The 57,671-nt window shown below is 46.2% G+C and carries 43 protein-coding genes (2 of these 43 only partly in view); 36 read left to right on the top strand and 7 right to left on the bottom strand.

The features are described 5' to 3' along the window. Both RHEIN_RS01150 and RHEIN_RS01145 read left to right on the top strand, forming a co-directional pair. Positions 1–375, top strand: partial view of an ABC transporter ATP-binding protein gene (locus tag RHEIN_RS01150; RefSeq protein ID WP_008897131.1) — the 3' portion only. It extends 327 nt beyond the left edge of the window; the window shows 375 of its 702 coding nt (coding positions 328–702); its start codon lies beyond the left edge, outside the window; its stop codon occupies positions 373–375. Then, complete coding sequence (locus RHEIN_RS01145; RefSeq protein WP_008897130.1) at positions 372–2,780, top strand: ABC transporter permease; 2,409 nt, start codon at positions 372–374, stop codon at positions 2,778–2,780. The genes RHEIN_RS01150 and RHEIN_RS01145 overlap by 4 nt, the downstream gene beginning before the upstream one ends. A 32-nt stretch (positions 2,781–2,812) precedes the next feature. Here RHEIN_RS01145 and RHEIN_RS01140 read toward each other — a convergent pair whose 3' ends face one another. After that, positions 2,813–4,966 carry a winged helix-turn-helix domain-containing protein gene (locus tag RHEIN_RS01140; RefSeq protein WP_040554176.1) on the bottom strand — a complete coding sequence of 718 codons (2,154 nt, stop codon included), beginning with the start codon at positions 4,964–4,966 and terminating at the stop codon, positions 2,813–2,815. A gap of 323 nt (positions 4,967–5,289) precedes the next feature. Here RHEIN_RS01140 and RHEIN_RS01135 point away from each other — a divergent pair, with 323 nt between their 5' ends. From RHEIN_RS01135 to glmU, 3 genes are all read left to right on the top strand, one after another. Continuing rightward, a complete protein-coding gene (locus RHEIN_RS01135) occupies positions 5,290–5,544 on the top strand; it encodes a hypothetical protein (RefSeq protein WP_008897128.1) in 255 nt (84 codons plus the stop codon). A gap of 66 nt (positions 5,545–5,610) precedes the next feature. Further along, positions 5,611–6,498: a TraB/GumN family protein gene (locus RHEIN_RS01130; protein WP_008897127.1), complete on the top strand. Its 888-nt coding sequence runs from the start codon at positions 5,611–5,613 to the stop codon at positions 6,496–6,498. Positions 6,499–6,879: 381 nt separating this feature from the next. Then, complete coding sequence (glmU, locus tag RHEIN_RS01125; RefSeq protein WP_008897126.1) at positions 6,880–8,244, top strand: bifunctional UDP-N-acetylglucosamine diphosphorylase/glucosamine-1-phosphate N-acetyltransferase GlmU; 1,365 nt, start codon at positions 6,880–6,882, stop codon at positions 8,242–8,244. Between the two features lie 70 nt (positions 8,245–8,314). Here the strand turns inward: glmU and RHEIN_RS20215 are convergent, their stop codons facing one another. Both RHEIN_RS20215 and RHEIN_RS01115 read right to left on the bottom strand, forming a co-directional pair. Further along, positions 8,315–8,755, bottom strand: a complete 441-nt coding sequence (locus RHEIN_RS20215) for a hypothetical protein (RefSeq protein WP_008897125.1) — start codon at positions 8,753–8,755, stop codon at positions 8,315–8,317. A gap of 83 nt (positions 8,756–8,838) precedes the next feature. Then, a complete protein-coding gene (locus RHEIN_RS01115; protein WP_008897124.1) occupies positions 8,839–9,024 on the bottom strand; it encodes a hypothetical protein in 186 nt (61 codons plus the stop codon). 145 nt (positions 9,025–9,169) lie between these two features. Here RHEIN_RS01115 and RHEIN_RS01110 point away from each other — a divergent pair, with 145 nt between their 5' ends. From RHEIN_RS01110 to RHEIN_RS00985, 26 genes are all read left to right on the top strand, one after another. Beyond that, positions 9,170–9,739 (top strand): DUF1439 domain-containing protein, encoded by a 570-nt coding sequence (locus tag RHEIN_RS01110; protein WP_040554174.1) that lies wholly within the window; start codon positions 9,170–9,172, stop codon positions 9,737–9,739. A gap of 150 nt (positions 9,740–9,889) precedes the next feature. Then, positions 9,890–10,678, top strand: coding sequence for a DUF4198 domain-containing protein (locus tag RHEIN_RS01105; protein ID WP_008897122.1), 789 nt, complete (start codon positions 9,890–9,892; stop codon positions 10,676–10,678). A gap of 9 nt (positions 10,679–10,687) precedes the next feature. Further along, positions 10,688–11,614, top strand: coding sequence for an EF-hand domain-containing protein (locus RHEIN_RS01100; RefSeq protein WP_139056376.1), 927 nt, complete (start codon positions 10,688–10,690; stop codon positions 11,612–11,614). Next, positions 11,614–12,939 carry a DUF2271 domain-containing protein gene (locus RHEIN_RS01095; protein WP_008897120.1) on the top strand — a complete coding sequence of 442 codons (1,326 nt, stop codon included), beginning with the start codon at positions 11,614–11,616 and terminating at the stop codon, positions 12,937–12,939. Before RHEIN_RS01100 ends, RHEIN_RS01095 begins: the two co-directional genes overlap by 1 nt. A gap of 212 nt (positions 12,940–13,151) precedes the next feature. Continuing rightward, complete coding sequence (locus RHEIN_RS01090) at positions 13,152–15,482, top strand: TonB-dependent hemoglobin/transferrin/lactoferrin family receptor (protein WP_008897119.1); 2,331 nt, start codon at positions 13,152–13,154, stop codon at positions 15,480–15,482. Between the two features lie 65 nt (positions 15,483–15,547). Continuing rightward, positions 15,548–16,024, top strand: coding sequence for a hypothetical protein (locus RHEIN_RS01085; RefSeq protein ID WP_008897118.1), 477 nt, complete (start codon positions 15,548–15,550; stop codon positions 16,022–16,024). A 47-nt stretch (positions 16,025–16,071) separates the two neighbouring features. Next, complete coding sequence (locus RHEIN_RS01080) at positions 16,072–16,827, top strand: ZIP family metal transporter (RefSeq protein ID WP_008897117.1); 756 nt, start codon at positions 16,072–16,074, stop codon at positions 16,825–16,827. A 280-nt stretch (positions 16,828–17,107) separates the two neighbouring features. Further along, positions 17,108–17,887 (top strand): DeoR/GlpR family DNA-binding transcription regulator, encoded by a 780-nt coding sequence (locus RHEIN_RS01075; protein ID WP_008897116.1) that lies wholly within the window; start codon positions 17,108–17,110, stop codon positions 17,885–17,887. Positions 17,888–17,893: 6 nt separating this feature from the next. Continuing rightward, positions 17,894–19,723 carry a glutamine--fructose-6-phosphate transaminase (isomerizing) gene (glmS, locus tag RHEIN_RS01070; RefSeq protein WP_008897115.1) on the top strand — a complete coding sequence of 610 codons (1,830 nt, stop codon included), beginning with the start codon at positions 17,894–17,896 and terminating at the stop codon, positions 19,721–19,723. A 158-nt stretch (positions 19,724–19,881) separates the two neighbouring features. Continuing rightward, positions 19,882–20,709 (top strand): heteromeric transposase endonuclease subunit TnsA, encoded by an 828-nt coding sequence (locus tag RHEIN_RS01065; protein ID WP_008897114.1) that lies wholly within the window; start codon positions 19,882–19,884, stop codon positions 20,707–20,709. Further along, positions 20,693–22,786: a DDE-type integrase/transposase/recombinase gene (locus tag RHEIN_RS01060; RefSeq protein WP_008897113.1), complete on the top strand. Its 2,094-nt coding sequence runs from the start codon at positions 20,693–20,695 to the stop codon at positions 22,784–22,786. The genes RHEIN_RS01065 and RHEIN_RS01060 overlap by 17 nt, the downstream gene beginning before the upstream one ends. Next, complete coding sequence (locus RHEIN_RS01055; protein ID WP_008897112.1) at positions 22,783–24,423, top strand: AAA family ATPase; 1,641 nt, start codon at positions 22,783–22,785, stop codon at positions 24,421–24,423. The genes RHEIN_RS01060 and RHEIN_RS01055 overlap by 4 nt, the downstream gene beginning before the upstream one ends. Positions 24,424–24,704: 281 nt before the next feature. Beyond that, positions 24,705–26,405, top strand: coding sequence for a VPA1262 family N-terminal domain-containing protein (locus RHEIN_RS01050; protein WP_008897111.1), 1,701 nt, complete (start codon positions 24,705–24,707; stop codon positions 26,403–26,405). Between the two features lie 59 nt (positions 26,406–26,464). Beyond that, entirely contained in the window at positions 26,465–27,106 is a 642-nt protein-coding gene (locus RHEIN_RS01045; protein ID WP_008897110.1) for a hypothetical protein, read from the top strand. A gap of 2 nt (positions 27,107–27,108) precedes the next feature. After that, positions 27,109–29,016, top strand: coding sequence for a hypothetical protein (locus tag RHEIN_RS01040; RefSeq protein WP_008897109.1), 1,908 nt, complete (start codon positions 27,109–27,111; stop codon positions 29,014–29,016). A 268-nt stretch (positions 29,017–29,284) separates the two neighbouring features. Beyond that, positions 29,285–30,787, top strand: a complete 1,503-nt coding sequence (locus tag RHEIN_RS01035; RefSeq protein WP_008897108.1) for a TnsD family Tn7-like transposition protein — start codon at positions 29,285–29,287, stop codon at positions 30,785–30,787. Between the two features lie 10 nt (positions 30,788–30,797). Then, complete coding sequence (locus tag RHEIN_RS01030) at positions 30,798–32,408, top strand: Tn7-like element transposition protein TnsE (RefSeq protein ID WP_008897107.1); 1,611 nt, start codon at positions 30,798–30,800, stop codon at positions 32,406–32,408. Between the two features lie 163 nt (positions 32,409–32,571). Beyond that, complete coding sequence (locus RHEIN_RS01025) at positions 32,572–33,666, top strand: AAA family ATPase (RefSeq protein ID WP_008897106.1); 1,095 nt, start codon at positions 32,572–32,574, stop codon at positions 33,664–33,666. An 18-nt stretch (positions 33,667–33,684) separates the two neighbouring features. Continuing rightward, on the top strand, positions 33,685–35,892 hold the full coding sequence (locus RHEIN_RS01020; protein ID WP_008897105.1) for a S8 family peptidase: 2,208 nt from the start codon (positions 33,685–33,687) through the stop codon (positions 35,890–35,892). 17 nt (positions 35,893–35,909) lie between these two features. Continuing rightward, positions 35,910–36,506 (top strand): DUF6338 family protein, encoded by a 597-nt coding sequence (locus tag RHEIN_RS01015; RefSeq protein ID WP_008897104.1) that lies wholly within the window; start codon positions 35,910–35,912, stop codon positions 36,504–36,506. Between the two features lie 228 nt (positions 36,507–36,734). Next, positions 36,735–38,594, top strand: coding sequence for an esterase/lipase family protein (locus RHEIN_RS01010; RefSeq protein WP_008897103.1), 1,860 nt, complete (start codon positions 36,735–36,737; stop codon positions 38,592–38,594). Next, positions 38,591–39,544 carry an AAA family ATPase gene (locus RHEIN_RS01005; protein ID WP_008897102.1) on the top strand — a complete coding sequence of 318 codons (954 nt, stop codon included), beginning with the start codon at positions 38,591–38,593 and terminating at the stop codon, positions 39,542–39,544. Before RHEIN_RS01010 ends, RHEIN_RS01005 begins: the two co-directional genes overlap by 4 nt. Then, entirely contained in the window at positions 39,544–42,444 is a 2,901-nt protein-coding gene (locus RHEIN_RS20210) for a formylglycine-generating enzyme family protein (protein WP_008897101.1), read from the top strand. The genes RHEIN_RS01005 and RHEIN_RS20210 overlap by 1 nt, the downstream gene beginning before the upstream one ends. Continuing rightward, positions 42,441–43,322, top strand: a complete 882-nt coding sequence (locus RHEIN_RS00995; RefSeq protein WP_008897100.1) for a formylglycine-generating enzyme family protein — start codon at positions 42,441–42,443, stop codon at positions 43,320–43,322. Before RHEIN_RS20210 ends, RHEIN_RS00995 begins: the two co-directional genes overlap by 4 nt. A gap of 381 nt (positions 43,323–43,703) precedes the next feature. Beyond that, complete coding sequence (locus RHEIN_RS00990) at positions 43,704–44,129, top strand: YeeE/YedE family protein (RefSeq protein ID WP_008897099.1); 426 nt, start codon at positions 43,704–43,706, stop codon at positions 44,127–44,129. Between the two features lie 10 nt (positions 44,130–44,139). Then, on the top strand, positions 44,140–44,574 hold the full coding sequence (locus RHEIN_RS00985) for a DUF6691 family protein (RefSeq protein WP_008897098.1): 435 nt from the start codon (positions 44,140–44,142) through the stop codon (positions 44,572–44,574). Positions 44,575–44,616: 42 nt separating this feature from the next. On the opposite strand, the gene RHEIN_RS00980 is transcribed toward RHEIN_RS00985, so the two are convergent. Next, a complete protein-coding gene (locus tag RHEIN_RS00980; protein ID WP_008897097.1) occupies positions 44,617–46,701 on the bottom strand; it encodes a putative bifunctional diguanylate cyclase/phosphodiesterase in 2,085 nt (694 codons plus the stop codon). Between the two features lie 136 nt (positions 46,702–46,837). On the opposite strand from RHEIN_RS00980, the gene RHEIN_RS00975 reads away from it, so the two are divergent. From RHEIN_RS00975 to RHEIN_RS00965, 3 genes are read left to right on the top strand one after another with little or no spacing between them, the layout of a single operon-like run. Continuing rightward, entirely contained in the window at positions 46,838–47,407 is a 570-nt protein-coding gene (locus tag RHEIN_RS00975) for an Hpt domain-containing protein (RefSeq protein WP_008897096.1), read from the top strand. Then, the gene (locus RHEIN_RS20205) at positions 47,407–51,888 is read left to right on the top strand and encodes a CHASE domain-containing hybrid sensor histidine kinase/response regulator (RefSeq protein ID WP_008897095.1); all 4,482 of its coding nucleotides are present in this window, start codon (positions 47,407–47,409) and stop codon (positions 51,886–51,888) included. Before RHEIN_RS00975 ends, RHEIN_RS20205 begins: the two co-directional genes overlap by 1 nt. Next, positions 51,878–52,288, top strand: coding sequence for a response regulator (locus RHEIN_RS00965; RefSeq protein WP_008897094.1), 411 nt, complete (start codon positions 51,878–51,880; stop codon positions 52,286–52,288). The genes RHEIN_RS20205 and RHEIN_RS00965 overlap by 11 nt, the downstream gene beginning before the upstream one ends. A 14-nt stretch (positions 52,289–52,302) precedes the next feature. On the opposite strand, the gene RHEIN_RS00960 is transcribed toward RHEIN_RS00965, so the two are convergent. The 3 genes from RHEIN_RS00960 to RHEIN_RS00950 all read right to left on the bottom strand — a co-directional run bounded on the left by RHEIN_RS00960 (position 52,303) and on the right by RHEIN_RS00950 (position 55,997). Next, positions 52,303–54,237, bottom strand: a complete 1,935-nt coding sequence (locus RHEIN_RS00960; protein WP_008897093.1) for a methyl-accepting chemotaxis protein — start codon at positions 54,235–54,237, stop codon at positions 52,303–52,305. 487 nt (positions 54,238–54,724) lie between these two features. Beyond that, positions 54,725–55,651 (bottom strand): helix-turn-helix transcriptional regulator, encoded by a 927-nt coding sequence (locus RHEIN_RS00955; protein WP_008897092.1) that lies wholly within the window; start codon positions 55,649–55,651, stop codon positions 54,725–54,727. A gap of 22 nt (positions 55,652–55,673) precedes the next feature. Next, positions 55,674–55,997 carry a nuclear transport factor 2 family protein gene (locus RHEIN_RS00950; protein ID WP_008897091.1) on the bottom strand — a complete coding sequence of 108 codons (324 nt, stop codon included), beginning with the start codon at positions 55,995–55,997 and terminating at the stop codon, positions 55,674–55,676. Between the two features lie 316 nt (positions 55,998–56,313). Here RHEIN_RS00950 and RHEIN_RS00945 point away from each other — a divergent pair, with 316 nt between their 5' ends. Both RHEIN_RS00945 and RHEIN_RS00940 read left to right on the top strand, forming a co-directional pair. After that, a complete protein-coding gene (locus RHEIN_RS00945) occupies positions 56,314–57,504 on the top strand; it encodes an MdtA/MuxA family multidrug efflux RND transporter periplasmic adaptor subunit (RefSeq protein WP_008897090.1) in 1,191 nt (396 codons plus the stop codon). Continuing rightward, positions 57,505–57,671: the beginning of a multidrug efflux RND transporter permease subunit gene (locus tag RHEIN_RS00940; protein WP_008897089.1), read on the top strand. Its footprint extends 2,938 nt past the window's final position; 167 of the gene's 3,105 nt are visible here — the first part of the coding sequence; it begins with the start codon at positions 57,505–57,507; the stop codon falls past the right edge of the window.

The raw sequence follows: 57,671 nt of genomic DNA, 5'->3' as shown, positions 1-57,671 counted from the left end.
GCCTTACCGCTCAAATATCGTGGTGACAGTCTGAAGCAACGTCAGGCAAGGGCACTGCAGTGTCTGGAAAAAGTTGGTTTAGCTGATAAAGCCGAGCTTTTCCCTAATCAATTATCTGGTGGTCAGCAGCAGCGGGTTTCTATAGCCCGGGCGCTTGCCGCTGATTCGGGCATAATGTTGGTCGATGAGCCCACCGGTAACCTGGATTCCAAAAATGGCGATGCAGTTATGGCTCTGTTGGCCGAATTGCATGCTCAGGGCACCACCATTTGTCTGGTTACCCATGACCCGCGTTATGCCACTATGGCACACCGACAAATTCACTTACTGGATGGCCAGGTCGTTTCTTCCAGCCAACTGGAGCAGGTTGCATGAATTGGCCAACGATCTGGCGTACATTTTTCCAGGCCCGGCACTACTACATCACTGTGGTGCTGAGTTTGGTGTTCACTCTGACCTTGCTATTTAGCGTCTTGAGTTTGGTCAACATCACTTTCTTTGCCTCTTTACCCTATAAAGACGATGCGGAACTTTATTACATCGGTGGCGAACTGAATTATCAGGGTGCTGTGCATCAACAAACTCACATTCAGGGGCTGTTTGATTTACAAGAAAAAAGTCAGTTGTTGGACCAGATGGCTGTTTATTTTGGTCTGCAAACTGAGTACCAGTTAGTGGATTTACCGCTGCGGCCTGAAGTGCAGGTGCTTTTTGGCTCCCATAATATTTTTGCAGTGATGGGGGTCGAGCCATTGTTAGGTCGGCTGTTTAATGATCAGGAACGAGTGGGCAATAAACAACCTTCGGTGGTGTTAAGCCAAGCTGTTTGGCAAAAGCATTATCAGGGGCGCAGCGATATTGTTGGTCAGAGTATTCAACTGAATCAGCGCCAATTTACTGTAATTGGGGTGCTAAAACAGCAGCTGGAGCTACCTGGTTTTCATGACGTACATCAAGCCATCTGGCTGCCATTAGATATGGATGAGACAGTTAATATTCGTGGTATTGATGGCTACAATGAGAATTTTTCTGCTTTGGGCCGCCTAAAGGTGGGGGTGAGCCAGCAGCAAGCCAGTGCTGAGGTATTTGAGTTGATGAAGCAAGCATCAGCCGAGCGTTATCCAGATTTGCAGCATATGTTTGATTATTCTGGCAAGGCAGTGCCGTTACGTCAGCAAATACAGGGCGATTCAGGTCGTCTGGTATTGATGCTGTTGGTCGGCGTATCGCTGCTCACCCTGATCGCTTTGGTAAATTTATGTAGCATGCAACTGGCCAGAGCAGTCAAACGCCTGCAGCCACTGGCGGTTTGTTATGCATTTGGTGCTAACAAAAAACAGATGTTCTATCAGGTGTTTCGGCACAATGCTGCTCTGTTGGTGGGGGCTGGTGCGCTGGCATTGTTGTTGACCTCGATGAGCTTTGGGGTCATTGCCCAGGTTGCAGCAGAGCAATTACCAAGGCTCAGTGTGTTGCGGATCGATAGTGTTATGTTATTAATTACCAGCATAGTGCTGCTGGTGATTGCATTGCTGTTTAGCTGGATTGAACTCAGCAGTGTGCAGGAAAAACAGTTGATGGCAAGTTTGCAAAGTAGTGGTAAAGGTGCGGGCAAACAGCTTAGTCAGGGGGTAGCGCATTGTCTAATTGGTGTGCAGCTGTTGTTATCTTTGTTGGTCTTATTGGCAACAGTGCATGTGTTTGCCGCTGCCTGGTCTGAAGCCAGTCGTCCAACCGGAGTCAATACCACAGATCTTTGGTCTGTTACTGTGAGTTACGCCGAATTAGACAGCCGCGAGCAGCAAAAAAATCAGCACCGGGCTGTAATACAAAATTTGGCCGCATTGCCGCAAGTGCAGCAGGTGACACCTGTTTCTGAGCCAAGAGCGCCCAAGGCCCGTAATCAGGATAAAGTCAGTAATGCGTTGGGGGAAGTTATCTCCGCTGCGCGGCAGATTGGCGTTTTGCCGGGATACTTTCAACTTTATGGATTAGAACTTTCGGGACAGGACTTTAATGCTGAACAGGTCGGGCTGGAACATTATCCTGTAATCGTAAATCAGCGTCTGGCCGATCGCATAACCAGGCTAAATGGCAAGCCAGCCTTGGGTCAAAGCATTGCGTTAAATGACAGCAGCTTACAACGACAGATTATAGGGGTTGTGGCCAATACCTACTTTCCAGGCGCTCCTGCTTTCGAGGTGGATGAAGTGTTTTACCCTGCGGAAAACAGTGGTCGTCGTGAATACAGTTATTTACTCAAAGTCAATTCGGGGTCTACCCTTACCGATATTGCCCTGTTGGAGTTGCTAAGGCAGCAAGACCCACGTTTGGATCTGCTAGAGTTGACCACGCTACAGGCTGCATTCGCCCGTTTTTCGCTGGCGCACCGATTGGCCGCAGCATTGTCAGCCATACTGGCGCTAATGAGTTTACTCACTGTACTGGCTGGAGTGGCAGGTATTGTCAGTTATCTGGTGCAGGCTCGTCGCTATCAGTTGGGTGTAGAGATGGCTATGGGGGCCAGTATCCATCAGTTGCTTCGTGATAACTTGCTAAAGCTTGTGCAACCGCTGGCTGCCGCGCTGCTGTTGGGGTTTTCTTGCTTTTATTTTGTTACAGGGATAAGCCGGATTCAGCCTGAGCTGATGTATCAGGCAGACTGGCGGCTGGTTTTTGCTGTTTTGTTATTGGTGGCTTGTGCCACACTGGTGTGTAGTTTTGTGCCATTACGACGGGTGTTGTTGGGCGATCCGATCAAAGCTTTGCGTAATGAGTAATGCTGGATCTAGCCCTTAAAGAAGGATAGCTATCAGGGCTTAGCTTTCCATTGGATAAACTCCAGCGCCAGCTCCGGTGTGACAAAGACTGTCGCATAAAGCTGGTCTGGATTATGTGGATCCGGGTGTATTGCCAATAACTGATAAGGCAACTGGCTGCTTTGTGTTTCACCTGTGGCAACATCGTGTCGCTCCAGATGCCCCAACATACCGAAACGGTATTGCTGTTCTCCCTGCAATAACCAGAGAGCCACCAGATTTGTATCGGTATTGGTTTTTAGTTCTGTGTCATTTTTACCACCATCAACATAAAGTACCAGCTTGCCGTCTCGGTGATAATGTAATTGGCCTTGTGCATCAAACTGGGCAAAAGTCCCGGCAGAAAAGGTCAATTGAGTTAACTCGTTGCTGACTAAATCCAGTTGCCACAGATTCTGGCTGTTGCCTTGCAGTCTGGTCAGCACCAGACCGCTGTTATCCGGTAGCCAAACCGCCTGACCAACATCATTACTTTCCAGTTTGTTGATCAATTGCTGGCGCTGGGTATCGTACAAGTGCAAGTTGCCCTGTTTATTAAAGACTATATAGCGACCATCACCTGACCAACTGATACCACTAAGACGCTGATCGTCTGGCGCAAACTCTGTTAGTTGAACATTCTGCCCCTTGTCGTGCAGCCATAGCTGCCAACTGCCAGTCCAATTGGCTGAAAAAGCATAGCTGCTGCTATCTGCAGGCGATATCGCCAAATCTGCCGCGCTCCCTGCGGCATCATTGAGCAAAGTGATTTTCCGCTCCGTTGCATTAAAAGGCTGCTCAATTTTAATCAATTGCATCGCATTCTGTGTGGCGCTGCCTGCTGTGAAGTTAGAAATATAGGCCTGATCTTCTGCAAGCATGGTTAACTCACCTACGATAACGCCTTCAGGAAACTTTAACAGGCTCTTCGTTTTATCTGCCACCTTTAGCTGCAATATGCCATCACCGCCGGGTAAAATCAGGCTGGACTGATCGGTGCTCCAATCTAATCCCAGCAGAATCAGTGGAAAGGGCAGGCTGGCTAGTCTGGTATGTTCCCTGCTGCTTGGGTCATAAATATAAACATCAGGTTTATTCGATTCCGGCATCAGAATATATGCCAGTTTACTGCCATCCGCAGACAACGCCAGCATAGTCACGCCTAGACCAGCTGAAGGGGCTGCTAATAAAGTTTGCACCGCACCGCTGGTCAGATTTTCTGCCAGCAGCGCATTGCTGGAATATAAACCGCCACTGCCTTTGCTGTAGTACAACCACTGTCCATCTGCACTTTGTTGTGCTGTGCCAAAGTTAAGGCCAGTACAAGAGGTTAATGTGGAGACCTGGTACTGCGGATACTGACTGAAATCATAATTCTGATATTCACAGTCTTGGCCATCTTTACCTATCACCTGAACTAATAAATTGCGGCTCAATGGTTGCCAGTTTTGAATGCTATACAACTTATTATTGCCCTCAATCACGACCTCCTGCAAAGCGCTGCCTGTTCCTATGCCTAACTTACGCACTACGGCACGCAAAGTACCATCTGGTTGTGAATGACTATAAGCCAGTAGTTGTTTATCCGCAGACAATAAAGGTCGTGATTCAATGCCTTTAAACCAGGTTACTTTTTGTCTGGTCACAATATCCATTTCCAAAACCTGAGGTTTGTCATCCAGCTTTGCTGTTTCACGGGGGGAAGCTGGCTCTTGGGTCGAAAAATAATAAACAGCTGCTACTGCTGCAAGCAGCAGGGTTGTCAGTGCAACAGACCAAAGCGGGAAGTGGCGTTTGTGCTGAGTGGCTTGAGTTGTGGTGAAGCCTTCTGCGCTGGCAGCTTGCTCAACCACCGCGTCAGACTGATCTGGCAGCTGTAAGCTATAGCCTTTTCGATGATGGGTCTTGATCAGTGATTGAGGCACATCGGGGTGCTGCAAGGCTTTACGAAGTTCTGACATAGCACGATTTATCGCGTTGTCATCCACATAACTTTGTTGCCATATAGAGTCGATAAGCTGTTGGCGGGAGATGATTTTGCCGGGATGTTCAGTAAAATAGTGCAATAGCTTACATAACAGAGGTTCGAGCTCTATCCGTTGAACTTTGTCATGAATGCTGTAGTCGCCTGGTGTAAAAGTCCATGGTCCCAGCTGCATCTTATCCATCTGTTAATTAGTCTTCCATTTTTTAACCAGTTGTAACTTTAACAGATGCGACTTCTGATTCAAGTTAAATAAATCAGCCCCTGTAAAACCTTATGATTCCACGATAAGATTTCCGTAATGTTTGTTTTATTTGTTTAAAAACATGAGGTTACACCTTCATTCCTTACCAATAAATTGCTTAGGTTCTGATAAGCGACTTTTCGTCAGTCGTTCGCTAGATTGAACTCAACAACCAGACGGACAAGCAGTGAGCCCGTAGTTGCCAACACACTCAATGCAATTTACTGAACAAGACTTACTGAACCAATAGAAGGAATGTCAAAATGAAAACACTGAAACAAGCAAGCGTTCGTATCTTTATTGTTGCCACTTTATTCGCCAGCACCGCGGCACTGTCAGAAGAAGCTAAACCAAAGCCGGAAGTGGTTCAGCCAAAAACTGAAGTTGCTGTACCTGCCAAACCAATGACCGATGTGCTGATGCAAGAGCTGAGACAGCAATTAAGCCTTAACATTAAACATGAAGTGAATATGGCCCTGAGTCATTCAGTTGAGCTGATCAAAGATTCGCTGCGCTAATGACGAAAGGCTAGAGTATCAGCCTGTAAAAGCTATAAGCACAACTACAACATCAGGACCATCACAATGAAATTAACCATGCTATTTAAAGCAAGTTTTGCTGCTTTGTTACTGACCACAGCCTTGGCTTCTGCCTCTGCTGTGGCTGAAACCTCAGTCTGGAAAGTGAGTAAAGGTGACGATTATGTGTATATAGGTGGCACTGTGCACCTGTTACCTGAGTCGGCTTTCCCTTTGCCTGACGAATTCGGTAAGGCTTATGCCGATACGGACACTCTGGTGCTGGAAGCAAAAGTACCTGCAGCTACGGATACTGAATTGCAAGCAGCAATGTTAAAAGCTATGTCGTACAACGACAACCGCAGCTTGTCTAAGGTGTTGTCACCTGAAGTGTACAAGCAGGTGAGCGACTACTTTGCACCTTATGGTGTGCAACTGCACCAGTTGGATGCCTATAAACCCGGCTTTATTATGATTCAGATGCTGGCGCTGGAAATTATGAAAGCACAGATGGATGGAGAAGGGGTCGATAGCCACTTTGATAAGCTGGCGCAGAGTGATGGTAAAGCGCAGCTCTATCTGGAAACAGTCGAAAGCCAGATTAATTTGTTGGCTAATATGGGGGAAGGTTACGAAGACGCCTTTATGAAAATGAACCTGGAACAGGTTAGCGACTTTAAACAGTATTTTTCTGCCATGATCGACGCCTGGCGCGTGGGTGACATGGTTGAGCTGGATAAGCTTGCTGTTGAACCTGCCCGGCAGATGGACCCTGAGTTGTATCAGGCGTTGTATGTCAAACGTAATCAGAACTGGTTGCCACAAATTGAGAAGATGTTTGGCAATGCCAATAAAGAGTTGGTGTTGGTTGGTGGTGGGCATTTAGCCGGGGAGCATAGTTTACTGGCGTTATTACAGCAGGCTGGTTACAAGCTGGAGCAACTAAGTCTGTAAGCCAGTTTTTTCAAACTCGATATTATAAGCTTCACCAGTAGGCAAACAAAAAGATCCCCATGAACATACAAACTATGTGACTGGGGGGGCCTGCCCGGTGAACTATCTGCAGTCCTGACAACGGGATATATAAGTTGGTATCTATGAACAATGTTGTGATCTGGTGCAGTAAGTCACTACAAGAATACAAAAATACGGTAATCATTGGTGGGATTTGGCTGACGGTCTGGGTGATTGCGAATCTGAGCTTATTACATAGCCTGACATTTTTCACTTAAACAGTCTTTACTTACATTACTGTTCAGCAAAATTTCACCCTGCTCCTGTAATCTGTTGCATTATCTATTAGAATAACCGCATTGAAATTACATGGATTCTTTTATGGCTTTAAATGTTGTGATCCTGGCGGCCGGTAAAGGCACAAGGATGAAATCAGATTTACCTAAAGTACTGCACAAAGTTGCAGAGCGGCCTATGGTACAGCATGTGATCGACACGGCCCGTTCTTTAGGCGCAGAGTCTGTTAATCTGGTGTATGGCTATGGTGCTGAACAACTGAAATCAGCCTTGGGTGAACAGGATTTACACTGGGTATTACAAGCCGAACAATTAGGGACTGGCCACGCTGTACAGCAGGCCGTGCCTCACATCGCCGACAATGACACTGTGCTGGTGTTGTACGGTGATGTTCCTTTAACCCGCAAAGAAACTTTAGAGCAACTGCTGGCAGCGAAATCTGCCGATGGTTTAGCTGTGCTGACTGTGCATCTGACAAACCCTATGGGTTATGGCCGTATGGTGCGTGAAAACGGCAAAGTTGTGGGTATTATTGAACAAAAAGATGCCAACGCCGAACAGCTGAAAATTACTGAAGTAAACAGCGGCATTATGGCTGTGCCCGGCAAGCAGCTGAAAAAATGGCTGAGCCAGTTGCAAAACAACAATGCACAAGGCGAGTTTTACCTGACCGATATTATTGCTATGGCGCATAAAGAAGGGGTGGATATCACCACAGCTCATCCTGCTACAGCTATTGAAACCGAAGGCGCCAATAACAGAGTGCAACTGGCACAGTTAGAACGGGCTTATCAGGCGCGTAAAGCGGAAGAGTTGATGTTAAACGGTGCTAACCTACGTGACCCTGCCCGTATTGATATACGGGGTGATGTTACAGTGGGCTGTGACGTGATGATCGACATCAACGTGATTTTTGAAGGCAAAGTGGTGCTGGGTAACGGCGTGGTGATTGGCCCTAACTGTGTGATTAAAGATGCAGTGATAGGCGCTAACACCGAAATCAAAGCCAACAGTATGATTGAAAAATCCACTGTTGGAGTCGGCTGCTCTGTAGGCCCTTATGCCCGCATCCGTCCTGATTCCGTATTAGCCGATGACAGCCATGTAGGTAACTTTGTTGAGCTGAAAAAAGTCACTTTAGGTGTGGGTTCTAAAGCCAACCATTTAACTTATTTAGGCGATGCAGTAATAGGCAGTAAAGTAAACGTGGGTGCCGGTACCATCACCTGCAACTACGATGGCGCCAATAAGTTTGTTACTACTATTGAAGACGGTGTTTTTGTGGGCTCCAACAGCTCTTTAGTGGCGCCCGTGACTTTAGGCCAGAACTCCACTGTAGGTGCTGGCTCTGTAGTAACAAGCAGTGTTGCTGCCGATGAACTGGTGGTAGCACGCTCTAAGCAACGCCATATCAGCGGCTGGAAAAGACCGGTTAAAATGAAGAAATAATGACTGGCTGAATACGAACAAAACCCGTCCTTGTTGACGGGTTTTGCTTTTATACTTTCCGTTTCGGGGCTCAGCGGATGATTTGAATATCTGGGCAATGCTGCTGAAAAAAGGCTTTTACTGCAGGCAGTTCTTTAGCCGGAAAACTGAATTTTAGTTTGCCGTACATAGTGTAAGGGAAATCAATAAAGGCTTTGGTTTCATCCAGTTGATCGATGGCCACCTTATTAACATTAGCCAGCGTCAGCTGATGTTGTTTCACGTGAAGCATTTCGCCTTCCAGCCGTAATTGGCTTAACGGATCGTCGAAATATTCCGGAAATAGCTGATAAGTTTGTTTTTTTTGTGTGAAAGGCAGGATGGCAAGCCAAAATGAATAAATGAGCGGTGTAAACAAGAGTAGATCCTGCTCAGCGTAAAAAAAATACACCAACAGTAGCAGGCTTCCACTCCAGCTTAAACAGGCCCAGCGTTTCGCCTTTTTGTCGGCCATGATTTCTTTAAATGTCATCCTTTGCTCTCGTCTCTCTCATCCGGTCACAAGGATAATAAAAACAGCATAAAAGCAGGTCAAGCCACTTCATTAATAAAAAGTTAAAACAATATCGCCAGCCAGCTCATTGGCAACAATAACTCCGGAGCTACAAAAGGTTGCTGCTGCAAATTAAAACTTAGCCACTGCAATGTTGAGTCAAAAGCCAGCAGGATCAGCACCAGCACAATAAAAGCGCTAAGCAACTGCCGCAGGCCGGGTAACTGAATTTGTTCTGGTGTATTCATGCAAAGTCTCCGTCTCCCTGAAGTTCTGATACTAAGTCGTATACAGTGGTGAAATAGTTGGAAGCAATACGAAAAAAAATCAGCAAAGGTTCAGCCGTTCTTGCTAAAGTTCGCGCCACACCAGCGTAAAACGGACAATATTACCTTGAATAAACACACACTACTGGCGCTTTCACTGTTGCTGTTAGCTTCTTGCACTCAACTGAATCATCTGGATATGTTTAGTTTGAAACAGCAGGAATTACAGCGCTTATTGCTAAGCCAATTAGAGCAACAGCAAGGCAAAGGTAAAATGTTAGGTTTACCTTTGACTCTGACAGTGCAGCAACTTGAGCTAAAACTGGCACCAGACAATAAACAGCAGATCGAATTAAAGCTGGCTTTAGGGGCCGAAGTGGATGCGTTATTTAAACCTTTGCATACGGATCTGAAGCTGCACTTGTCGGCTTTGCCTTATTTTGACGACGAACGAAATGCAATTTATCTGAAAAACCTGACTATTCTGGATTCCAGCGTCGGCAGCGGCAGCTCTCAGCTCAAACTGGCCCCCTTAAGTAACGAAGCCAAAACAATTTTGACGCAGATACTGAACCGCCAGCCTGTTTATAAACTCGATTGCAACAAAGTGACAGAAAAAGTCTTATGTGGCATGCCTTTAACTTTAGTGTTGCAACCGGGCGAGCTGCTGTTAAAGCCTAATTATTCAGCCCGGTAATTGCTATTTTGCCAGCAAGGCCCCGAATTTAAGGGCCTTTTAGCTTGTTCAATCTAAAGATGAAATGATCTAGTTGCAAACGATTCTCATTTGATCTAAAGTGGCGCCCATTATTTAAATGAGATTTATTCTCATTCACTGGAGCGCCTTATGTGTAAACTCAAACCCCTGCTTTGTTCTGCCTCTTTAGTGCTGGCTTTTACTGCTTCTGCTCATACTCCTTATCTGGCTCCTGCCAGTTTTGAACCTCTAGGAGGCTGGGTGACGCTGGATGCTGCTTTTGCGGATAAGTTTTTTGTGCCTGAAGTTCGTTTTGATCAAAGCGACTTTAAAGTGCTGCAACCAGACGGCAAAGCTGTGGAGCCCAAGGAGCTGTTTTTAGGCAAAACCCGCACTGCAGTGGCGCATCAACTGGAGCAGGACGGCACCTACAAATTCAGCACGGGTCAGCGTTATGGCGCCGTATTTCGTAGCTGGCAGCAGGACGGTAAAACCCATAACAGCAGAGATCCAAAAGAACAAATTCCTGCTGGTGCTAAGTTAATGGCGCATTTTCAGTCTGTCACTCTGGCAGAAACTTATGTCAGTAAAGGCGCGCCAAGCCAAACCGCATTAAAGCCAACTAATCAGGGGCTGGAGCTGGTGTTCCAAAGCCATCCCAACGACTTGTATATTCAAAGCCCAATCAAAGTCACTGTGCTTTATAACGGCAAAGCTTTAGCTGAACAAAAAGTGCAGGTGTATTCAGCCAATTCTGCTGAAGCCGAAACCAAAGCATCAAAAGAACTCACGACGGATAAACAAGGCCAGCTTAATTTTGAACTGGATAAAACAGGCACTTATTTGCTGCTGACCCGTTTTCGTACCGATGCACCAGCTGGTGCCAAAGCCCCTACCTACAGTTACAGCTATAGCGCTGTAGTTGAAGTCACTGAATAACAGGAGTTTATGATGCAACGCAGAAGCACAGCCCTTAGTTTATTTTTAGCCATCACCAGCTGTTATTTAGCTGCTGATGAAAACGCGCCAAAAAAACCAGCGCATCAGCCAACAGCACATCAACCAACAGCTCAGGGCAAAGCCAGTTTTATTCAGGACTATGATCTGAATAAAGACGGCACTGTCAGTCAGGCCGAATTTGAGCAGGTACGGCAGCAACGTTACAGCGCCATGGATGAAAATCAGGATGGCCAGGTGTCGGTGGACGAATACGTCAATGAATACGCGGGTCGCCTGGATAAAAAGCTGGATGCTGAACGCACAGGCCAGATCAAACAAACGCTGGTGCGTATTGAAGCTTTGGATACAAACAAAAGCAAAACCATAGGTAAGGACGAATACCATGCTTCTGGTGATAAAGCTTTTGCTTATATCGACACCAATAAAGATGGTGTGATCAGCAAAGCTGACCCGCTGCCAGAGCGTGAGCGTAAACCCGACGCCAAACAACCAGTGCGTGCCCGTCCGGCTTTAGTGATGCCAACTACTCACAGCGTGACCGGTATGCTGGATATGTACGATCAGAACGGCGACGGCAAGGTCGACAAAGCTGAATACCAACAGCAACGGGATGCGGCTTTTGCCCGCACCGATCTGGATAAAAATGGCGAGCTGAGCAGCGATGAGTACCTGAACGAATTTGTTGACCGTCTGGACCGTCAAATCGCCAAAACCCGTGCCGCTCAGTTAAAGCAAGCCGCAGTTCGTTTTAAAGCTTTGGACAAAGACAATAACCAGTACATCAGTGCCGCTGAGTTTCATGCCTCAGGCGGGCGTATGTTCAAACGCTGGGACACAGATCAAAACCAGCAAGTGACTATGGCTGAAGCATTGCCTGTGGTTCATAACGAAAAAACTAAAGGTACGGCTGAGTAATGAAAAGTTTTGTCTGGCCAATGACGCTGTTATCGCTTTGTCCAGCACTGGTGTTGGCTGACTCTGTCAGCTATCAGCAGACTATTGCAGGGCAGCAGTTGAAACTGCAACTGGAAGGTGTCAGCCACAAGGAGTGGCAGGCCAGACTCCCTGAATTTCAACACTGGTTATCTGCGGCTAAAGCTACAGATCCAGAGTTGATTCAGTTGTGTGAAGAATGGCGCGCTCAAAGCCAGCAGAGTTATAGCTGCCGTTTAGGTGCTATAGCGCAGCAATGGCAACAAGCTGTTGAGAACCAAGTGTTACCTGACAGAGTAGAGCTACGTCGTCAAACCAGAGCTATAGAACAGTTGGATTTGTCTGAAGCTGATTACAAGGCTGTGGTCTGGCAACTCGAAGGTGTGGCCAATGCCCGCTTGCTGGACTATGCGGCTGCGCTGCTAAAAAGCTGGTTTCCACGGCTGAAACGGCTGGACTTGCAATCCGGTGTCAGTCGCTTGTTGTGGTTTGACACGGGCAGCGTTGTGTTAAGTTTGGGAGTGGAACAAGCTTTGCTGCAGCAGTTGGAACTGAGCTCAGTCGCTTTAGCTCAGACCGAAACAGCTGACACCCGTATGGGTTACAAAGTGTCGTACCGGACTTTTAGCCCTTTGTTAAAGCCATCGGAAGGCTGGCCTGTAGAATATGGCCCAACGGCTACAGTGCTGGCTAAAGATGCTGTCACTGCTTATTTGCTGGCGCAAAGTCTGGCGGTTTTGGATCTGAAGCAAGGCCAACAGCTTACGGAGCAACAAGGCGCAGCGGCTTTACTCAAAACGGATTCGGCCGACTGGTATGCGACTGAGTCCTGGTACAACTATCTGGCCGATAAAAGCCAAAGTTCACAGCAGCTACAGATTAGTTATCAACTGCCTAAATTCAGCGATGCTAATTACAAAAGACCTTATGTTTCGGTGTGGCTGACCGATCAGCAGAAAAAACCTGTGCGCCAATTGAGTCTGGTCGGCCAGCAAAGCCGCTGGTATCAGGAGCTGAGTCACTGGTGGCGGCGTCTGGGTCGGAAAAATCCTGAACAAATTGATCAGATTGCAGGCGCTACTCAAAAGCCCGGTACTTATCAGTTGAAGTGGGATGGTCGTGATCAGCAGGGTGCTGTAATGCCCTGGGGTCAGTACCAGCTGCATCTGGAAGTGGCGCGTGAACATGGTGGCCATGAACATTTAACTCTGCCGTTGCACTGGCAAGCCGATCTGAAGCCGGTAGAGCTACAAGGTGAAGCTGAACTGGGGCTGGTGCGCCTGCAGCTGCAAAGCAAAGACGGCTAAGTTTTTAGTATCAAATTCCTGTTGAGTTGCCTGCCAACTCCTGTTGTTCTCCCTGTTCTCTGGATAGGGAGCTTTTTGCGTTTTCAAATTGTAAATCATTGAAATATATGAAAATAAGTTGAATTTTATTGTTGAGAATGGTTCTCATTTGATCTAGCATAACGCCATCTTGTGGACTCACCACAACTGTATAGCTCGTCAAGGAGAGCGTTATGCCCTGTTCTAAAACCTTAATTGCTGTTGCTGTCAGCAGCTTATTTTCTTCTGGTCTGTTTGCGGCAACTATGGCCGAAGAGGCAACAAAAGATCTGTCGCAACTGGAAGCTGTGACTGTTACTGCAGACGCCGTCGAAGATAAAAAGTCCACTACAGCCAATAGCACTGTGATCAAAGCCAAACAGCTGGAACAACAACAGGTGCAGCGTTTAGAAGACATGGTGCGTTATATCCCGGGTGTGAGCTTAACGGACCAGGGCCGTTTTGGGTCAGCTGGTTTTAATATCCGAGGTTTAGAAGGCAATCAGGTTGCTATTACGGTGGACGGTTTAGCTGTAGGTGAAACTTTAAACCCGCCCACTTTTGCGTTTTACGACTTCTTTGCTGCAGGCCGTGGTGGTATTGACCCTGATGCTGTGAAACAAATTGAGATAGTCAAAGGTGCTGATGCTATAGCCGCAGGCAGCGGTTCTTTAGGTGGTGCCGTGCTTTTTGTGACCAAAGATGCTGCCGATTATTTAAAGGCCGAAGGTAACGATACTTTGGTCCGGTTAAAAGCGGCGTACAGCGGGGCTAATGATGAAACCCAAGGCACTGTGACAGTCGCAAACCGCACTGGCAAACTGGAAGCTCTGGCCGTAGTGACCAAACGTGAAGGTCACGAAATGGAAAACTACAGAGACTCAGCAGAGCGCCAGGCTATTACAGGTTCTGGCCGCCCTGTTGCTGATCCACAGGACAACAGCAGCCACAATGTGCTGACCAAACTAAAGTATCAGCTGACAGATACTCAGGATATTGGCCTGACGGCCGAGTTATTTAAGGCCGATATCGAAACCAATAACCTGTCATGGATCAGTCGCAGTTACCTGACCCGTACCAGCGACGATCAACAGGAACGTAGCCGTATTGGCCTGAAATACAATTGGCTGGCCGGCTACAACTGGTTTGATGCTTTCTCAACCAGCCTGGATTATCAGCAAACCAATAACGACGCTTTTACCCTGATGTTAGCTCCGGCCAGTGCAGCGCGTTTATGCACCACAGGCCCTTGTTACCGCAGTGAAGACCGTGATTACCAGCAGGACTTACTGAAATGGGCCTTTGCTTTGGATAAAGAAATTCAAACCCAGGGCAGCACTCATCAACTGGTATACGGCGGTGCTCTGGAGCAAAAATCTGTTGATTTCTCTGCCATAGATACCAGCTATGTTGGGCAGACCATGGAAATTGCAAAGCAGGATATAGACCCTGATTTTGTGCCTGCAACTGACGCTGATTTATGGCATCTGTACCTACGCGACAGTATCAAATTTAACAACAGTGCTTTTAGCTTAACCAGCGGCCTGCGTTATGATCATGTGTCGTACAAACCCCAGTTAAATGATGGTTTTACCGATGTGACAGGTACAGTGCAGGACAGCAGCTTCAGCGCAGTGACAGGTCAGTTTGTGGGTAATTATCAGCTGACAGAACAGCAAAGTGTAGCGTTGCAGCTGGGTCGTGGTTTCCGCGCGCCAAGTACAGAAGAAATGTATTTTCAAACCGCTTTAACCAGCCGCACTGAACAAGCGACGGGTGTGGTAGTTCCGGGTTTATACAGCTCATTATCTAACCCAAACCTCGACGCTGAATACAGCACCAATCTGGAACTGGCTTATCAATGGCAAGGTGATCACAGCAGATTCAAGGTGGCGGTATTTAAAGACAACTACCGCGACATGATCACCAATGTCACCAGAGTCCAAAACCCGGGCACAGTCTATGAAGACTGCTCCAGCTTTGGTTGTAATACCACTCAGGGTAATCCTTACACAGTGAACGAAAACGTCGGTGATGTGGATGTGACAGGTGTTGAGTTGCAAGGCGCCTGGCGCTTTAACCAAAGCTGGAGTGCTCAATTCTCTTACAGCCACCATGAAGGTGAAAAAGACAATGGCGACCCGTTAATCACTATCAGCCCGGATAAGCTGGTTGCAGGTGTCAGCTACCGCGCTACCGACTGGTGGAATCTGGCGGCTAACTTAAGTTACAGCTCAGACGTTAAAGCCAAAGATGCGTATGAAACTGAAGAAGACGGTACTCAAACCCAATTAGTCACCTACCTGCCAAAAAGCGCCACTGTGGTGGATCTAGTCAGCAATATGGAGTTTGGTGACCACTGGTTACTGAATGTCGGTGTGTATAACCTGCTGGATAAAGAATATTATCGCTGGGAGCGTATTCGTTATGCCGCCAGCAGCCGTAACAATATCAGCGCAGACGGTATTCAGCGTTATAGCGAACCAGGCCGCTACGCCAAATTGGGTGTCAGTTACAGTTTCTAAACTGTTTTACCCTGGTCTTTTGAGATCATGCTCAACCACCTGCTGGGAAGACAGGTGGTTTTTTTATGTCCAGGGAAGTACGGTATGTCGCAACTGTCTGGAACGTTGTTGCGACTATGTCCAGGGAAGGACTGTATGTCGCAACTGTCGGGGTGATAACGGTCTTTCGAAAGGCCAACAGTTTGGCATTTCGCCGTTATCACGCCTTCGCCTCTGGCGAAGGCCGGATGGTTGTTGCGACTATGTCGCCACCATCCATGGCGCATTCCGGCCAGTGGACTGAGCCACTGGCGCTCATCCGGGCATTGCCAAACTGTTGGCAATGCTATTCCCGGCTTCGCCCTTCGGGCCAATGCTTCGCATTGTTAAAAATCGTTCCTGACGATTTTTTATTCGCAGCCATCCTTTGCATTCACCCTTCGGGCCAATGCTTCGCATTGTTAAAAATCGTTCCTGACGATTTTTTCTTTAAAAAACAAAGACCACATAGGAGAAAAAACGTTATAATGTCACAGGTTTTTTATCTGGCTTTTATTGCCTGAACCTGATCATCTTTATCCGCTGTTTTCCCCATAGGACAGGATTGTATATGTTAACTTTGTTTATCCTGCTGGCTGCCTTTTTGGTGATGCTGGTGTCCCTGTCCGGGGCTATCTTGTTTTTGCTGCCGCAAGCCAGATTACAACGCTTTTTACCGCTTATTTTAAGTTTGGCTGTAGGGGTTTTACTGGCAAATGCCTTTTTGCATTTATTGCCAGATGCTTTGCATCATCAGGACTCACCGCGCGAACTTTTTGGCTGGGTGTTAGCAGGTTTATTGGGCTTTTATTTTCTGGAACGTGCGCTGCAGCATGGTCATCCACAACTGCCGGATCAAAGCATCAATACCGCCAGTTATGGCAAAGTGAATCTGGTGGCCGATGGAATTCATAACTTTATTGACGGTGTGTTAATAGCTGGCAGTTTTCTGGTTGACCCTTTATTGGGTGTGACTACTACTGTGGCTATTCTGATCCATGAAATTCCGCAGGAAATTGCTGATGTCGCCGTATTGCTGCATGCGGGATTCAGCCGCAAAAAAGCCCTGCTCTATAACCTGTTATCGGCCAGCGCTTGTGTTTTAGGTGCTGTGGCCACGTTAGCCATCAGCCATTGGTTAACTCCTAATCTGAATATTCTGCTGGCTATTACTGCTGGTGCTTTTATTTATCTGGCCAGCGCCGACTTAATGCCACTGCTGCGCAAAAACGTCGAACAACCGCTTTGGTTACATGCTCTGATGATGGGCCTGGGTGTGTTGGTAATGTTAGTGCTGCTGGGGCCTGAAGCTTCACATCATCATTAAGTTGTTGTAGGGGCGCGGGCTTGCCCCGGCCCGTCCATCTGCACCGCGGTATCATTAGACGGGCGGGTTGTAGGGGCCGCGGCTTGTCCCGGCCCGTCCATCTGCACCGCGGTATCATTAGACGGGCGGGTACAAGACCCGCCCCTACAGTTTTTATTTAATATGCCCCGATACCTCCTTTACCACTAATCTACCCAATAGCTGAATTTAACCTTCACTCTTGCCTTTAAGTTTCGTTTCTGTAAAATGCCTTTCGAAACGAAACTTAAGTGGTTGGCAGATGAACAAACGAAACACCCAACAACGTCGCCGCGTTATTCTTGAGCTGCTCAATCAGCAGGGCGAAGTGAGTGTGGATCAGTTGGCCCATCACTTTGAAACTTCTGAAGTGACTATTCGTAAAGACTTATCTGCGCTGGAAGACAACGGTCTGTTATTGCGCCGTTATGGCGGCGCAGTGCAAGTGCCACATGAACTCATTCAGGAAGCAGCAGTCGAAAAAGTTTCGGAACGAAAGCAAATTCTGGCCAAAGCAGCGGCTGAGCTTATTCGTGATCACAACCGCATTATTCTCGACAGCGGCAGTACTACGGCAGCTTTATTGCCTGAACTTTCGCATAAACAAGGTTTAGTGGTGATGACCAATTCCTTGTCTATTGCCAATGCGTTACGTGAACTGGAAAACGAACCTACGCTGTTGATGACAGGTGGCAGTTGGGATCCGCAGTCTGAGGCTTTTCAGGGCCAGCTGGCGGAACAGGTATTACGTGCATACGATTTTGACCAGCTGTTTATTGGTGCCGATGGCATTGATCTGCAGCGTGGTACTACTACTTTTAATGAGCTGACTAACTTAAGCCGGGTTATGGCCGAAGTGGCGCGTGAAGTGGTGGTGATGGTGGAATCCGACAAAATAGGCCGGAAGATCCACAACTTAGAATTGCCCTGGTCGTCTATCAAAATACTGGTAACAGACGACAAGTTACCCGCCAGCGCAAAACAACAAATAGAACAACAAGGCGTGAAGGTGATTTGCGCCCCCCTTGGATCAGTGGAGTAAGACTTTATGTGTGGAATAGTAGGTGCTGTAGCACAACGTGACGTAGTAGACATTCTGGTGGAAGGCTTACGCCGTCTGGAATACCGTGGTTATGACTCAGCCGGTGTGGCCATCATCAGCCCGGCAGGCGAATTACAACGTATCCGCCGTTTAGGTAAAGTAAAAGAACTGTCTGACGCGGTGAAATTAACCCCTGTTGCTGGCGGCACTGGTATTGCGCACACCCGCTGGGCTACACACGGCGAACCTTCAGAGCGTAACGCTCACCCACATGTTTCAGGCAATATCTCTGTAGTGCATAACGGCATTATCGAAAACCACGGCCCATTGCGTGAGATGTTAAAGGCCAAAGGTTATGTGTTTAATTCAGACACAGACACTGAAGTCATAGCGCACTTAGTGGCTGAAGAAATGAAAACAGCTGGCTCTTTGTTAGCTGCAGTACAAACTGCGGTTAAACAATTTAACGGCGCGTACGGCACTGTGCTGATGGACCAAAACGACCCAAGTCATTTAGTAGTGGCCCGTTCAGGCAGCCCGCTGGTGATAGGTTTTGGTATTGGCGAAAACTTTATCGCTTCAGACCAACTAGCTCTGTTACCTGTGACCCGTCGTTTTATGTTTTTAGAAGAAGGCGACGTGGCCGAAATTACCCGTACCAGCGTCACTGTGTATGGTAAAAACGGCGAGCAGGTTGAACGTGCTATTACTGAATCTACTGCCAGCTACGATGCAGGTGACAAAGGTCAGTACCGTCACTTTATGTTAAAAGAAATTTACGAACAGCCACATGCCATCACCAACACTTTAGAAGGCCGTTTAGGTTCTGATTCAGTGCTGGACGAAACTTTTGGTAACGGCGCAGCTGAACTGTTTAAAAAAGTACGCCACGTGCAAATTGTTGCCTGTGGTACCTCGTACCACTCAGGTATGGTGGCCCGTTACTGGCTGGAATCTTTGGCTGGCATCTCCTGTAACGTGGAAATCGCCTCTGAATTCCGTTACCGCAAATCTTTTGTACAGCCAGGCAGCTTACTGGTCAGCATTTCCCAGTCAGGTGAAACTGCAGATACTTTAGCGGCCTTACGTTTAGCTAAAGAAGCAGGTTATATCGGCAGCTTAACTATTTGTAACGTAGCGGGTTCTTCGCTGGTGCGTGAATCTGATCTGGCCTTTATGACCCGTGCTGGTGCTGAAATTGGTGTGGCGTCCACTAAAGCTTTCACTACTCAGTTAGTGGGTTTGTCTATGCTGACGCTGGCCATTGGTAAATACAATGGTTTAACGACAGAGCAGCAACTGGACATGGTGCAGGCGTTAAAAACTCTGCCAGCCAAACTGGAAGAAACTTTAACCCTGGCGCCAAAAATCGAAGCTTTGGCCACAGAATTTGCCGACAAACACCACTCTTTGTTTTTAGGCCGTGGCGACCAGTATCCAATAGCTATGGAAGGCGCACTGAAGTTAAAAGAGATTTCTTACATTCACGCTGAAGCTTATGCCGCAGGCGAGCTGAAACACGGCCCGTTAGCGCTGATTGATGCCGATATGCCAATTATTGTGGTAGCGCCAAACAACGAACTGCTGGAAAAACTGCAGTCAAACGTAGAAGAAGTGCGTGCCCGTGGCGGTATTCTGTATGTATTCGCCGACGTGGATGCCCACTTTAAATCTGACGCTACGCAGCGTGTGATCAGCGTGCCACACGTGCACCCACTGATCGCCCCAATTATCTACACCATCCCGCTGCAGTTATTAAGCTACTACGTTGCTATTATCAAAGGCACAGACGTAGACCAGCCACGTAACTTAGCTAAGAGCGTCACTGTCGAATAAGGCATTGATTTAAAATCTTTTTGTTGTGGTCTGACATAATAGTTCTAAACGAGATAAAATAGTCTTAAAGCGTGACAGTAAAGAACTAAACAGAACAAAATAGTTGTAAACCATTAAAGTCCAGTTATGCTGTTTAAAAAGCATACTGGACTTTTTTTATGGCTAGAGCGCAGCAATCGCTTTCAGAAACTGAAATTGCCCGTCGCATCAAGAATGGGCGCGGCCAGGGTCATGGAGAACATTATAAGCCCTGGTTTCATGTTCAGGATGTCCCATCAGATGGGCGTTCTCATCGTATTTACTCTCATAAAACGCGGCGGGTTCATCATCTGCTTTCCGATCTGGAATTAGCAGTTTTTCTTGTGCTTGAATGGTCGTCAGACATTACAGATATCAGGGAGCAATTCCCTTTAAAGCGAGATGAAACCCGAGCTCTCGCTGCAGAGCATCAACTGAGACATCCTTCTGTCCGAGGTGTTGATCAGGTGATGTCGTCAGATTTCCTTGTCGACGCTACGACGGGTCCTGACAGACAGTTCGCTATTCAGGTGAAACCAGTGAATGAGTTAGCCAAGCCTGGGACTATCGAGAAGCTTGAGCTGGAAAGGCGCTACTGGCAGTTAAAGCAAATCCCATGGTTTCTTGTCACCGAAGAAGAAATTGATCTGGTGATAAAACAGAACATCGAATGGTTATATCCAACAAAAAATGATGCTGCAGTGGATCCTGCTTTGTTAGCTCAGCTGCCATTTTTATCTAAGGCATTTAGCAAAGCTCAGGACTCAAAGGTCATTGATGTTTGCAAACATTTGGATACCGCATACGAGCTGGAGCTCGGCCACAGCTTACGAGATGTTCGGACTTTGGTAGCCAATGGCTTTATTAAATTTAATATCAATAAGGCGTTTCGTTCTGTGAAGGCATCAGAGCTCAGGTTCTGTCAGTTTGAAGATATGGAGGCCTTGCTGCATGTGGCAAATCAATGAGGTTCTGAGATTTGACGAACAGCCCTATCGTATCTTAGCTGTGTATCCGGGCGAGCTCGTCTGGATCCAAATCGATAGCGATAAGGGTTTCCCCGAATTTATCCTGGAACTGAAGCTTATTTCCTACCTGGATGAAGGCCGGTTGCTCAGAAGCACAGACCCTTACGCATTTCTGCATGATGAAGAGCCAGAGGTTGGGTCTGTTGCATTTAATCGACGTGAAAAAGCACTGGCCATTATTCAGCCCATTATTGTTGACGAGCTGTGTTTTGAAACTAAAGCCAGAGCGCGACGGGTGACTGAAGTTGAGATGGCTGGTGTAGCAACCAAAGCGACTATTTATAAGCTACTTCGCAGGTTTTGGCAGCGAGGCCAGAAGCCCAATGCGTTATTGCCAGACTTCAAAAACAGTGGAGCCCCGGGGAAATCCAGAGCGGCATCAGGCACAACAAAAGTTGGCCGTAGCCGGTTATACGGCGATGGTTCGGGTATTAAAGTCACTGTCGATGTTGAACGAATATTTCGGGTCAGTATAGAAAAGCACTTATTAACTCAGAAAAAACTTCAAACAACGGTCGCGTATCGTCGTTTCAGGGATTTGTTTGCACAGTACCACCCTGAAGTCTTGCCTGAAGATTTCCCCACGTTACGGCAGTTCCGGTATTTTTATAACCGGGAGTATAAGAAGCCACAGCGGTTACTTGAAAGCACGAATCCCGGCATCTACAAAAAGGATATTCGCCCTTTAACCAGCACTGCCACTGCCCATGTGCTGGGCCCTGGCAGCCGATATGAGATTGATGCAACTATTGCTGATATTTACCTGGTTGCAGATGACGACCGCAGTAAAATCATCGGCAGGCCTACCCTTTATATCGTGATTGATGTGTTCAGCCGAATGATAGCTGGTTTTTATATCGGTTTTGACAACCCTTCCTATGTGGTGGCTATGCAGGCTGTGGCAATTGCCTGCACTGAGAAGGTTACCTCCTGTAAGTCTCTTGGTATAGATATCACTCCGGACGAATGGCCATGTGTTGGTTTGCCTGATGTTATTCTGGCAGACCGCGGTGAGATGATGAGCCATCAGGTGGACGCGCTGATTACTGGGTTTAATCTGCGGGTCGAAAGCGCACCTCCGAGACGTGGTGACGCCAAGGGCATTGTTGAAAGTTGTTTCCGTACTCTTCAGGCCGAATTTAAACCCTATCTGCCTGGTGTTGTTACTGGTAACAGAGTGAAAAAACACGGAGAGCGGGATTATCGTCTTGATGCCGTAATGACGATCACTGACTTTGCCCAAATAATGCTGAAGACTATTCTTTTCCGAAACAACTACCATGTGATGGATAAGTACGATCGTGATGCGGACCTGCCTGCTGATATCCCTTCAATTCCAATTCATTTATGGAACTGGGGCATGCAGCACAGGGTTGGTAATTTAAGGCAGGTTGATTCTGAGCAGTTAAGGATTGCTTTGTTGCCACGGCAAAAGATCAGTATTTCTCAATACGGCGCAAATATGTGGGGTATCTACTACAGCTGTCCAGAATTTCTTCGAGAAGGGTGGCTACTGCGAAGCCCGGATATTCAGCGTTCTCAGAAACTGGAGGCCGCTTACAACCCAGGCTCTGCAGATACCATTTATCTGTTTCCACAACCTGGTAGCCGGACCTACTGGACTTGTACTCTTACTGATCGCAGTCGCCAATTTCGAGGACTGACATTCTGGCAAGCTTGGGAGCTTCAGGCTCAGCAAAAACATAACATGGCAAATGCCAGGCTGGATGAAGATGCAAAACGGCGGGAACTGGATGCTTTTATAAAAGAGAAAACTACCAGTGCTATCCGAGCAACTCCAGCCATTAAAGAGTCAGGCCAAAAGCGTATTGCGCAGATCAGGGGTAATAAAAAAGAGGCACGTGAAGCTGAACAGTTACAGCGAGCCAGGCCTGCAAATGAAGTAAAAGACAAAGCGCTTGCGCAAGTTATTCCTTTGCGCGAAGCAGAAGAGGATTACAGTCTGCCAAACTATGTTCCGGACTTGTTTGGTGACCAAGATGGAGAACCTGAATGAGCGCAACAAAAATTGATGCCGTCTATCGGGACGCCGATGTTACAGCTTATAAAGGCAATCTGTTTATTGAGGCTTTGCCGCCACTGCAGGAATCTGTAAATAGTGCTGCAGCTCTGCGTTCGACGTCATTTTTCGATGCGTCAGATCTGCAGAAACCAAGAGTTGTTCGCGCCCACAGTATTTGCCGTATCACCAATGACTTTTTCCAGCCGCTGGGCTCTCACATGCTACTGAGTGAGCGTGTTTCGCTAATGATTCGTGGTGGCTATGTTGGCCGCAATCCTAAAACAGGCGACCTGCAGCGACACTTACAAAATGGCTACGAAAGAGTTCAAAGTGGCGATTTGTCTAGCTTCAGGTTTGAAGATGCGAAATCCACAGCTCAAAGTATGTTGCTGATTGGCTGCTCAGGCAGTGGAAAAACAACGTCTTTAGCGCGCATCCTGGACACCTATCCTCAAGTCATTTATCACCCGACTATGAATTTTGAGCAAGTGGTCTACCTGAAAGTGGACTGTTCACACAATGGTTCGCTTAAAGAAATCTGCCTGAACTTCTTTCGGGCGCTTGATAAGGCGTTGGGCTCGAATTATGAGAAAAAATATGGCCTCAAACGTAATGGTATTGAGACTATGCTGGCACTGATGGCTCAGATAGCCAACGCCCATGCGGTAGGTTTGCTTGTTATTGATGAAATCCAGCATTTAAGCCGGGTGAAATCTGGCGGCCCAGAAGCGATGCTGAATTTTTTCGTGACAATGGTGAACACTATTGGTGTGCCAGTCATGCTGATTGGAACGCCTAAAGCCAGGGAAATTTTTGAAATTGATCTCAGGTCAGCCCGACGCGGCTCAGGTTTAGGTGCGATTTTTTGGGAACCGATGAAACAAGGACCCAATGGTAAGCGTAACCCTGAGTGGGTTGCCTTTACCGATAACCTCTGGAAGCTGCAGTTATTGCAGAGCAAGGATTTGGTGTTGACCGACGATTTACGGGACCTTTGGTATGACCTGAGCCAGGGCGTTATGGATATCGTTGTTAAGCTCTTTGTGTTATCTCAGTTACGAGCTTTGGCTTTGGGTAAGGAGCGACTCACTCCAGGCCTAATGAAACAGGTATATAAAGACGAGCTAAAACCCGTTCATCCTATGCTGGAGGCCCTTCGATCTGGCGTTCCGGAAAAAATTGCGCAGTATTCTGATTTGATGCTGCCGGAAATGGACAAGAGACTTATACAACTGCAAAGGGACATTGCTGGCATGAAGGTCGAAACTCCAGAGGAGTTAGCGCTCAAACAGCTGGCAACAGACGACGAACGTAGAATCTACCTGATGCTCAAAGACGATTATGACTCAAGCCTGCTTGTCGCAACGGTGCGCAAAGCATTCGCTGAGAATCCTAAGCTGACTCGCCCTCAACTGTTACCAGTAATTTTGAATTGGCTGTCAGATGCCGACAATTCAGTTGAACCAGAACAACCGAAAATACGTGCTAAGAATACCAAACCTGATCAGTGGGATACTTTGGATTGGGATGACTTGCGCTATATCAGTTCTCAGCAATCGTCAGCGACAGCCGTGCATTCAGCTTTGGGCGCTAAGGGTTTGTTGTTTGATTTGAATAAATGGGTTGGTTGAGGGGTAACTTGGCGCACATCGACTCTGACTTTTTTAGAATGTCAAAAGCTAGCATTGATAAAATTTCGTTTTTAGCGTGACCTCCATTGTCACTTGACTAAAAAAACACAGGAATATATTGTTTATGCAGCTTGCTGATTTGGCGTATATTAATCGATTTTTATTCAGTAAAGAGGCTTTGGGAACGATTATTTGCCACAGTTATGCTCTTACAGATACAGGATCGAATTGGTTCACAGAAATATCTTAACTCAGCGTCTTCGACTGGTAGCGAGCACTACATGGAAAGTAACGAAAGCAGTAACCCCTACAGTAAATTGACTGACGGCTTCGAACATGCGGTCGTGCATGTCGCTGTGGTTGTACCACCACGATCTACATCTGAGCCAACTCCTCTACGTTTGCTGTTCGCATCGGTATGGTTGCTGGCATCAGGTAGGCAAACCCCTTTGAGACCTGCCAAGCCTTACTTCAAACAATTCAACGAAGAAGGCGCTATTGCGGTCGACCGTATCGTCATGACCGCAGAAGAAGCCATCCGGTGGTATCGAACCGCATCTGATGAACTTGGTACACCCATTCCCCTTCGTGATGCCCGGAAGAACTCTGATGGAGTGCCCCTTTCCGCTGGCAGGCTAAGTGACTTTCCAACATGGCCTGTATTGGGCGTGCCCTTGGAAAGTGACGACATCACGCTTAAATCTGAACGTCCTTCAATCCCCTTCCGTAACCTTGGCATCATCAGGTACTCACGTCGAATTTCAGACAGTCAAGAATGGCCGAGTTTCCTTGACCAAGACGGACAAAGCAAACATTGCCAAGAAGCCTTCAAATTCCTAGAGCACCACATGCATGTCGATTTTAGGGAGTACCCTGAATATATAGGTGGGATGGCGCTCGCTGTGCCTGACTGCGATGTTCATTCAGTCCGGCAATTCGTTGATCCTAAAGAAGACGGTTCCGAATCGTTGTACATCCATTTGAAGCCCCACCCAGGCAGGAAACTTGAAGGTTTGAGCCTGACCTCTATGGAAGGGCAAGAAGGGATACTCACCTCCTTTGATACAGTTCCGGTACCGGAGGATGGCTTGGTTGTGATTGAAAGACCGTCATCCATCCATGGCTCCGGTCTTATCCTGACACACACAGAACGCGGAGTCTTACTGCAAACGCCCATGCGACAGTTCCTTCGGCAAATGAACACGAAGATTGACTTGGTCGAGCAACGCATTAAGGTTTCGGTTCCCGAGACGGATAAAAAGAAGAGCGCAGTAGATGAGTACGTCACCGATAAAAAAACCTTAGCGTCCTCACAAACATTGGGGAAAGCACCGAATACAACAAATGCTTTCCAGCGTTTGCTAGACGCAAAAAATGAGCGACTCCTTAATCACAGTGCCAAGGTATATGAGCAAACGTGGTTTACGGCTGACCAACGCAAGGAAGCGCTCGAACACATCAGGAAAAAGTTCAAGCAGGCTAACTCAAGCATCTTCATCGCTGATCCATACTTCAGCGCAAACCAGATTCCCCAATATCTATTTGCTATTGAACGAGACGAGATCAAGATACAAATCCTAACTTCAAGCAGTGCTTTCAAACAGATCAACGAAGCGACAACTGGTACCGAAATTGATAGTGAGGCGACACAGGACACACACCAAAAATTGCTAGAAAATCTAGCTATCTTCCAAGATAGTCACAAGAACAATATTGAAATCAAAGTAGCGAATACAGAAAACAGTCTGTTTCATGATCGATTCATCGCGATCGATGGTCGTGTATGGATGATCGGCAGTTCTCTGAACTCTATCGGTATACGGCCAACGCTTACCATGCGCATACCCCATGGCGAGAAAATCCTCGATCATCTTCTGCGCCTCTACAACAACGCTCTTCCTCTGGAGGATTTCAAAGTCCCGCGGAAGGCACTTAAGAAGCCATGCGTTCACTGTGGGCGTGACGTGAAGGACGCGAAATAAGTGCATGAGGTGCAACGGAACTGATGCGCAGACGACGCAAGGAGCGCAGGATGTGAATAATGGCTAAGCTAACTTCACGAAACAGTGTCAATACGACCCCGCAGGTGGTAGAGAAGAAATTTTCTCCACAATTACTTATACCTTGCGAGGCGACTCAGGGTGGCGAAAGCCATCATCATTTCCCAGAGTATGATGCCATTATGGCTCGGTATGGAGTTGATGACGTACGTATAGTAAGAGAATTTGAGAAAGCTATCAGCACCGCGCAACGGGTGTGGATAATTGATAAGCATCTATTTTCTGAAGACGGCAAAAATCCTAGCCACGGTCGAAGAATAAAGAAAGTTGTGAATTGGTTCCTCACAAACCATATTCAAACTATAAGAATTTTAACAGGTCATCATGATGACCAAGCAGAAATCGAGAAAGAATTTAAGGCATTAGAAGACTCAGTAACAGATGGTCGCGCAAAGGTCGACGATCCCTTAAAAGTGGAGATCTCATTTGCCCTCAAAGACTTCGATTATATTCACGATCGCTTTGCAATCATTGATGAAGAGCTATGGCATTTTGGCGCTACTGTAGGTGGCTTCCACCGAGATGTAAACGCAGCGAGTAGAGGCTGGAGTGCTGATGCCCATAAAGCTGTCCAGTTTTTTGATACAGCTTGGAAGATGGCCAACGCCAACAGGAAAAAATAGTCATGAACAAAGAATGGCAATTGCCACCTGCTTATGAATCTGAAATGCAGAAATCATACACAATCGCCGAGTCGTTAATTAGAGACTTCGCAGAAGGTAGCTTTGCATCTCCCGATTTATTGATCACGTCTGTAACAGAATACTTTTGCATCCAGGATGATGCCGAGAATGCTCTTAAGAGGTTTACCACTCACTTGGACGGTTCTCACGAGGACTTCGATGCGTCGGACGATCCGAGAATTCAGGCGACTTTGGTGATCGGAATTGTAACAGCCTGGGCTTCTTCAGAAACTGAAAACTGGTACACAGCCTTCAGGGCTCTCGTCCGAAACTCATGGTGGGTCGAGCATTTGTGGACGGAAGTGGCACTGGTCGTAGCTCTGAAAAATGATGCTTTCAAAGAGGCACTCTTAAATTTAGCCGAACAACATTTCGCCGATGCTGAAAAAAAGCTGCTTCAGGAATATGGGGTTGATCCATCCCATCCAATCACCCTCGATGAAATTTGGTACGGACATACCAGGGAAAGTCGGACCGATGATTCCAGTTGGCCATGGGTTAAATTACTAGCAAAGCTTGATCTCAACACATTGTTTAAATGGATGAACTCCACACAAAGCCTAGTCTTGATCAATCGAGTACTCGACAGCCCTGAGTTTTATCGTAACTACGATTTATGGGAACAGTTCACATACAGGTCTCCAACAAGTTTCCAAAGCGATGGCTCGTGGGATGGTGCCCTATTGCTACCTAGCTTGCTCAGGCGCGGAAGTATGCAACTCATTCACATTGCTGATGGGTATGGACATCCTCCCTCTGTGTTAGAGCCGCACGTCGAATCTCTGCTCGCTTCTTTCGTTGATACTGTCGCCAAAAGATCCGATTTCGAGGGTCTATTTAAGCGTTGGGGCACATGGCTCACTCGCCAGTACCTCAACTTCCCTGATAACAACTCGGGTCAAAAACGATCTCTGAGTAGCCAAGATATATTATGGGCATTAGCCGATAAACTCCCACTTCCTTGTTCTCCAACCGTTTCCGAGCAATTGAATTTTTCTTGGGAGCCATGGGTTTATCAATCCATGCTAGCACTTCTACATTCGAACCAGCCCGACAGGTTTCCGGCACCGGACATCAGAGATTTCATCAACGAATGGAACTTGACACCTACCGAGTGGAACTCCTCCAAAGGTCAGTCGATTAGAAGCCATGTTAGTGAATATCACGCTACTCAGCCCAACAACTATGCTTGCCGGGTGCTCGGGTATTCCGTCGCATTGAGCGATAACTTCACCAGTCACTGGCTGAATATGTGGAACTCTAGTGTTGCGCTGAGGGAAATTCTCGAATTCCGTCCCATTTATAAAATTTCCGCAGAATGGCAACCCTCAGATGCTTCAAGACTGATGTGCACATTGGTTGACGTAGGCTTAGGGATTCTGGACTGTACTGCTAACGCACAGGAAACTCTCAATCCCGAAATACTTAACCAATCCGCCGCGCTATTTCAAGCGCTGTGGGAAGCTACCACTGAGATGTTAAGTATTGACTTCTATGGTAACGACTTCTGGCCAATCATGCAGCAACACCTAGTCATTCGCCGGCTACAGTGGACAGTAGAAGCAAAAAACGCGAATGATGACCATTACAGTATATGGCTGGATAAGGCCACCTACCCGACGTCACCGGAGATATTGGCCTTAGTCGCCAGCAATCCCTGTTCATTCATAAGCCTGCTGCCCATACTTGTGCAAAACAAAGTCCCTAAGCAAACCTTGAAGGACTTGCTCAACCAGGCCGAAATTGACTTAGTCTCTCTCGTATCGAGTGCCGACAGATACCAGAGCGGGCCTGAGATGAAATTCAAGATATATCCTTATCACGTCAACTTGATTGAAGAGTTAGCTTAGGTCATCAAATAATATCGGATGGATCCCCTCTATTTTCTTGCCGCATCCGACCGACTCCTTTTCGCTCTTATCAGCCCATAGGAGATTGACGCAAATACTTGTGCGTAAGTTTGAATGTTGTGGTGAGCAGAGATTGAACGAGTGGTAAAGTTCAAGTGAATCTGGTGGTAACTTTGGGTGATCTTTTACACATCAGGGAAAACTGATACTAATGGAGTCATATGACTCTATATTTAATAGCAGACATTAGCTTTCTGAGTTAGCAGTCATGCTCAACTTCCCGGTACCCTACCCAAATGAGCTCATTTATAGCACAGTAGCTCGGACCGGCACTTATCTGGGTATATCCAGCCCTAAACAATTACTGGATGAGGTGTATGGTGATCGCAAAGTAATTGCCACCATGGACCTTCCTTGTCATCTGCAGGCTATTTCTAACCAGCTGAAAAGAACAGGCCGATATTCTGTTGATGAGCTGGTTTATCAGCACACACTATTCCCGCTGTATGCCCCTTTTGTTTCTGAAGAACACAGGCTCAAGGCATTGAAGATGATGGCAGCAAGCTCGCAGGGGGCTGTCCACTTAATGCTTGGTGTTGCTGCTTCACGAGTTAAATCAGTACATGGGTTCCGCTATTGTGCTGCTTGTGTGCAGCAGCAACTAAAGACGCATGGGGAGTGCTTCTGGTTGCGTGAGTGGTATTTTCCTGGTCTTGGTGTTTGTCCTGACCACGGTTCATTAACTTTGCTATCTGAAAACATAGGCGACCATCGGCATTTATTTTTACCTTTGCAACAAGCTACCGGTAAAACACAAAGCTGCGCCGACGTAGGTTCTGAGCAGATGGTGCTTGCATGCTTAGCTCGCGAGTTAATGCAGTTGTCCCCGGGGAAATCACCATCATTTGAACAGTGGACAGAGTTCTATCAATGTCTGGCTGTTGATTGGGGGTTCTCCAGAGGTAAACAAGTTCTGCACGACCGAGTCTATGACCGTATCCGGCAACAATTCTCTGTTCACACCTTGTCTGAGCTTCATCTGCAGGGACCTATTAGTGAAAGCTTTTGGCTGAGATCTATGTTTCGGAAGCACCGTAAGGCCTTTAGTTATCTGGAGCATTTAATTGTATGGGCAACCCTTTTACCAGAAATGACGCCTGCTGAAATTCTTAACCAGGTGCGGAAATTGGGTGACAAGGTGTGGCCAGCATTGGATCTGACTTGTAGTCCTGAGACTCCAACTGTGGTCGATACGCAAAAACGCGAAACTTGGCAGAGTTTGGTTCGGGAGCGTGGAACTAAAGCTGCCCGAAAGGTTGAGCTTGGGGGCGCTCTGTACGCTTGGTTATACCGGAATGACAGAGCTTGGCTAATGGAGTTTAACAAGCAACACAAATGGCCAAGAGATTTGCCGGGTCTTAAAGTTGACTGGCATAAGCGTGATATGACAGCGAGTCGTCATCTATTGCGGCTGATTTATCAGTCCGACTTACGGCTAGACCTGCCCAGGTTATCCGCTAACTGGTTGCTTCAGCAGTTACCCAACAAAGCATCCATTTCAAAAAATATTCGCAAATTACCTCTGGTTAACAAAGTGCTACAAAGATATGCTGAGTCAATCACGGAGTACCAGCTGCGTCGTATTTGTTGTATCTATACGCGATTAATGGATGAACACATACCACCTAAAAAGTGGCTCGTTCTTCGTATGTCAGGTTTGAGTAAAGAACGTATTACTCCACAGGCCGCTGCAATATTGCGGATGTTGTAAAGGAGATAGGATGCCAAGGATTGCCGGTTTTGATGACGATGTTCAAATTGTACATATAGGTGAATTGTTCAGAGCTCGTAGCAAGCGAGACTGGTATATCAATGTCTGGTGTCGCCCTTTACAGGATAAAAAGTCGACCCGGATATCCAACCTGGCGTTATTGAGTCGCAGCAAGCGCATCAACAGTAGTAAGCGTGGAGAAAACCCTGCTGACCGTGTGATTGAACTTCCTTCAGGATATCAATTGTTTCCGGCAAAACTGGCCGATTTTCCTGACTTAAGTAATTTCGATTCAGTCAGAAAAGCAGAAAGCCGGCAGAATGCTTTCATCTACACAGAGCAAAAGCCTAGAAGAACCGTTAAGTACGTCATACCACAGCTTGAACTGGCCAGAGCCATCTTTTTAATCAACTCTTACCTATGCCGTGCTTGTCTATCCAGCACAACATTACAGCTCGAATTTGACGTTCAACGTCCTTACTTCCACAAGCATGTCGACATTCATGTTTTAAAGACCAGTACTTTTCCCCTCAGTGCTTTTGATCAAAGTGGTACCACCATGATTCTGGCTTGGCTGCTGACCAACATCGATGCCATGAACTCTTTTCAGAGCATTTATTCGCACTATATGCGGGATCGACAATTCAAAGGAATATGGGAGTCGTGGTGCTTCAGCTTTGATCCCCCTCCAATGGACAATTGGACCCTCCATGTCCGTGGACGTTTTAGCGACGACAAATCGAGCTACCTGGTTGAGGAAATCATAGGTATTGATATCGATGCCGAAATGCCTGTACTGGTTGCTTTTATTCATCCTGATTTTGTCAAAAAGGAAAATAAAGATGGCTCCGTCCGTCATGGTTCTGGGTCTGTTGACTGGCGGGACCAGGAAGAAGAGTATGAAATTGACGATGAAGAATCAGCATCCGATCAGAATCAAACCACAGTTATTGAGAGTGGTGCATCTTTTGTTCGTTTTAAAAATCCTTGTTCTGTTGTTAAGCAAGAACGATTTACGCCAAGTCATAAGCTGATTATTGATGAGGAATCTGAGCGGGAAGGCGGAAAACAGGTCAGTACTGATGAGCCAAATCAGGCAGGTAAACTTCCTTCGGCTGATGTAGGTGGAAAGCAGGATCTTACAGACAGAGAACGTTACTTCGCGGGGCGTTTTATCAGCTTCGATCATATGGTTAGAATTTTAGTATTCGCATATGGCTGTACTATTTTGCACCAGGACACCTTGGCGTTGCCGAAAGTTGGTCGCAGCCAGCAACAAATGTTGGAGAACGGAACACCTCGGGTGATCAAGTCGGTGTGGCTCAGATACCGTGCTCAACAAGTTGTATTACTGGAGGTTGATACTTCTGATGGCGTCAAAATGCTATCAACCAAAATACTTTTCAACGCCGACCCAACCAAATGGGATGAGCAGTATCTGCAGATTCGGAAAGGAGTTGTGTCTAAGTCCTTATCCTGGCCAAACGAATTACTCGACACACTTTACGGCGAACATGGACACAGAGGTATTAATCACCCAAAACATCAGGGCGCTGAGGCTGGGAATATTCCCCGAGAGTCACTGGAAAGCTGGGCGCTGAGATTTTTATCTGCAATTTAGATTAGTGTTGGCGTATTTAACAGTAGATGCACATGTTAGTGGCTTTTTTTCTATTTTTTAATAAATTAGTCATCTCACAATTGCGTTAAAGTCCTTATTTTATATGGATGAAATGTGGTAAAGTGACTAAAGTTAATAAACTATATTAAAATAGACACTTTATATGAAGCCAGAAGATTTGATAAACATGACACGACTAGCGCTTAGTGGCGAAGAGTCTGATGTCAGACTTTTTGCTGCTCAGTTAGTACGCAAATATCGCAAAACTGATCCTAAAACAGCATCTCAGCTAGAGGATTTGCTGAAGTCTGCGCCAACGAGAAGTAGTTCTGTGCTACGAAAACAGAATATTAATACTGATACATTTCAAGTAACCTCAATCTCTGATCCGCAAATTAATGGTTTGCTAAAATATGAATTCTCTACGCCTATTGAACGCCCTCTGCTCAGTACGTCTATAGAGCAAAGTTTTATGCAAGTAACTGCTGAACATAGGCGTGTAGAAATTCTGCAGAAAAAAGGCCTTAAACCAACTAGTTCGATTATTTTTAAAGGTCCTCCTGGCGTTGGAAAAACTATATCAGCCAGATGGCTTGCAAACGAATTAGACCTTCCTTTCTATATTCTTGATTTAACTTCAGTTATGAGTAGTTTGCTTGGCAAAACAGGTAATAATTTGAGGGCTGTAATCGATTTTGCCAAATCGCATCCGTGCGTGCTGTTTCTAGACGAAATTGACGCTATTGCCAAGAGACGAAATGATGAATCAGATGTGGGGGAGTTGAAAAGACTTGTCACTGTAATGCTGCAGGAAATTGAGAATTGGCCTGCGTGCGGATTATTAATCGCAGCCACAAATCACCCTGATTTGGTGGACCCTGCTATTTGGAGAAGATTTGATCTCGAAATACAGTTCTCACAACCAACGGAAACACAACTGAAACAGGCTGTTAATGAGTTTCTTGGCGACGACGCTGCAGATTTTGCTCCTTGGATGGAAGAGATCCTTAGCCGGTTAAAAGGAAGCTCTTTTAGCGATGTGAAGAGGTTAGTAAGCAGCTTGCGAAAGCTAAGGCTGATTAATCCAAATCGCTTTGAATCGACAATGTTAGAAAAGCTTGTGCCTGATCTGGGATTGTTAAGTAGAGCTGAGAGGATTAATATGGCTGTCGATTGGGTACGAAAATTCGATATGCCCATACTTAGAGCCGCTAAGATGTTCAGTGTGAGTAGAGACACTATAAGAAAGTCCATTTAAGAAAAATAGAGGTGTGTGATGACAAGGAAGACAAATTACTTAATAGGTAACGCTCAAGAATTAGCGTACACAGTTCCTCCTCCTAAAATGAATCCTCAGTCAGTAGAGTTGTATACAGCATATGAGCTTAAACAGCGGCTAAAACCTCAGTTTGATAGTGTCCTAAATCGACTTGATAAGTTATCGGAACAATTATGCCCTCGTGGGTATGCCGTAACTAAACTAACTTTACATCCTTCTTACATAGCCAAAGGACATTTTCCACGCAAGTTGATTTCTACTTTAGGGTTCAGATCTATAGGGAGCAAGTCTGATTACGTCATGCCTGATAAGTGGACTCGCAAGGGAACACCAGAGGAGTGTCCTACCACTGTTTTGTATTTAGCAGGTAAAAAAGATGGGCTACAAGAGTTTTTAAAGCACTTCGAATCACACCTTCAAGATGACGTGCAATTTAATGATTTAAAAAAAGTATGGCAGATAGACACAGTTGACTCATCCAGCAAAATCAAAATAACAGAACGTCAAAGTTGTACCTACTATGAAGTTGGTCTGCACCTTATCCCAGAGATGAGTACAGACTTCATTAAGACAGCATTTTTAAAATATGCATCGGAACTGGAGATAACGGTTCGACCAGAATTGTCAATTGAAGTATCTAATTTATGGTTCATTCCTGTTGAAGGTCCAGAAGTCAAAGTGAAGATGCTTGCGGACTTCAGTTTTGTGAGAGTGGTTCGTCCGCTTCCTAGTCTGCGATCTATTAAGCCTCTGATACGACAGTCGTCAGCCCATATATCCGCTAAGTTACCGACTGAACCTCCTTTGGCCCCCGACTTAAAGGTAGCAATTCTTGATGGTGGCATAGCTGAACAATCAGTTTTTACACCTTGGCTAAAGAGTTACAAAATTTCTGATCCTTTAGCTTCCGACTGTACCGACGGTCCTAGTCATGGAACAGGCGTGACCTCAGCTTTTCTATTCGGCCCACTTAAAAGTGGTGAGGTTGCACCTAGACCTTTTTCTTACGTTGACCATATTCGAGTACTAGATAGTAAGATCTCGACTGAGGACCCGTTGGAACTTTATCGAACTCTTACTCATATTGAAGACGTGTTACTTTCGCGTCAGTATGAGTTCATAAATATAAGCTTGGGACCAGAGCTTTCAGTTGATGACGATGAAATTCATCCATGGACATCTTTAATTGATCAATATTTATCAGATGGAGAAACGTTTTTAACGATTGCTGCAGGTAACAATGGTCAGAATGACCCATTAGTCGGTCTAAATCGAATACAGGTTCCATCGGATTGCGTTAATGCTATTGCTGTTGGTTCTGCGAGTTCAACATGTGAGGCTTGGAATAGATCTTCTTACAGTGCTGTCGGTCCGGGAAGAGCTCCAGGCCTTGTGAAACCAGATTTACTGGCATTTGGGGGAGAACATAATCAATATTTTCATGTTCTTGGTGAAACTAAAGCTCCTACTATTACACCTCAGATGGGTACAAGTTATGCGTCACCGTATCTGCTTAGGAAGGCTGTTGGTATAAAGGCTATTCTGGGTCATGAGATTACTCCGCTAGCGATTAAAGCGCTTTTAATAAATTCGGCGAGACAAAAGGGTTTATCTCAGGTTGACGTTGGATGGGGAAAAATTCCCGATAATTTACCTGCAATTATCCAGTCACCAGATGGTGTTGCGAAGATCCTATATCAGGGAGAGTTGTCTCCAGGTAAGTATTTAAGAGTGCCCCTTCCTATACCAAAAACCGGGATATTAGGTAACGTTAGAATAAGTGCCACATGCTGTATTGCCTCACCTGTTGATCCACAAGATACCTCTATGTATACGAAAGCAGGTGTTGAAATTTCATGGCTCCCTAACAAAACAAAGAAAAAAGAGTCTTTCTTCCAGCAAGTAAAAATCGCTACGGAGGCTGAGCTTAGAAGAGACGCTGCCAAGTGGGAGTCGGTCCTTCATGCAGAGAAAACGAAAAGAGGTACGTCTTTAGTCGAACCATCATTTGAAATTCACTATGTTGCAAGAGATGGTGGTGACCAAATTAGCGGTACCAAAGCGCCAAAAATAAAATATGCTTTTTTGGTCACATTAGATACTCCTAAACATGAAACAATATTTTCAGACATTTTGAATTCTTATACTGATATTTTGACGGAAATTGAACCAAGAATTTCCACGTCCATTCAAATTGAAACCTAATAGGCGGCTTGCTAGACATGGAATCAGTCTCTACAGAATTGGTATCACTATTACAATTCTTGCTGCCAGGGTTTATTACTGCGTGGATATTTTACGCATTTACATCTTACAAAAAGCCAGAGCAATTTGAGCGTGTTGTTCAGGCATTGGTCTTTACTTTCATTGTTCAGTCCATATTTGAAGTGGTGAAGCTTTTATCGATCGGAATTGGTTTTTACTACAGCCTCGGGCCGTGGAAAACGGAATTAGATTCCACCTTGAGGGCATCAATCGCAATCATTCTTGGGCTAATTTTTTGCTTCTACGCAAATAATGATAAGTTGCACAGTGTTCTAAGAAAATTTTCTATGACGAAGAAAACCTCGTTTCCTTCTGAATGGCATGGCGAATTTTCAAAACGAGTTACATATGTTGTCCTAAATCTAAAGAATGGCCGCAGAATTTATGGATGGCCAAGGGAGTGGCCTGCGGATGCTATGTCTGGGCACTTTTCAATAGAGCAACCGTCTTGGCTAACTGCTGAGGGCGAAATTCCTTTAACAGGGGTGGCTTCTATTGTTTTATCTGCTGGTGACGTGGAATACATAGAGTTTATGGAAAATACTTGGGAGTAAATATGACAAAGAGATCTTCTAACCCTCCACCACCAGCTAATAGACCGTTAGTAGGAAATAACAATAACCCTCCGCCACCAAATAATGTTAGGCCAGCACCACCTCCTGCTCCGCCACCTAAAAATAGCTGATGATCAATTCTCTATTCGTACTGTTTCGAAAGAGAAGTATTTGTTTGCAATACAAGTCTAGATAGTTTGGTTTTCTGATTCATGCAAAAGGATTGAAATGGTGGTGAATGATGCGGAGGTCCAATTGCACCATGTGGCAGGATCCGATGATGCAGCGGTAGATGTGGTGTTTTTTCATGGCTTGGGCGGACACCATCGAGATACCTGGACCAATAAGGATACTGGTCTTTATTGGCCCAAGGCTATTCACGAATCCATGCCAAATGTGCAAGTATGGGCGCTACAGTACCCCAGTGCCATTTTTGGCTGGACCAAAGGACAGGTTGGTGCTATTGGCAGCACCGAAGATATCGCTAATCGTGTGCGTATGCATATCAAGGCAATGGGCCTTATGCAGAATAGTAAGCCTTGCATCTGGGTGTGCCATAGCCTTGGTGGTTTAATTGCTAAATACATTCTGCTGAAAAATAAAAAAACTTCTAAAGCAGATAGACCGTTTGACGATGCCTTGCTTCAAGGTGTTCTTTTTTTGGGTACCCCACATCGAGGATCTAATAAGGCAGACCTTGGTCAAGGCTTTTTGAAAGCAATGAAATCGGTTGTTTCATCAGGTGAAATAGCCATTAAAGGTTACTTACAAGCATTAAGTGGCGGCGTGCCGATCAAAGCGTTGCCAAATTTTTCTAGTCAATTTGTCTGTTTAACGAAACTTATCGAAGATCTGGAGAATCGTAACGACAGACTTTGGAGCCTGGATAGTAATTTCTCACAGTACTTCGGTGAACGCTGGCAACAAAACAAGCCTTTGTTCGTGTCGGTGGTATGTGAAGGGGCTCCTATGCTTATGCCTCCCATGCTAATAGTTGACAAACAAAGTGCTGACCCAGAACTAAGAGTAGAGTCTAACGCTGAAACCGTCACACCCTTAACATTGCCGCTAAATCATTCTGAGTTATCTAAACCACCAAACGAAAATTGTGAGCTGTTTATGTTACTCAGAGAGTTGCTGGCGCGAATTCCTGATTTATATGATCCATTCAAATACTTAACCAATGGTGTTGCTGGAGGAAGACATGCTTGGCACTTGGCTCGCCACTTAAATTGGTGCTTTGCTAGACATCCGAAACACCGACTTTTAGGCGCTTGGAGAGCATACAACGTAGTCGGTTTAGATCCGACGATTTCGGATGAACAATATATACACCAGTTGATTCGATTCATAATGGGTGATGGCTCAGGCGAATCTTGTTTGAATGGTATTTCGTGTATTGCGGCATTTCTTAATGCGAATCTTAACTTTGCAGAAGCTGGAGAGTGGCTTGTATCTTTCTGTGACGAAGTTGTGGGGTGGCTAGCTTTGGTATGTGGTGCGCCCTCACCATTCGAACCTGAACGCACATCCGACGCTGACGAGCTTGTGTATCCAGGTTATGCCAGTCCTGAAAGTCAGATCAATGAAATGTTGCTGGCAACAGCACATGCTCACCACAAACAATGGCCGCTGTACTCGATAGATAGCAGTAAGCCTATCCAAACCGTCGCAATTAGTGAAATTTATGCTCTAGATCCAAACGTCAAGGTTAAGCATGCGGTTGAGTGCTGGGCTCTGGGGGTAAGTCTTGGTCAGCCACAAAGTCTTACTGAATATGCTCAAAATATGGCTGTATCATTTTCTTCAGAGTTATCTGACCGAGAATTGATTCTACTTGAGCAACATGTAACAGACATACGGGCAGAGCAAAAGGGAATAGTTATCGATTCAAGAGAAAGTATTTTGGTTGATGAACAAAGAATTGATTTGAGAGCTTCCGTGCTCCTACCTGCTCTAACCGTTGTGACCGCCTCTACGACTCCAGAAGGAAAAGAACAAGTTAAGCTTCAGCAAGCGATTTTGGCTTATCGGTATAAAAGAGCTGTTTTTTTATCCACTACGATAAATAATAGAGTATCGTTATGAAAACCACCATGAATCCTGCGACTTTACCTGAGATATTGCCTCTTCCTGCTCCACTGCAGGGACAGTATCTATTGCCTCCAGAGGCAAAAACTGCATTGCAACTTGCATGTGTGCGGCCACGCCCATTGCTTGTTGTTGGTGAGGCTGGCGTTGGGAAAAGTCAATTGGCTTTGGCGTTGGCTACCCATTGGCAGGTCCCCTGTTTGAAGTTTGTCGTACAGTCAGGTACGCAGGCTGACGAGCTGTTATATCATTTTGATGCCGTACAGCGCTTGGCTCAGGCGCAAGTCTTAGGAGCCAGCAGATGCGCGCAAGACGCTGTTACCCAGCTGCTTCAACCTAAACGTTTCCTTCAACCGGGTGTGATGTGGTGGGCATTAAATTGGCAAAATGCGATGGAACACATTTTGAATAACCAAGTACAATATGCCGTTTTACCCCCACAACCCGAGGGCTGGCGACGTGGGGCCGGTTGCGTGGTATTAATCGACGAGATTGATAAAGCCACTTCCGATGTCCCCAATAATTTGCTAGATGTGTTGGACTGCAGCTGTATAACTTTGCCAACAGGCGAGATTGTTGAACCTGCAGCTATTAAGCCACTGATCATTATCACGTCGAATGGAGATCGAGATTTGCCCGCCCCTTTTTTACGACGCTGTTATGTGTTGCACTTAGATTTTCCAATCGACAACCCTGAAGAGTGGCTACTGCAGCGTGCTAGGGTGCATTTCACCAGAGAACAGTTGGCGGATCCAGTGTTGAGGATTGCTGCCCAGCAAATACTGGCTGACCGATATAGTGCGAGTAACATAGATTATAAACCTGGTGTATCGGAGTACCTCGATTTGTTGTACGCAGTGGATGCCTTGAGTAAAGATGCTGAGCAGCAATGTGAACTGCTAAAACAACTCGGCCAATATGTGTTGAAACGAGAAATAAGGCGCTGATGAGCACAAAAGAGCCGTTAAAGCACCAACTTCTTTCGATGGCTAGATTGTATAAATCAGCAGCCCGTGGACGTGCGGATCTATTGTTAGCATGCGCGGCCAAGGTAGAGCTGGCTCCAGCACTGCTAGGCTTTGATTTTGTTCCCACCGATTGTTCTGCTGAGTTAAAGCAAATTCAGGAACAAACTAATAAAAAAATGCCAGCTAAAACTGAGCATTTACGGCGTTCCCCTTTACGGATGCCAAGAGCCTATGCGGTTACTGAACAAGCTCAGGAAGCTTCAGCACAAAGCGAAGCTTCTCCTTTGCAATGGCTCGCCATGGAGTGTGCAGAGTGGGATCGTTATTTTACCCTTGAGGGTTCACAAGCATTGGTGTGTCAACCTTTGTGGCCGGATTTAGCGGATGTACGTACATGGCTGGATACTGTAATTGCCCGTGAGCCCCAGGGTAAGATAGATTGGTATCGTGCAGCTCAGCGGTTGGCAAAGGGCGGTGTACTGCAGCACCTACCACGCAGGGCTCGAGTGGCTATAGCCAGTGATGTTCACTTACTTATTGACGGCAGTGCTGCTTTTCAGGCGTTAGAAGGAGACGCACGTTTTTTAGTTAGGCATTTATTACAACTTTGTGGTGGTCAACTATACGTATGGCGCTTACCAAAAGGGCCGAATGAAAAATGGCAACCGATAGGGGCTGAAGGAGCGAAAGCTCCAGGTCATTTGTTTGGTAGCTTGTTATTGGTATTTAGTGATCTAGGTGTTGTAAGTGGCAACACTTCCGCTTGGCAGCAAGCAATACGTGGTTGGGTACAGCAAGGAGCACAACTGTTAGTGTTGTTTCCTGGACACCGCCAAGAGTTACCTACTGTTTTGTGTCAACCAGCTGTTTGTATTGAGGCAACTGCGTTGCAGAGTATCGTAAAAAAATCTAACACAGACGCAGCCAGTGTGGTCTCAGATAAAGCAGATATAAACACACCTTTGGAGCGATTGCTGCAAGCTTTGTCAGTTACTATGTGGCTGGATGCTCCCCTGATTAGGGAGGTGCGGCAGGCGCTATTACCTGAGTCGAGCCCTTTACTTGAACTGCAGCTTATGCAGCATCCGTCTATTTTTTTGCGGCAAGTAGCTTTTGCTCAATGGCGTCAAGGTCATAGAGTTGCATATCAGACCAAGTTTTACAGTGACCCTTTCTGGACCCAAGATAGAGTTATATGCTTAGCAAGCATTCTACGCACAGCCCACAAACATCTGAGTCAAGCATTAAAAGATGAAGAATTACTTGATCTTGCTGTGACCTCGCAGCTGACTTCTAAAACTATGTCGTGGTTAGATTTTGATAAAATTCCTGATGCTGTGGCCCGAGTGGAACGTATGCTTGCTCGGATGCGCTCGGAAATTTTGTTTAACAGTGATGCTTTTGTTCATAGCAATTGGCGAGATTATCTCAGCGCTCGTTGCGCTCGTACTTCCATGGTGTTAGCCGCACAATTTCCAGAGCTTTACAATAAGTTCTCTGTGGTGGAAACCCTGTTGTCCATTCCCATTGGACAGATTCAACAGCACAGCAATCCAGACCCCGCTTATTTGGATCCGACGGCACCAACTGTGAAACATCGACAAATGTGGTTATGTCAGGATGGAGTTGGGATCTGGCTCTGCCCAGCTACAAATAATAAAAAATCTTTGGCTAAAGTAATACTACATTCTACTTGGGTCCGTGGGCACTGGGTTAAAGCAATACATGATGGAAAAGTATTGCACAATTGGCCTTTGCATAGCATTAGTGTACCTAAATTGTTGCTTTCACATCAACAATTTGATGGCGCACTAGAGCTTGAATACCATAACGGACAAATGCAATCAGACATTACCAGTAATCAGCTTGTACATATATGCCCACTAAATCGCCCTTTTGCGGATAATTTTTTCGAAAGGAAGAGTGAATTGCTATCTAGTATCAAAACCCCTTGGGGTGAGCAGCGAATGGCGGCAGATGCGAGCAAAGGCGCTTGGCTGTTGCAGAGTGGTGAAAACGAGATGCCTGATAACGTCTCGCTATGGCTGGATGATAAAGGCATTGGTATGTCTATCATGTTAAAAATTGGAATGGATTTGCGTTTACGCTATATCCCCCCTGGAAATTTTATAAAAGGGGCTCCACAAGATATAGATATGCTAAATCGTGGCGGGTTCATTCAGCATCTGGTTACATTGAATGATGGGTTTTGGTTGGCAGCGACCCCTTGCTCGCAGGCATTGTGGCAGGCTGTTATGGGCTATAACCCTAGTTACTTTCGAAAAGAGAAAAATGCAGAGCTACTCCCTGTTGAACGAGTGTCATATCAGGATGTATGGTCATTTTTGCGAAAATTACAGACGATGCTACCTTCTACCGTAACGGCAAGTTTACCAAGCGACTCCGAATGGGAATATGCCTGCAGAGCAGGAGAGAAAACTGCTTATTGGTGGGGTGATTCTTTTGACTCTCGATTGGCGAATACGAACTATCGAACTATGGACAGTTTATTCGGACCGAAAGGGACATCATCGATGCATGTGTATTCTGCGAACCCTTGGGGTTTATATGACATGCACGGCAACGTCTGGGAGATGTGTACTTACGATAGATATTATGATGAGATTTCATCAGATATTCAAAACCTTACAATGCCTATAAAGCAGAGATTTTTTCTGCGTGGCGGCTCTTGGCTCCATCCCCCCACAATGGCTCGGGCTTGGTACAGGCGTGAGAAGTCGATCCACGAACATTCCATGGATCAAGGTTTCCGATTTGTCTTACGAAATGTTAATTACTCTGATGAACTTCACCCTGAATTGAACCAAAACGTACTAATTAAAAATGTTTATAACCCTTTTACAAAAGGGGGCTTATGAGTTTATGGCCCGTTGAAGTGAGGCATCGTGTGCCGCTTGATTTTCCTCCGGTTTGGGCTTGTGCTTGGGGGGATGATATTTATGGTTTATGGGCTGATTTAGATATTAAAGGAGTTGTACAGCGTTTGCGCTGGATTGAGCCGTCGCGAGAGCATGGTTTCTGGTTCGGCGCTTCTCAGGCTGAGCGTAACTCTATAAATGACAAAAATGGGTTTGAATTTGCTAACAAGTATGAAGCAGAACCGAGACTAATTAAGATCGTTTACGGTTTTTGGATGGCGGATACACCATGCTCTCAGGCTTTTTGGTTGGCTGTGGTTGGTGGTGAAAATCCAAGCCATTTTCAGCCTAAAAAGGATCTGTTGCACTATCCAGTTGAGCAGGTACCTTTTTATGACGATGATAAAGGTGTTGGACTGAATAGCTTTTTTGTTGCATTAAATCAGTACTTACCTACTTGTCTTGCTACTTTACCAAGCGAGGCTGAATGGGAGTATGCATGCCGCGCTGATACTTTGACTGCTTATTGGTGGGGAAATAAATTTCATTCAAAGATGGCTAATGTTGACCACACTGGACTGATCCGCTGGGAAGAGCATAAAGGAACTAGCCGAATGTATTTTTTTCCTCCTAATCCATGGGGGCTGTACGATATGCATGGCAATGTGTGGGAATGGTGTGCTGATTCTTGGCGAGAAAACTGGCAGAAAAGAGAGTTAATGCAAAACTCAATAGAGGACATTTTTACTGTACGTGGGGGGTCATGGTTCTCTCGTCCCGCGCGCGCGCGCGCCGCATATCGGGATTGGTGGCTTGCTGAGGGGCGCTCTCGGGATTTAGGATTCCGGTTTGTCCTTAGAGAAAATATTTCGACCTAAAGTATGTGTTAAAGTTTAGATCGGTTTAGACGCATAAGAATTTAAGTTTAGGTATATTTTGTCTTTTTTTATCAAATGGGTAAATGTTGGATTTAGATTTATTTTGTGATTTTTTGACAGTAAATGTTATTCATAATGGGCTGCAAAGGTAATACGTTTTACAATTATTATGTCACACCACATTTGTAAAGCCTGGGTTTTTCCAGGCTTTTTTATTTGCAGCGAAAAGCTCCTTGTCTCTGACTTTTTGCTGTTATCCACTCCTGTTTTTTAGTGTTCACTAATATATCTAAATGGTATATGCTTATATCCATAATTTAGTTTGTTGGTTGCAAAACCAGCAGGTCTATAACTTCAGCACTATTAAGCAAGAGGGTACTTATGGTTGACTGGACTCATTTTACGCCTGAATCGGCTTTATTGGGCGGGCTGATGATTGGGCTCGCCTGTGCCTTGTTGTGGTTATTGAACGGTCGTATTGCTGGTATCAGTGGTATTACGGCCGGAACTTTTACCAATTCTGGACCTGAACGGCAGTGGCGGCTGGCTTTTGTTTTGGGTTTGGTGTTGTCGTCCTGGTTATGGTTGATGTTGGCGCCTTTGCCTGTGGCTGAAGTCACGGGCAACTATGGCTTATTGGCCGCTGCGGGTTTGCTGGTGGGCATAGGTGCGCGTTTAGGTTCGGGCTGTACCAGTGGTCATGGCGTTTGTGGTTTAGCTCGTTTATCTATGCGTTCGCTCGTCGCCACTCTGACGTTTATGGGCGTGGCTGTGGTCACTGTTTTTATTGTCCGTCATTTGCTGTAAGGACTTCATCATGCAAAAACACTGGTTTTTATCCTTAAGCGCTTTTATCTGTGGCTTGTTGTTTGGCTTGGGTTTATTGATGGCTGGTATGGCAAATCCGGCTAAAGTGCTTGGGTTTTTAGATATAGCAGGCCTTTGGGATCCGTCTTTAGCTCTGGTGATGCTTGGCGCTATAGCTGTTACTTTTGTCGCTTTTGGGTTTAGCAAAAAAATGCCACAGAGCCTGTTAAACACTAAATTCCACTGGCCTGATGCGACCGCTATTACCCGCCCTTTATTGGCTGGCAGTGCTTTGTTTGGCTTAGGCTGGGGTTTGGTCGGCTTATGCCCTGGCCCTGCTTTAGTGCTGGCTGGCACAGGTTCTGTTGAAGGCCTGATTTTTATAGTCTTTATGCTGATTGGTATTCGATTGGTGGATTACTTTCAGACCAGGCTGAGCCCTTAGCTCTTGCCCGTTATTAGCCTATTTACAACGCAAATCCGCAGCTTAGCGTTGTAAATAGGCCTGGAAATCTTCCGCCGACAAAGGCTTACTAAATAAGTAGCCCTGGCCCATTCGGCAGCCTAACTCCAGCAGTTTGTCTTTTTGCGCTTCTATTTCTATACCTTCGGCTATAAGTTGTAAATTCATCGATTGTGCCAGTGAGATCACAGCTTTAACTATTTCCATATCGCCTTTATCGGTCAACATTTCATGCACAAAAGATTTGTCGATTTTAAGCACATCCACCTGAAATTTTTTCAGATAAGACAAGCTGGAATAGCCGGTGCCAAAGTCGTCTATTGAAATACAAATACCGGCCGCTTTCAGCTGGCCTAACATGCTTTGGGTTTTGCTGACATCCAGCATTAAAGCGCTTTCTGTTACTTCCAGTTCTAATAAGTAGGCTGGCATTTTCAATTCTGCCATCAGGCTGCTGATTTGTTTTACCAGTTGGGGGTTAGCAAACTGAGCTGCGGCAATATTCACCGATACGGGTACCTGATACCCAAGTTGTTGCCAACGCAAACACTCCAGGCAGGCCTGACGCAGCACTTGTTGCCCCAGCTCGCCAATTAAACCTGTTTCTTCTGCCAGCGGAATAAATTCAACAGGCGATACCCACTGGCCCTGATGGTTTTGCATACGGGCTAAAGCTTCGGCCCCTAATAACCGACCTGTTTGTAAACAAAGTTTTGGCTGGTAATACACCTGCAGTTGGTGATTGGCTAAGGTTTCGCGCAACAGCAGTTCCAGTTGGTGGCGATGAATAATTTGTTGTTCCAGTTCTTCGGAGAAAAAGCTGGTTCTGTTGCGGCCTTCCGATTTGGCTTTAAACATGGCGACATCGGCATGGCGCATAAACATTTCTATGGTTTGAGCATCGTCCGGATAAATACTGATCCCTATACTCACGGCCATCTGGTATTTTTTGTGCTCAAGTACAAAAGGCTGCTGAAACTGGCTATGCACCTGGCTGCTAAATAACCCCACTTCTTCAATAGACCACAGCTCGGGTAACACCAGCACAAATTCATCACCACCTAAACGCGCCAATGTAGTGTCGGCGCCACAAATAGAAAGTAAGCGCTCTGACGCTTGTTTGATCAGCAAATCCCCCAGGTTATGCCCTATGGAATCATTGACGTATTTAAAGTGGTCCAGATCAATCAACAGCAAAGCCGATTTATGATGCAGTTGCTCAGCTCTTTTAATGGCTTGTTCAATCCGATCGTACAACAACACACGATTGGGTAAGTTGGTGAGAGGGTCATGATTAGCCAGATGGCTCATTTTCAGCGCCAGCGCTGTACTTTCACTGACGTCATGAAACACCACTATGCTGCCAAGGCACTTGCCGCTGTTATCAATAATAGGAGCGGCTGAATCTTCCACCTGATACAACTGGCCTGTACGCGACACCAACTGACAATTCAGTGCCATAGCCACAACACGTTGTTCTTTTAACGCAAAATAAATCGGATTCCAGTGTGGCTGCAGCGTGTGGGCATCGCGTAGTTGCATCACCTCTTCTATAGGGCGATGCAGGGCCTCTTTGGCGAACCAGCCTGTCATTCGTTCGGCTATAGGGTTCATAAAACTGATTTTGCCATCCAGATCTGTGGCAATGACGGCGTCACCTATAGAACACAGCGTCACTCGCAGCCATTCTTTTTCTGCTTCCACTTGCCTGCTGTAACGGCTTAAATCCAGCAGATTTTTAATACGGATGCGGCTGGTGGCTGCATGCAAAGGTTTACGTAAAAAATCGATACCTCCTTCAGATAAAGAGGATAACTCGTGTTCTGTATCTATATGGGAGGTAATAAATATAATGGCGATATCACGGGTTACGGGGTCTGCTTTTAGGGCCCGGCACACCGAAATGCCATCCATGCCTGGCATTTCGATGTCCAGTATGATCAGATCCGGATGCTGTTGACGCGCCAGCTCCAGCGCTGTAACGCCATCTGTAGCAAAATATAAAGTCGCCATGCCTTGTAACAGCTCACGCAGCAACATCAGGGATGAAGCCTGATCATCCACTAATAAAATTTTCGCTGCTGGTAGCCCGGATTGAATGATCTGCATCTGACACTTCCCTGTTTTCTGACCACTTTTTTAGTGTAGACGGAAAAATTAACCAGACAAAATTAACTGGACAAAGCGCGGGATTTTTCAGCCAAAGCCCATTATGCTGTGAGAAAGCGTCTGAGTAGTTCAAGATATGTTGTTTAATTTTAGTGTGCTGGAACAGTTAATCGGCTTTTCCCATGATGCCTTTTTGCATCTGTCGCCTGCTGTGGCTCAATTAATTGCGTCTACTCCTGCGGAAATACAGCAACTTACTCAGGCGTACCAGCAAAAAAATAAGAAGTCTGTTGAGCATGCTTTGCACAAGCTGCGAGGCAGTTATGCAACTTTAGGTGCCATAGATTTAGCAGAATTATCGCGGCCGCTGGAACTGGCGTTGCATCAACATAACCAGTTGCCATCAGCGACAGATTTCGCAGCCTATCTGGATTGTCTGGAACAAACCTCTGTTGCCTTAAAGTTATGGCTGGGCCAGTTTGAACAAAACTCAGACAGTAGTTTGCCTGATGTTCGACTGTATATTCAGTATCTTGAGCAGTGTGATATGCAGGCTTACAGCCTGTTTCAGCAACAAAGAGCCGGCTGGATCAATTATCTGGGTGCTGATGAGTTTGTACTGATGGAGCAAGACATTATGGCACTGGATTTTGTCGCTGCAGCACAGCGTTTAAAACACAAAATAAACCAAAAGGAACCCGGATAATGGCATGGCTGAAACGCAACCTGAAACAGCTTATTGCAACTTTATTGCCGATGCTGTTGTTTGCGGGAACAGGATTTTGGGTAGCTGACTATTTACAGCAGCGTCAGCAGCAGCAAAACCAGTTGCGGGTTCAGCAGAGTTTAGAAGCAAAAGCCAATCAGTTGGCCGATGCTATAGCCGAAAAAATGACCATCTACCAATATGGGTTGCGTGGTGTCCGTGGTGCTGTATTAAGTGCCGGCGCTGAAAATTTTAGCTATGCCAATATATTGTCTTATAGCCAAAGCCGTGATTTGACGACAGAGTTTCCGGGGGCCCGTGGTTTTGGCATTATCCGCAGAGTCACGCCTGCCGGGTTACCGCAATTCTTATTAAAGGCTGAAGCTGAGAATGGCGGTGCGTTTAACTTTCGTCAGCAAAACAGCCACAACCATGATTTGTTTGTGATCCAATACATAGAACCTATGGCCGACAATGAAGAAGCTATAGGTTTTGATATTGCATCAGAGCAACTGCGTTACCAGACTGCATTAAAAGCTGTGCGGGAAAACAGAGCTGTACTGACAGAACCACTGACTTTAGTGCAGGCGCAAAACAAAAAATCTCAGGGTTTTTTGTTGTTAATGCCTATTTATTTGCAGGGAAAAGCTCCGGAAAGTGCTGAAGATCGCTATCAGCAGTTGTATGGTCTGGCTTATGCCCCTTTGACCATAGATGAAATCTTATCCAGTATAAAAATGGCTGGCTCAGAGCAAGTGCAACTTGAGGTGATGGATCTTGATTTTAATCCACAACAAGCCTTTTATACAAAAACTGTGACTGCAGCCGTTTTACCTGATTACCGGGCTGAGCATAAATTGTCTGTTTTTGGTCGCAACTGGCAAGTGCGGCTGCAGGCAACACCTCATTTTGTGACCGGACTGAAACTACCTCAATCTCAAAATCTGTATTACACAGGCCTGGGCATCACAGCATTGCTGATCGTCATTTTTGCTTTTGTGCAGCTCACACTCTCGAGGCGTTTACAACTGACCAGGCACAGAGCTGTGCTGGCGGCCATAGTAGAAAATGCCAATGAGGCGGTGATAGGGACAGATCAGCATGGCTTGATCAGCAGTTGGAACCCTGCGGCAGAACAAATGTTTGGTTACTCTGAATCTCAGGCTATGGGGCGCACTATCAGCGAACTTATAGTGCCGGCAACACATATGGACGAACAGCGGCATCTGGAACAAGAGGTACGTAAAGGGCAGAAGATCCGTTATATCCAAAGCGTACGTCAGCATCAATCCGGGCTGCTCTACCCGGTGTCGCTTAATCTTTCCCCTATTCTGGATGAGACAGGCCAATTTATAGGCTGTGCTTTGACAGTCAACGATATCAGTCATATCAAACAAGCTGAACAAAAGCTGCAACAAGCCAACGAAGAGCTGGAGCATCAGGTTGAATTGCGAACCGCTGAAATTGAGCGGGTATCTGCTTTGCAGCATAGCATTTTGCGTAATGCCAACTATGCCATTATCACCACTGATTTAAATGGCTTGATTACGTCTTTTAACCCCGCCGCTGAAACTTTGTTGCAGTATAAAGAAGCCGAAATTATAGGTCTGTATGGCCCTGACATTATTCACGATCCGGTTGAAATGGCGGAGTACTCCCGGCAACTGGAAACAGAGCTGGGCCATCAGGTAGACGCTGATTTAACTGTGTTGGTTGAAAAAACCAAGCAAGGCCAAACGGATGACAGAGAATGGACTTATATCCGCAAAGATGGCAGCCGTTGCCCTGTGCAGGTTGCTGTGACTGCTTTGTTGGACCAGCAAAATCAGGTGGTGGGTTATTTAGGCATAGCCAGGGATTTAACGCTGCAAAAAGAGCTGGAATTTGAGTTGGCTTTGGCGAAAGTGTCGACAGAACAAAGCCCTGACTTAGTGTTCTGGTTAGACGACGCTGCGCAAGTGATCAAAGCCAATCCTGCCGCTTTGGCTTGCTGTACCCACCAATTCAGTCTGGCTGATCTGGCGCAGCAGCTTGTGGGAGATGGGCTGCAGCAGTTAACCCAAAGTACAGACCGAATACGCAGCATACAGTTTGAAACTCAATTTGAAGACGCCGGGGGTGTGGCTATCCCTATGTCGGCGAGTTTGTCCTGGATCCGTTTTGAACAGAAGGATTATTTTTATCTGGTGGCGCGTGATCGCTCCGAACAGCATAAAAGAGAGCTGGAGCTGGCTCAGGCACGACAACAAGCTGACTCGGCCAATAATGCGAAGTCTGCTTTTCTGGCCACCATGAGCCATGAAATCCGTACACCGATGAACGCTATTTTGGGCATGCTACAACTGGTGCAGCAAACCAGCTTAACCCGTCGTCAGGAGGATTATATTCGCCAGACAGAAATAGCGGCTAAGTCTTTGTTGGCCATTCTGAACGATATTCTGGATTTTTCCAAAGTAGAAGCCGGCAAACTGGAAATGGATAGCCACAGTTTTGAACTGGCTATTTTAATGGAAGACCTTGGCACTATTTTATCGGCCAATCTGGGCAGTAAAGATTTGGAAGTGCTGTATCAGTTTGCTGAAGATTTACCACAGCTTGTCGTGGGCGACAGTCTGCGGTTGAAGCAGGTGCTGCTGAATCTGACAGGCAATGCCATTAAGTTTACCGACAATGGTGAAGTAGTGGTCAGCCTGGAAGTAACAGAGCGTACTGCAGAAGCGGCCAAAATTAAGTTTAAAGTACAAGATACCGGCATTGGCATGACAGAACAGCAACTGGCGTTAATTTTCCAGAGTTTCAGCCAGGCAGAATCTTCGATTAGCCGTCGTTATGGCGGTACAGGCTTAGGTCTGGCGATCAGTAAAGGCCTGGTGGAGTTAATGGGGGGGCAACTTTCTGTGCAGAGTACGCTGGGCTCTGGCAGTAGTTTTGAATTTGAACTCTGGTTTAACTGCCTCAGCCTGAATGCGGCTCAGGCAGATTTGTCCTTGTTGCAGGATCTGAAAGTGCTGGTGGTGGATGATAACCAGCAATCACGACAGATTTTATCTGAAGTGATGCGCCATTATGGCTGTGAAGTTGATTTAGCCCACAGCGGTGAGCAGGCGCTGGAGCTATTGCAACACAGCAACAGTTATAAACTGGTGTTGCTGGATTGGTTGATGCCTGGGCTGGATGGCTGGCAAACGGCGGAAAAAATTCGCCAAATAGTGCAGGGCCCTGATATGCCAGTGGTGATTATGGTGACTGCTCATGGCCGTGAATGTCTGGCGCAAAAACAGCAGGATGAACAAAGCCAGAATCTGCTGAATGGTTTTATTGTTAAACCTGTGACTCCAAGCCGTTTATTGGATGCTGTACTGGATGCTTTAGCTGGCAAGCAAATGTTTTCCAATGCACTGCAGGACGCAGCGCCACGACAAAGCCGTTTAAACGGTTTGCAACTGCTGTTGGTGGAAGACAATCCTACCAATCAGATCGTAGCCTCTGAGTTATTGGGCCATGAGGGAGCTTTAGTGGATATAGCGCCGGGAGGCACTTTTGCTCTGGCGATGCTGGAACAACAGCCGGATAAATATGATTTGGTGTTGATGGATATTCAGATGCCGGATATGGATGGTTATGAAACCACCAGACGTATTCGCAGCAAAGCCACTATGCTGACCTTGCCTATAGTGGCAATGACAGCCAATGCGATGCAATCGGATAAACAGGCTTGTCTGGATGCGGGGATGAACGATCATGTGGCTAAACCTTTTGCCATAGATACTTTGGTCAATACCATCTTAAAGTGGTCAAAAACTCCGGTTGACCCTAATGTACCTGTAGAGGAAAAACAACTGCAGTTGCTCAGTCCGGCCTTGGTTGATGCAGCGTTACAACAAGGTGTGCAACTGAAATCTGCATTAAACCGCTTAGGAAATTCGGTGGCTGTGTATCATAAAACACTGAAATCTTTTGTGATGGAGCTGGATACTGCTCTGCTGAAGTTAAGAGATGAAACAACCCGGTTAACGGAAAAAGAGCTGTATTTGCTGGCGCATTCGCTGAAAGGCTCAGCCAGTTCTTTAGGTATTGTCTGTTTATCTGAACCTGCAGCTGCGATTGAACAATCTATTAAACAAAAAACAGCGCTGGATTTACCCAGAGCCCTGTCGAAGTTTGTGGCGGATGCCGAAGCTTTTACTGCTTTTGCCCCCATGTTATTGGCAGAAACAGCACCAGCAGCAGAAACGCCTGCGGCGGTAACGCTGACAAATACAGAACTGACTGCACAATTGGAGCAGCTGCAGCAGGCGCTGCACAGCTTTAACATGAGTGCTTTGGATCAGTTTGTTGTGCTGAAAAGCATGCTACACAACATAGATCCAAAGCTTTTAACCCAACTGGAAAGCGCTTTAGAACAATTAAATTTTGCTCAGGCGCTGCTGTACACTGAACAGTATTCCGCTCAACTAAAAGGTTTATCTGATGAGTCCTGAGCCGTTACAACCCAAAGCAAAAGTACTGGTGGTGGATGACCAGCCCGTGAATATTCAGATCATTCATCAGATACTGAATGCCGACTACCAGATTTTTATGGCCACATCAGGTGCTCAGGCGATCAGCCTTTGTCAAAGCAATCCACCTGATTTAATTCTGCTGGACGTGGTGATGCCGGAACTGGATGGGTTAGCCACCTGCCGGCTGCTGAAACAGCAACCACAACTGGCACAAATTCCGGTGATTTTTGTCACTGGTTTACATAGTCAGGAAGAAGAAAATCAATGCTGGCAAGCCGGTGGTGCTGACTTTGTGCTTAAACCCGTGAATGCCATGACTTTAAAACACCGGATAAAAAACCAGTTGCAGCTGCATCAACTGCTGAAACAGCAGGCCTGATTTCAGCAAAAGCTCTACACTTTAAACTGGCTGACCAGAAGTCGTAACTGTTCGGCTCTGGTTTGCAAAGATTGAATAGCATTGAGTTGTTGTTCAGCATTCTGATAAATCTCATTGGCGCTGTCTGAAATCAAATGGGCGGACAAATTGATGTGTTCAACCACAGTGCCTTGTTCTTCAGTGGCTGAAGCTACCTGATGATTACCTCCGCTGATATCTTCAAATTTACGCTGAATAGCCAATAAAGAACGCACTGACTCTTCCGTACTTTCTGTGACTTTACGGCTGCTGGCTGTGCCTTGTTGAATAGCTAACAGCGACTGGCTGGAGGTGTGTTGTAACTGACTGATTTGGTCACGGATCTCTAAAGTGGAGTCCTGAGTCCGTTTTGCCAGATTACGGACTTCATCGGCCACTACAGCAAAACCACGGCCTTGTTCACCGGCACGGGCTGCTTCAATAGCGGCATTTAATGCCAATAAATTGGTTTGTTCTGAAATAGCATTGATCACTTCCACCACAGAGTTAATAGCGGAAGCCTGGCTGGCAAATTCGGTAATGGTTTGGTCTACCATCACCATCACCTGATTTAATTCATGCATAGTGGCAGAAGTGAGCGCCATGTTTTTATTGGTCGCCATTGTTTCTTGCACTGCACTTTCGGTATCAGCTGCCGTTTGGTGTGCTATACCTGAAACTTCGGTAATGGTTTGGCCCATTTGGGTAATGGCTGTGGCCACCTGATCTGTTTGAGCTCGTTGAGTCTGAGTGGCTTTAAAAGTGTTTTCTGCCAGGCTTGCCAGCTCTTCAATACCGGTTTTAATGGCTTTTTCTGTGGACTGAATTTCTGCCACCAGCTCACGTACTTTACCAATAATGGCATTAAAGCCTTTGGCCAGATGGCCCAGCTCGTTATTCACTGAGTCGTCCAGTCTTTTCGTTAAATCGCCGCCGTTACCTGCCATTGTCAGCAAATCGTCGCCCACTTTGCGAATTTGCACACTTAACCAGTTGCCAAAGTAAATAGTGGCTATGACAAAAGCTATCGCCAGCAGCACACTGGCTGCGACTGAAATTAAAATCACCTGATTGATAGCACCTGAGACTTCAGTGGTAGGCAATAAAGCCACTACTTTTAAACCTGCATCCCGCACCGTTTGCACTGCTATATACACTTCCTGATCGTCAAACACTGCTTTGCTAAAAGAAAACCCTTGCTGATGTTGTTGGGTCAGAGTGGAGATGGCTTTATAGGAGGGTATCTCATTGATATTTTTTTCGCTGAGGCTGGTATTGGCATGAGCTATGATCATGCCTTTATCGTCAATCAGAAACAGGTAACCGGCTTGCCCCAGTTTGCGATCAGTCACCATTTTACTGATTGCTGAGACGTCATAACCTAAACCTGCCACTCCTGATCTTTTGCCGTCTATCTCTATAGAAACATTCACAAATAAAGTTAAAGCGCCTGTTCGTTCGTCGGCGTCTATGGCCAGTTCACGCTGAAGTGAACTGTTTAAGAAAGAGAAAAACCAGCTGTCGCGCTCTTCCTGGGCTGAGATGGTTTTGAACAGGCCTTCATGGGTATAATAATTTTTGCTGGCGTCTGAGACCCAAAATACGGCAGCAGCACCGGATTGCTGTTTTAACTGATTAAAATAAGCCAGAGCGCCGGCATGGCTGGTCGCTTTGCTTTCGCCGTCCCGCATCCATTGATGCAATAAGCCATTCTGCGCCAGACTTTCTGACAAGATGATGGGGTACATAATTTCAGAGCGTATTTCTTCGCTGATCCGGCCCACACTGTTGGGTAAGTATTCGGCCTCAGTCTGGCTGTAATACAGCTCAGAAAACTGACTGGTATTGATAACAGCGGAAACGGCCGTAATCACACACAAAGCAAATAATACAAAGCCGATAAAGATGGTTTTTAATGTGAGTTTTTGCATAAACAATACCCTCCCGTAGATCTGATGATGATGTGAACACCCTGGTCCTTAGAGTATTGTTGGATCTGGCCTTTGATAAAAAACGGCGTTTTACCATGAAAAATCATAGGTTTTATACTGGAAAGGCTACTAAAAATAATAGCTTGCTGAGACTTGATTCAGTGTAGGCACTGTTTGGATGGTCGGTGAGCTTTCACGCAGAATAATTTTTTGCTGCTGCTCTAGAGCGTGTTGACGTTTCAGGGTTATTTTTGCAGCAGTCTGGCCGGTTTTTATGCAAGGCAGCGCAAGTGCAGTGTAGTTATTCTACATAAACGAGTGCTAACGCAGCAGAAAGGCCGGCCAGGCGCTGCCCTTCGGGTTCGTCTGGCGGTGCCCTGAGCTTTGTCACTCGTCGCTCATTTAGAATAACTAAACTTCGCTCCTCCTTTCGCGCTCAAAGCGGCGCCAGAACGAACAAAATTTAATCTCGAAACGTCAACACGCTCTAGGAATACAAAGTCAAAATAGCCTGGCTTTGTTGTCGCAGCTCCTGTTTTAGTTCTTCAGGGGTCAGCACTTTAGCCGCTGTGCCAAGGGACAATAACCAGCAGGCTAATACAGACCAACTGCTGCAGTTGATTGTCATCAGCACCCCTTCAGGCTGTTGCTGTTCTGAGGTTATGCCTTGCCACCATTCCCGCCTGGCTCTGTCTGCTGCTGCATGGGCAAATACCACCTGGGCCTTCAGTTGAGCTGGTGCTGTGCCATGTTGCAAAAAGTCTTTGGCGTCAAAGTTGGTCCTGGCTTTAAATAACTCGCTGTGTAATTGCAGGTTCTGTATGCGGTCGGTACGAAAATCACGGAAGTCCTGCCTTAATCTGCACCAGGCAATCAAATGCCAGCGACCAAGGTAAAACACTAAACCTGCAGCTTCCACTTGTCGGCTGCTTTGGGTGTGATTGACGTTCTGGTAGTCAAAGCTCAATAGTTGTTGCCGTGCTATGGCCTGTTGCAACACTGATAAATCGGCCTGTTGTGGGTGTTCAGTGGCAGGTGTTGCCATACCTTTGGCCAGAACTTCCAGTCTGTGTTTGGCTGCATTGGGCAATACAGCTTTGATTTTATCCAAAGCAGACTGCATTTTTTCGTTGTAGCTATGAGTGGTCATACGCTGCGCCAGCATCACGCCGGTTGAGAGCGCATAAGCTTCCTGTTCAGAAAAATTCACTGGCGGCAGCAGATAGCCTTTCATCAGACTATACCCAACGCCAGCTTCCGCCAGAATAGGTACTCCAGCTTCACCCAAAGCAGCAATATCACGGTAAATAGTACGAACACTTAAACCAAAATGTTCTGCCATGGCTTCGGCTGTGCAGGTACGTCGGCTTTGTAAATACAAAATCAGCGCCAGCAGGCGATCAATACGGTTCATCGGTCTCTCATGCTATGGGCGCTTAACGGATCATCAGACGGCTGATTTTGCCATCCTGCAAAGCAAATACATAGTGTAGCTGTACAGGGCTGCCCTGAAAGGAGCCTGATACCCGTGTTTTCACCCAGACCTCTCCATAACTGCGTTGTGCTGTCAGCACCTGAACTTCGGGTTGGTACTTTTGTTGGGTATGCTGCAACCAGTGCCTGATGGATTCCAGCCCTGTCAATTGTCGGCCTTCGTCAAACACTGAAGCGTCCGGGTCAAAACACTCTGCTGCCAGTTGATTATTCCTAGCATTAGTAGCTGAAAAATAACGATCAATTGCGGTATCTAACACAGTCATGATGCGCTCCTTTTACTTGACCGGTTCAGGTTAGCAACTCAGACTGACAGCTGTATGTCAGTAGCCTGCGTGGTGCTGTCAGAAAAAATTCGTTAGCAGGTGCACTATTAGCTATTGTTGGCCAAAAGTTGGATGTCAGTAGCAAGACAGCCGCTGTTCAATTGATCCTTTTGCCTTTTATCGCTGTAAACAGACGTCTGAACGAATGTCAGACCATCTTTACTCAATCTTGACATTCGCTTCATTGCAGCGCTTTACAGGCTGAATTAGAGTAGGCCCGTTTTACTAAACCTAAATTTTGTTACAGGGATTGATTATGTCTTTGCTGAAAAAGCCTTTTGTTTTAGCTGCTGGTCTGGCTGTTGCCGTTGCTGCTGTGTATTGGTTCTGGCCTGGGGCTGAATCTGCTGCTGCCGGTAAACCTGGTGCAGGGCAAAGACAGGGTGGCCCGCGTTCAGCTGGTGCTGCGACTAATCCCTGGGCTATGCCTGTGCCTGTCAGGGTGATTGAGGCTGGGTCTACAGATTTAAAAGTGCAGATTAAAGCTATTGGCACAGTCACTCCACTGAATAGCGTATTGGTGCAAAGCCGGGTGTCTGGCCCGCTGCAGCAGCTGTATTTTAAAGAAGGTGAAAAAGTAGAGGCTGGCCAGTTGCTGGCGCAGATCGATCCGGCCGATTACAAAACAGAACTGGCGCAGGTGCAGGGCCAAAAAGAGCAAAATGTCGCTCTGCTGAAAAGTGCCGAACAGGATTTAGCACGTTTTGCCAAACTCAAAGAGCAAAACACCATAGCGGCACAACAAATGAATGCGCAGCAAGCCTTAGTGAATCAACTGAAGGGCGCTATTAAGTCGAATCAGGCTGCTATTGATGCAGCGGCTTTGCAACTGTCTTATACCCGGATTAAAGCACCTATCAGTGGCCGTTTAGGTTTGCGGGCTGTTGACCCTGGCAATTTGATCCAGGCCAACAGTGCCGAAGGTATAGTCACTATTACCCAAAGCTCGCCTATAGCAGTGGTCTTTACCATTCCTGAAACTCAGTTACAGCAAGTGCGTAGCGCATTCCGTGGTGGTGCTGCTTTGTCGGTAGAAGCCTGGGACAGAGCGGAACAAATGCCATTAGCCAACGGCACTTTAACTACTCTGGATAACCAGATTGATATAGCCACTGGTACTTTGAAATTAAAGGCAGAATTTGCCAATCAGAACGAAGAGTTATTCCCGAATCAGTTTGTCAATGTGCGCTTAAATGTGGCGGTGCAAAACGCTGCTGTGACCATTCCGCAAGACGCAGTGCAATATGGTGCTCAGGGTACTTATGTTTATATGATCGACGACAATAACAAAGCGCAAATCCGAGTGCTGAAACTAGGCGCTGTAGATAACGGTTTAGTGGCGGTGGAAGACGGCTTAAAAGCAGGCGATAAAGTAGTGCTGGAAGGTTTAGATCGCTTAAGGCCTGACCGTGAAGTTGAGGTGATCCAGGACGCTTCTGAGGGGTAAATGATGAACCTGTCCAAGCCTTTTATATTACGTCCTGTAGCCACCTCATTATTGATGCTGGCTATTTTAATAGCAGGTATTTTAAGTTGGCGTTTATTGCCTGTCGCTGCATTGCCGCAGGTAGATTACCCTATTATTCAGGTGTTTAGCTTTAACCCAGGCGCCAG

This window comes from Rheinheimera sp. A13L, from assembly GCF_000217935.1.
Lineage (GTDB): Bacteria > Pseudomonadota > Gammaproteobacteria > Enterobacterales > Alteromonadaceae > Pararheinheimera.
Note: the sequence above shows the minus strand (reverse complement) of the source record. Positions and strands in the feature narration are given on the sequence as shown.

Excerpts from the sequence above, each read along its gene's own strand:
- RHEIN_RS01145 (WP_008897130.1), top strand. The coding sequence starts at position 372 with ATGAATTGGCCAACGATCTGGCGTACATTTTTCCAGGCCCGGCACTAC.
- RHEIN_RS01140 (WP_040554176.1), bottom strand. The coding sequence starts at position 4,966 with ATGGATAAGATGCAGCTGGGACCATGGACTTTTACACCAGGCGACTAC.
- RHEIN_RS01135 (WP_008897128.1), top strand. The coding sequence starts at position 5,290 with ATGAAAACACTGAAACAAGCAAGCGTTCGTATCTTTATTGTTGCCACT.
- RHEIN_RS01130 (WP_008897127.1), top strand. The coding sequence starts at position 5,611 with ATGAAATTAACCATGCTATTTAAAGCAAGTTTTGCTGCTTTGTTACTG.
- glmU (WP_008897126.1), top strand. The coding sequence starts at position 6,880 with ATGGCTTTAAATGTTGTGATCCTGGCGGCCGGTAAAGGCACAAGGATG.
- RHEIN_RS20215 (WP_008897125.1), bottom strand. The coding sequence starts at position 8,755 with ATGACATTTAAAGAAATCATGGCCGACAAAAAGGCGAAACGCTGGGCC.
- RHEIN_RS01115 (WP_008897124.1), bottom strand. The coding sequence starts at position 9,024 with ATGAATACACCAGAACAAATTCAGTTACCCGGCCTGCGGCAGTTGCTT.
- RHEIN_RS01105 (WP_008897122.1), top strand. The coding sequence starts at position 9,890 with ATGTGTAAACTCAAACCCCTGCTTTGTTCTGCCTCTTTAGTGCTGGCT.
- RHEIN_RS01100 (WP_139056376.1), top strand. The coding sequence starts at position 10,688 with ATGATGCAACGCAGAAGCACAGCCCTTAGTTTATTTTTAGCCATCACC.
- RHEIN_RS01095 (WP_008897120.1), top strand. The coding sequence starts at position 11,614 with ATGAAAAGTTTTGTCTGGCCAATGACGCTGTTATCGCTTTGTCCAGCA.
- RHEIN_RS01090 (WP_008897119.1), top strand. The coding sequence starts at position 13,152 with ATGCCCTGTTCTAAAACCTTAATTGCTGTTGCTGTCAGCAGCTTATTT.
- RHEIN_RS01085 (WP_008897118.1), top strand. The coding sequence starts at position 15,548 with ATGTCCAGGGAAGTACGGTATGTCGCAACTGTCTGGAACGTTGTTGCG.
- RHEIN_RS01080 (WP_008897117.1), top strand. The coding sequence starts at position 16,072 with ATGTTAACTTTGTTTATCCTGCTGGCTGCCTTTTTGGTGATGCTGGTG.
- RHEIN_RS01075 (WP_008897116.1), top strand. The coding sequence starts at position 17,108 with ATGAACAAACGAAACACCCAACAACGTCGCCGCGTTATTCTTGAGCTG.
- glmS (WP_008897115.1), top strand. The coding sequence starts at position 17,894 with ATGTGTGGAATAGTAGGTGCTGTAGCACAACGTGACGTAGTAGACATT.
- RHEIN_RS01065 (WP_008897114.1), top strand. The coding sequence starts at position 19,882 with ATGGCTAGAGCGCAGCAATCGCTTTCAGAAACTGAAATTGCCCGTCGC.
- RHEIN_RS01060 (WP_008897113.1), top strand. The coding sequence starts at position 20,693 with ATGTGGCAAATCAATGAGGTTCTGAGATTTGACGAACAGCCCTATCGT.
- RHEIN_RS01055 (WP_008897112.1), top strand. The coding sequence starts at position 22,783 with ATGAGCGCAACAAAAATTGATGCCGTCTATCGGGACGCCGATGTTACA.
- RHEIN_RS01050 (WP_008897111.1), top strand. The coding sequence starts at position 24,705 with ATGGAAAGTAACGAAAGCAGTAACCCCTACAGTAAATTGACTGACGGC.
- RHEIN_RS01045 (WP_008897110.1), top strand. The coding sequence starts at position 26,465 with ATGGCTAAGCTAACTTCACGAAACAGTGTCAATACGACCCCGCAGGTG.
- RHEIN_RS01040 (WP_008897109.1), top strand. The coding sequence starts at position 27,109 with ATGAACAAAGAATGGCAATTGCCACCTGCTTATGAATCTGAAATGCAG.
- RHEIN_RS01035 (WP_008897108.1), top strand. The coding sequence starts at position 29,285 with ATGCTCAACTTCCCGGTACCCTACCCAAATGAGCTCATTTATAGCACA.
- RHEIN_RS01030 (WP_008897107.1), top strand. The coding sequence starts at position 30,798 with ATGCCAAGGATTGCCGGTTTTGATGACGATGTTCAAATTGTACATATA.
- RHEIN_RS01025 (WP_008897106.1), top strand. The coding sequence starts at position 32,572 with ATGAAGCCAGAAGATTTGATAAACATGACACGACTAGCGCTTAGTGGC.
- RHEIN_RS01020 (WP_008897105.1), top strand. The coding sequence starts at position 33,685 with ATGACAAGGAAGACAAATTACTTAATAGGTAACGCTCAAGAATTAGCG.
- RHEIN_RS01015 (WP_008897104.1), top strand. The coding sequence starts at position 35,910 with ATGGAATCAGTCTCTACAGAATTGGTATCACTATTACAATTCTTGCTG.
- RHEIN_RS01010 (WP_008897103.1), top strand. The coding sequence starts at position 36,735 with ATGGTGGTGAATGATGCGGAGGTCCAATTGCACCATGTGGCAGGATCC.
- RHEIN_RS01005 (WP_008897102.1), top strand. The coding sequence starts at position 38,591 with ATGAAAACCACCATGAATCCTGCGACTTTACCTGAGATATTGCCTCTT.
- RHEIN_RS20210 (WP_008897101.1), top strand. The coding sequence starts at position 39,544 with ATGAGCACAAAAGAGCCGTTAAAGCACCAACTTCTTTCGATGGCTAGA.
- RHEIN_RS00995 (WP_008897100.1), top strand. The coding sequence starts at position 42,441 with ATGAGTTTATGGCCCGTTGAAGTGAGGCATCGTGTGCCGCTTGATTTT.
- RHEIN_RS00990 (WP_008897099.1), top strand. The coding sequence starts at position 43,704 with ATGGTTGACTGGACTCATTTTACGCCTGAATCGGCTTTATTGGGCGGG.
- RHEIN_RS00985 (WP_008897098.1), top strand. The coding sequence starts at position 44,140 with ATGCAAAAACACTGGTTTTTATCCTTAAGCGCTTTTATCTGTGGCTTG.
- RHEIN_RS00980 (WP_008897097.1), bottom strand. The coding sequence starts at position 46,701 with ATGCAGATCATTCAATCCGGGCTACCAGCAGCGAAAATTTTATTAGTG.
- RHEIN_RS00975 (WP_008897096.1), top strand. The coding sequence starts at position 46,838 with ATGTTGTTTAATTTTAGTGTGCTGGAACAGTTAATCGGCTTTTCCCAT.
- RHEIN_RS20205 (WP_008897095.1), top strand. The coding sequence starts at position 47,407 with ATGGCATGGCTGAAACGCAACCTGAAACAGCTTATTGCAACTTTATTG.
- RHEIN_RS00965 (WP_008897094.1), top strand. The coding sequence starts at position 51,878 with ATGAGTCCTGAGCCGTTACAACCCAAAGCAAAAGTACTGGTGGTGGAT.
- RHEIN_RS00960 (WP_008897093.1), bottom strand. The coding sequence starts at position 54,237 with ATGCAAAAACTCACATTAAAAACCATCTTTATCGGCTTTGTATTATTT.
- RHEIN_RS00955 (WP_008897092.1), bottom strand. The coding sequence starts at position 55,651 with ATGAACCGTATTGATCGCCTGCTGGCGCTGATTTTGTATTTACAAAGC.
- RHEIN_RS00950 (WP_008897091.1), bottom strand. The coding sequence starts at position 55,997 with ATGACTGTGTTAGATACCGCAATTGATCGTTATTTTTCAGCTACTAAT.
- RHEIN_RS00945 (WP_008897090.1), top strand. The coding sequence starts at position 56,314 with ATGTCTTTGCTGAAAAAGCCTTTTGTTTTAGCTGCTGGTCTGGCTGTT.